The following is a 57,167-nucleotide window of genomic DNA, read 5'->3' as shown; positions in this document are numbered from 1 at the left end:
TCGCCCGCGCCCTCCAACCCTTCAAAGGCGGCGGTGCGCAGTGCGGCGCGATGCGCGGCACGGTCCGCCTCTTCATCGTCACGACCGCGCACACCCAGCCACGGCACGCCGAAAGCGATCAGCAGCGCCAGCACTGCCAGCAACACTGCTGCCGACGGCAGGATCAGCGCCGCCGAGGCCACCGCCACCAGCGTCAGCGCACCCAGCGCCACCAGCGGCCCGATCGCACGCACCAACAGGCCGTCCACTTCACCGATGTCACCGAGCAGGCGCGCCAGCAGATCGCCGGTGCGCGTCGCCCCCAGCCGTGCCGGTGCCAGCGGCAGCGCGCGGCGGAAGAACCACACGCGCAAGTCGCGGGCGATGCGCAGGGTGGCGTCGTGGCCCACCAGCTTTTCGAAGTAGCGCGACACGATGCGCGCCATGGTCAGCCCGCGGATACCCGCGGACGGCGAGAAGAAGTTGAAGCCCTGGCCGAGGCCGGCCGCACCGGCCAATGCAGCGGCGGTGAGGAAACCACCGGACAGGCCCAGCAGTGCGGTGCCGGCCAGCATGGTGGTCCACAACAGCAGGATCGTCAGCAGCAGGCGCGGCCGATGGCGCAGGAACACCGCACGCAACGAATCCGGCGAACGGCTCATGCGCGCACCGCCTGTGCCGGTTCCACCAACCGACCTTCCGGCAACAACAGGCAACGGTCGGCCCAGGCGATCACCGCCAGGCTGTGGGTGGCGACCACCACGCTGCGGCCGCGTGCATAGGCGGCCAGGCTGCGCAGCAGCGCCGCTTCGGTATCGGCATCGAGGAACGCGGTGGGTTCGTCCAGCAGCAGCACCTGCGGGTCGCGCAGCAGCAGGCGGGCCAGGCCGATGCGACGTGCCTCACCACCGGACAGGCCGAAGCCGCGCTCGCCGATCACCGTATCCAGTCCCTGTGGCAGGCGCTGCGCGAACTGCAGCACCTGCGAGGCCTCGGCCACTGCGCGCAACCGCGCGTCGCTGGCGCCGGGATCGGCCAGGCGCAGGTTGTCGGCGATGCTGCCGTGGAACAGGTACGGCCGCTGGCTGGCATAGGCTACCTGCACGCCGGGCCGCAGGTGCAGCTTGCCGGCACGCGGTGGCAGCCAGCCCGCCAGTGCTTCCAGCAGCGTGCTCTTGCCGGATCCACTGGGGCCGACCAGGGCCAGCCGCTGGCCCGGTTCCAGCAGCACATCCAGATCCTGCAGCACGTCGTGCGGCGCGCCCAACGGGCGCAGCACCAGCCCCTGCGCCTGCAGCGGCGGCAACGCGGCCTCGGCCGGTTCCACAGCCAGCGGCGCACTCTCGTTCTCGATCAGGCCCTGCTCGTCCGGCAATGACTGCAGCAGACGCTCAACCTCGGCCGCCGCGGCCAGTGCATTGGCGCGGTCGTGGTAGTGCGCAGCCAACCGCCGCAGCGGCGCGTAGAACTCCGGCGCCAGCAGCAGGCAGAACAGGCCCGCGCCCAGCGTCGGCACCGCCGAATGCAGCGACATCATGCCCAGATAGCTCAGGCCCAGGTACAGCGCGACCATCGCCACGCTCACCGAGGCAAAGAATTCCAGCACCGTGGACGACAGGAAGGCGATCCGCAGCACTTTCAGGGTACGCACGCGCACACCTTCGGCGGCCGCCTCGATACCCTCCAGCTCGGCCTCGCCGCGGCCATACAGGCGCAGCAGGCCCAGGCCCTTGATGCGGTCGGCGAAGTGGCCGCTCATCCGCGCCAGCTCCCCCAACTGGGCGCGACCGGCGGCTTCGGCGCCCCAGCCCACCAGCATCATGAAGAACGGCACCAGCGGCGCGGTGAACAGCAGGATCAACGCCACCACCCAGTCAACCCAGGCCACCGCGGCCAGGATCAGCAGCGGCACCACCAGCACCTCGGTGCGCACCGGCAGGAACCCGCTGTAATAACTCTCGATCGCATCACCGTGATGCAGCATCAGTTCGCCCAGTTCGCCGGTGCGGCGCTGGCGCAGCCACAACGGGCCATGGCTGAGCAGTCGGGCGAACACTCGCTCGCGCAGGGCCAGCCGCGCGGCATCGGCTACATCCCCGGCAGCCGCCTGGGTGGCGCTGCCCAGCAGCGTGCGCAGCACCAGGATCACCACCAGCCCGCCCAGCACTGGCAGCCCCGAGGCCAGCGGCGCGCGCTCCACCAGCACCTGCTGCACCAGCCAGGCGATCGCGGCGGCCTGGCCGATCAGCAACGCACCGGACAGGCTGATGCACAGGGCCGCCAGGCGTTGGCGCCCCCGGGCAGAATGGGCCAGATCAGCCAGCCACGCCGCGCGGACACGACGCTGGCGGGCAGTTTCGGCTTCCGGGGACAGGCTGTCAGGGGTCGTTTCGGCAGCGCTCAAGGGGTCTTCACGGGCAACGGGGGAGACACGGCATTGTAGGCGCAGGCAATGGCCGGCCTCTGCGGCCAGCGGTCGCAGTCTTCATCGGGTTGGCATACGATCAACCGGGGCACCTGTTCATACATTGATCTGGATCAAGGCTGTTTGAAGTAGTCGGTCACATCATTCACGTCGTAGACCACCCTTCCCGCCACCTGCAACGGCACTATCCAACGAGGTAGCCAGGCCATGATTGATCAGACAGTCGTAGAACTGTCGCGGCTGCAATTCGCGCTGACCGCGATGTACCACTTCCTATTCGTACCACTCACCCTTGGCCTGTCGTTCATGGTGGCCATCATGGAGAGCGTGTACGTGATGACCGGCAAGGAGATCTGGCGCAGGATGACCCTGTTCTGGGGCGTCCTGTTCGGCATCAACTTCGCCATGGGCGTCGCCACCGGCATCGTCATGGAATTCCAGTTCGGCATGAACTGGTCCTACTACAGTCACTACGTGGGTGACATCTTCGGCGCGCCGCTGGCGATCGAAGGCCTGATGGCCTTCTTCCTGGAAGCCACCTTCGTCGGCCTGTTCTTCTTCGGCTGGAACCGCCTGAGCAAGGTCAAGCACCTGATGGTGACCTGGCTGATGGCACTGGGCACCAACCTGTCGGCGATCTGGATCCTGGTTGCCAACGGCTGGATGCAGAACCCGACCGGTGCGGTGTTCAACCCGGAAACCATGCGTATGGAAGTGGTCGACTTCATGGCGGTGGTGTTCAACCCGGTGGCGCAGGCCAAGTTCGTGCACACCGTCAGCGCCGGCTACGTGACCGGTGCGGTGTTCGTGATGGCGATCAGCGCGCTGTTCCTGCTGCGCAACAAGCACAAGGACCTGGCCCGTCGTTCGTTCGCGGTGGCCGCGGCGTTCGGCCTGCTGTCATCACTGTCGGTGGTCGTGCTGGGTGACGAGAGCGGCTACGCCGCCAGCGAACACCAGAAGATGAAGCTGGCCGCGATCGAAGCGATGTGGGAGACCGAGCGTGCGCCGGCCGACTTCACCGCCTTCGGCATCCCGAACCAGGAAACCCACCAGAACGACTACGCGGTGAAGATCCCCTACCTGATGGGCCTGATCGCCACCCGCTCGTTGAACCAGCCGATTCCGGGCATCCTGGAACTGGTCGAGCGCGCCGAACACCGCGTGCGTGGCGGCCAGCTGGCCTACGGTGCATTGGAGCGCCTGCGCGCCAACAAGAACGACGTTGAAGCACGCGAGATGTTCGACCGCCACTGGCAGGACCTGGGCCACGGCCTGCTGCTCAAGCGCTACCGCGACGACATCCTCAACGCCACCCCGCAGGAGATCTCGCAGGCGGCGATGGACACCGTGCCGCGCGTAATGCCGCTGTTCTGGACCTTCCGCGTGATGGCCGGCCTCGGCTTCTACCTGATCGCCTTCTTCGCACTGGCCTTCTACTACTCCTGCCGCAACAACTTCCAGGACAAGCGCTGGTTCCTCAAGCTGGCCCTGTGGACGCTGCCGGCACCGTGGATCGCGATCGAGTGCGGCTGGTTCGTGGCCGAGTATGGTCGCCAGCCGTGGGCTGTCGATGGCGTGCTGCCGACCTTCTATGCGGCGTCGGGCTTGGCCCTGCATGAAATCGTGCTGACCCTGGCAGGCTTCACCGCAATCTACACCGCGCTGATCGTGGTCGAGATCAAGCTGATGCTCAAGGCGATCCGCAAGGGTCCGGACGAGGTGCTGCCGTCGCTGCAGTCGCCCCAGCCGCATGCTTCCCACAATGCCTCGGCGCCAGCCGCCGGCCAGGCCTGAGGCAGGAGAACCAAGATGGATTTCATTCTTCTGGACTACACCACGCTGCGCGTGATCTGGTGGCTGCTGCTCGGCATCCTGCTGATCGGTTTCGCCGTGATGGATGGTTTCGACCTGGGCGTGGGCACCCTGCTGCCCTTCGTCGCCCGCAACGACGCCGAGCGCCGGCGGGTGATCAACACCATCGGCCCGGTGTGGGAAGGCAACCAGGTGTGGCTGATCCTAGGCGGCGGCGCGATCTTCGCCGCCTGGCCGCCGCTCTATGCGGTCAGTTTCTCCGGGTTCTACCTGGCGATGTTCGTGATCCTGTTCGCGCTGATCCTGCGTCCGGTCGGTTTCAAGTTCCGCAGCAAGATGCCCAGCGAACGCTGGCGCAACACCTGGGACTGGGCGCTGTTCATCGGTGGCTTCATCCCGGCGCTGATCATGGGCGTGGCGGTGGGCAACGTGGTGCTGGGCGTGCCGTTCCACTTCGATGACAGCATGCGCATCTTCTACACCGGCTCGTTCTTCGGCCTGCTGATGCCCTTCGCACTGCTGGCCGGCCTGCTCAGCGTGTCGATGCTGGTCGCCCACGGTGCCGCCATGCTGGTACTGAAGACCGACGGCCCGGTGGCCGAACGTGCAGCCCGCTTCGGCAGCATCGCCGCGATCATCGCCTTCGTGCTGTTCGCAGTGGGCGGTGCCTGGGTGGCCTTCGGCCTGCCGGGCTACCAGATCACCTCGCAGGTGGTTACCGATGGCGCCACCAATCCGCTGCTGAAGACTGCCGAACTCGGCGCCGCCGGTGGCTGGATGCGCAACTACAGCGCGATGCCGGCCACGATCCTGGCGCCGCTGCTGGGCCTGGCCGGCCTGCTGGCCAGTGCGGTACTGCTGCGTGCCCGTCGCGGCGGCCTGGCCTTCATCGCCTCCGGTGCGGCCATTGCCGGCATCATCCTGACCGTCGGTTTCGCCATCTTCCCGTTCCTGCTGCCGTCCTCGAGCCAGCCCACCTCCAGCCTGACCGTGTGGGATGCCTCGTCCAGCCACCTGACCCTGTGGATCATGCTGCTGGCCACGGCGGTGTTCCTGCCGATCATCATCGGTTACACCACCTGGGTGTACCGCGTGCTGAAGGGCAAGACCACCACCGAAGAGATGGGCAACAACCCCAACGCTTACTGATTGCCGGTGTGCCGGCCCACGGCCGGCACACCCTTGAACAAAGGAGATTGACCATGTGGTATTTCGCCTGGATTCTCGGCGCCGGCCTCGCCTCGACGGTGGCCATCCTCAACGGCATGTGGTTCGAAGCCCGCGAGCAGAACCGTATCGAGAAAGAAAATCGTCGCTGAGCTGTAAAAAAACCTTGCCGCCTTGGCCTTCACACGGTATCTTAGGCGGCTCCTTCGGGGTGTAGCTCAGTCTGGTAGAGCGCTACGTTCGGGACGTAGAGGTCGCAGGTTCGAATCCTGTCTCCCCGACCACTCAAGTGGTCGCATTGAAGCCTGGTGAAGTCGTCCAGGCTTTTTTGTTCCCTGAAGTGGCACTGCTTCGGCAGTGTGAAGAAAACAGCATTCACCCCTTGCCGCCATCGGGGTGAATCGCTAGAATAGGCGGCTCCCTTCGGGGTGTAGCTCAGTCTGGTAGAGCGCTACGTTCGGGACGTAGAGGTCGCAGGTTCGAATCCTGTCTCCCCGACCACTTCGGTGGTCACCAAGAAGCCTGGAAGACATCACTGTCCTCCGGGTTTTTTTGTGCCAAGCGCCAGGCCACCCGCATGACGGGACCTTGCCAGAGCGCACACGTACAATGGCCGCGCTGCCGGCCCGCCTGCAGCCCCTACCCCCACCTGCCGCTTCGGCGTAGACCGATGCCGGCGCTGCATGCCGTTGCTGCGGCGTGCGACACCTGCAAGGACCACCGATGAGTTCCTCCACTTCCGATTCGCCGTCGCTGCTGCACGGTCGCGTCCTCGCGTTTGCCGCGATCCTGCTGGCAGCGGTCAACCTGCGCACTGCGGTCACCTCGATCACCCCGCTGCTGGACGTGCTCGGCCAGCAGTTCGGCTTCGGCACCACCATGACCGGCGTGCTGGGCATGCTGCCGACCGCCTCGTTCGCGCTGTTCGGCGTGGCCACGCCGGCACTGGCGCGGCGCCTCGGCCTGGAGCGCACCACCCTGCTGGCGATGGTGATGGCGATGGCCGGCCTGCTGCTGCGCTCCAGCGCCGGCAACGTCGGCACGCTGTTGCTGGGTTCGGTGCTGGCGCTGGCCGGCATGGGCATCGGCAACGTGGTGGTGCCGCCGCTGGTGAAGCGTTACTTCGCCAACAAGGTCGGCACCATGAGTACGCTCTACATCAGCGTGCTGCAGCTGGGCACGATGCTGCCGGCGCTGCTCGCGGTGCCGATGGCCAACGCTGCCGGCTGGCGCGTGTCGCTGGGCATGTGGGCGCTGCTGGCACTGGCCGCCGCACTGCCCTGGCTGGTGCTGGCCAAGCGCGCGCCGAAGCCGCAGGCCGACGCCACCGACCCCACCGCGCAGCCGCATGGCAAGGTCTGGCGCACGTCGCTGGGCTGGAGCATGACGCTCATGTTCGGCATGACCTCGCTGATGACCTACTCGATGTTCACCTGGCTGCCGCGCATCGTGGTCGAGGCCGGTGGCACGCCCGCGTTCGGCGGCGTGATGGTGGCCGTGTTCTCGGCACTGGGCCTGCTACCGTCGCTGGTCATCCCGTCGATGGCGGTGCGCCTGCAGAACCCGTTCCCGCTGGTGCTGATCGGCTTCTTCTCGTTCGTGATCGCCTTCACCGGCCTGCTGCTGGCACCGATGAAGGCCCCGCTGCTGTGGGCCTGCCTGCTCGGCGTCGGTCCGTCCACCTTCCCGCTGGCGCTGACCCTGATCAACCTGCGCACCCGCACCCCCACCGGCTCGGCGGCGCTGTCCGGGTTCATGCAGGGTGTGGGCTACAGCTTCAGCTGCCTGGGGCCGTTCCTGGTCGGCTGGCTGCACACCGTCAGCGACGGCTGGACGATCCCGTTCAGCTTCCTGTTCGGCTGCGCCACCCTGATGCTGTGCGCTTCCTGGGTGGCCTGCAAGCCGCGCAAGCTGGAAGACCTCTGGTAAGCCGCATGGGGCCAGCAACCGGCCCCACCTACCGCTCGTCAGCCCGTTTGCGCATTTTGACGCCGGGCTGACAATTCCGGGCGGATAGTGCCCACGAATGCCCATCCTTGCCGCGTGCCGGCATTCGGGCATGGGGGCGGCAGCGCCGCCCAGGCCACCACTCGGTGCGCGGGGGACTCTCGTTTCAGACAAGACATTGCAGGTCGCTGTCCTGGTTTCGCCCATCCCTGCTGGATGGGAGTTCGCGAGGGGAGTGACGCAGGCCACGGCCACCCCAAAATCTGGCATGTGATGTGCGTCACATTTTTCAGGTTGTCTGGTTCGGAAGCCAAGGGGGTCCCCAATGGTTGTCCACCGCCGGCTGGCGCTCTGCGTCGGCCTTGCCTGTACCGCCCTGGCCTGGGCCAGCAGTGCTGCCCCGCCCGACCGCGAGGCGGCCCTGGCCGAGATCGGCCGCTACCGCGACCAGGCCCGCTGGCTGGATGCCCTCGGCGCCATCGAGCGCGCCAGCCAGCAGCAGCCCAACGACGATCTGCTGTTCAAGCTGCGCGTACTGACCCTGGGCGACATCGGCAATGCGTGGCGCGCCTGGGCGCTGTACCAGCAGCGCCCGCAGCTGTTCGACGCTGCACAGAAGCAGCGCATCGAAGGCGACTACCTGGCCAAGCTGGTGGTCTGGAGCCTGGCCTACAGCAGCAGCGAAGACAGCCGGCTGGAAGAGGCCGAATCAACCCTGGCGCGCATGCAGCGCTACCTGGGCGCCGAAGGCACTCCACCCGCGCAGGCGCCACTGCGCATCCGCATGGACCGGCTGATCCTGCTCAACCGGCTGGGCCGCCATGCGCAGGTGCGCGAGGAAGCCCGCGCACTGCAGGCCGAAGGCCATGCCCTGCCCGACTATGTGCTGCCCGCAGTGGGCGATTCGCTGATGGGCACCCTGCACCCGGAGGAAGCCATTCCGGTGCTGCAGGCAGCGGTCGCTGGCGATCCAACGCGCGACGCCTCGCATTCGGAACTGGCTTACGCCTACCTGGAAAGCGAGCAGCAGGAAAAGGCCGTCGACCTGCTGCAGGCGTGGCGCGACAAGGAACCTGCCTGGCGCTGGAGCAACGGGAAGTCGCCGTATCCAAACTGGTCGCGCTACGAGGCCGACCTCAACCTGGCGATGGTGCGCGCCTACAGCGGTGACCTGCCCACCGCGCAGCGCGATCTGGAATCGATGGTCGACATCGCACCGGGCAACGGCGGCCTGCAGAGTGCGCTGGGCAGTGTCTACATGATGCGCGGCTGGCCACGCAGGGCGCTGCAGCGGCAACAGATGGCGCATGCGCTGGACCCGCGCGACATCGAGCCCCGGCTGGGCATGCAGGAAGCCTACGTCGCTCTGCAGCGTGATGACCTGGCGCGACCGCTGCACGACGATCTGGTCGCACGCTACCCCACCCAGCCCGCCGTCGAACGCATGGACCAGGCCTGGCGCGCGCATCGCGGTTGGCAGCTGAAGGCATGGACCGACATCGGACGCAGTTCCGGCGGGGGTGGCACCTCGCCGCTGGGCAACGATGATCGCCGCTATGGCATGGAGGTCCAGACACCCGTACTCGACGATCGCTGGCGGCTGTTCGCCTTCGCCGACCGGCGCTCGGTCGATTTCCAGGACCAGCGCATCGACCCGCTGTGGCTGGGCGCGGGCGTACGCTACCGCTTCGGCCGGCTGGATGCGGAAGCGGCCGTGCTGCGCGCCAACGACCACATTGGCGATACCGGCCTGCGCGTCGGCGTGGGCTGGCAGTTCAACGACTACTGGCATGCCGGACTGATTGCCGCACGCAATGATCCGGAGGCATCGATGCAGGCGCGCGTGGCCGGCATCACCGCTGACAGCGTCAGTGCGCAGGTCGACTATCGGCGCAGCGAACGCACGCACTGGGTGTTCGGCGCCAGTCGCTTCCGATACGACGATGGCAACCATCGCGAACTGTTCAGCACCGCACTTGAACAGCGCCTGCTGACCCGCCCACGGTGGCTGATCGATGGCCTGGCCAGTGCCTACACCAGTCGTGGCAGCCGCGACGATGCCCCCTACTTCAACCCGAAGCGCGACCGCATGGTCGAGATCGGCCTGCGCATCGACCAGCAGCTGTGGCGCCACTACGAACGCCACTTCCGGCACCGGCTGACCGTCTCGCTGGGCGACTACTGGCAGGACGGCTTCGGCAGTGCGCTGGTGCCGTCTGTGTCGTACATGCACGAGTGGCAGCTGGGCCAGGGCCGCGTGTTCGAGTATGGCGTGCGCTGGTCGCGGCCCGTCTACGACGGCCATCGCGAACGCCATATCGGCTTCGAAGCCGCACTGCGCTGGGGAGACTGACATGACCCGCATCCTGCGCCTGATCGTGCTCCTGCTGCTGTCGGCTGCGCCGCCGGCCTTCGCGCAGCAGGCCCTGCATCTCGATGCGATCGACAACGGCCTGCTGATCCTCAGCTACCACGACATCCGCGACCAGGTCGCAGCCAAGGGGGATGCCGATACCTATGCGGTAAGCACGCAGAACTTCGCCGCCCACCTGGACTGGCTGGGGGCACACGGTTACCACCCGGTGTCGCTGTCGCAGGTGATCGCGGCCTCGCAGGGGCGCGCCACGCTGCCTCCAAAACCGGTACTGCTGACCTTCGATGACGGCCTGCGCAGCGTCTACGACAAGGCCTTCCCGCTGCTGCAGGCCTACCGCTATCCGGCGCTGGTGGCGGTGATCACCGACTACGTGGACATGGCACCGGGCCGCACCATCGACTATGGCTACCGCCCGTTCGGCCGCGACGACTTCATCACCTGGGCACAGCTGAAGCAGATGCACGACAGCGGCCTGATCGAGGTGGCCAGCCATACCGACGATCTGCACCACGGGGTGCTTGCCAACCCGCAGGGAAATTCCACCCCTGCTGTCGTGACCCGCATCTACCGACCGGCCACGCACAGCTACGAGAGCGAGCCACAGTACGAGCAGCGCCTGCGCGCCGATCTCGGCCGCAGTGTGCAACGCATCCAGCAGCACCTGGGCGTGCGCCCGCGCGCCATCGTCTGGCCGTATGCCGCCTACAACCAGCTGAGCAACGACATTGCCGAGCAGCTGGGCATGCCAGTGTCCTTCGATCTGGAAGGCCGCAGCACGCCGGTGGCCAGCGACCTGCATGGCCTGGCGCGCTTCCTGGTCAGCGACAACCCGACCGTGGAGGCGCTGGCCTACGAACTGCGCCGCGACGTCGCGCTCGATGGCATCCGTGCCCTGCAGATCGACCTGGATGATATGTACGACCCCGACCCCGCACAGCAGGCGCGCAATCTGGATGCGCTGATCGAGCGGGTCAAGCGCATCGCGCCGACGCACGTCTACCTGCAGGCGTTCGCCGATCCGGACGGCAACAACACCGCCGATGCACTGTACTTCCCGAACCGCCACATGCCGATGCGCGCGGACCTGTTCAGCCGCGTTGCCTGGCAGCTGAAATCGCGTGCGGGGGTGAAGGTCTACGCATGGCTGCCGGTGCTCGGCTTCGAGCTGCCCGACCCGGCGCAGCGCAAGGCGCTGGCGATCCGCAACGGCGATGCCGATGGCATGTACCGGCTGGATTTCACCAACCCGCGAGCGCGCCAGATCATGCTCGACATCTACGAGGACCTGGCGGTCAACTCGTACCTCGAGGGCCTGCTGTTCCATGACGATGGCTATCTGCGCGACACCGAGCTGCCCACGCTGGCGGCCGGCGATGGAGGCAGCGCACGCACGCAGGCATTGATCGACTTCACCCTGGCACTGCGCAACAGCGCGCAGCACTGGCGGCCGAAGCTGGCCACGGTGCGCAACCTGTACGCCGAACCGGTGCTGCGCCCACAGAGCGAAGCCTGGTTCGCGCAGCGCCTGGACCTGTTCAACAAGGCCTACGACCAGACCGCACTGATGGCGATGCCGTGGATGGAAGGCAGCAAGCATCCGGAACGCTGGCTCGACCAGCTGTTGGGCGCGGTGCGTGCGCATGATCCACAGCTGCAGCACACCCTGTTCGAACTGCAGACCGTCGACTGGCGCAGCGGGCAACCGATTCCCGCCGAGCGCCTGCGCGCGCAGATCCGCCAGCTGCAGGCGCAGGGCGTGCACCACTTCGCCTGGTACCCTGACGACTTCATCGCCGACCAGCCCTCCACCCGCGATGCCCGCGCGGCGATGTCCGCCGGCAACTTCCCGTACCCGGAGAAGTGACATGGACATGCATCCGTTGCTGCAGGTCCTGTTCCAGTTCGCCTTCTACTACCCGATGGTGATGGCGTTCTTCTGGATGTCGGGCGGCCTGTATTACTACTTCCGGCGCGAACGCCATTCGCGTCCACGCAACGACCCGCCGCTGATGGTCGATCCACCGTTCGCGAGCCTGCTGATTCCCTGTCACAACGAGTCCGCGAACCTCGACGACACGCTCGGCGCGGCGCTGGCACAGCGCTACCCGGCCGACTACGAAGTGATCGCCATCGACGACGGCAGCAGCGACGACACCGGTGCGCGGCTGGACGCCCTGGCGGCAAAGCACCCACGGCTGCGCGTGCTGCACCTGGACCGCAACCTGGGCAAGGCCAATGCGCTGCGCATGGGTGCACTCGCCGCGCGTTCGGAGTACCTGGTGTGCATCGACGGCGACGCGATGCTGGAGGAGCACGCGCTGCACTGGATGATCTGGCACCTGGTCAGCGGCAACCGGGTCGGCGCGGTGACCGGCAATCCGCGCATCCGCAACCGCTCCACCCTGCTCGGACGCCTGCAGGTGGCCGAGTTCTCCTCGATCATCGGCATGATCAAGCGCGCGCAGCGCGTATACGGGCGCATCTTCACCATCTCCGGGGTGATCGCCGGCTTCCGCCGTACCGCCCTGCACCAGGTGGGCTGGTGGTCGGACGACATGGTGACCGAAGACATCGACATCAGCTGGCGCCTGCAGCGGGCGCACTGGGACATTCGCTACGAACCCAACGCACTGTGCTTCATCCTGATGCCGGAAACGCTGAAGGGGCTGTGGAGGCAGCGGCTGCGCTGGGCCCAGGGTGGCGTGGAGGTGATGCTGCGCCACGCCCGCTCGCTGCTGCACTGGAAGGAGCGGCGCATGTGGGGCGTACTGCTGGAGTACGTGCTGAGCGTGATCTGGGCTTACACCATGTTGTTCATCGTGGTGCTGTGGGCGCTGGGCAAGTTCATCGAACTGCAGCCGCAGCTGCATATCGCCAGCCTGCTGCCGGAATGGCACGGCGTGATCCTGGCCCTGGTCTGCCTGCTGCAGTTCGCCAGCAGCCTGATCATCGACCGTCGTTACGAAACACAGATTGGACGCAACTACTTCTGGGTCATCTGGTACCCGATGGCGTACTGGTTGATCAGCCTTTCCACCACCCTGGTGGCGTTGCCGAAAACCCTGCTGCGCCGTCGCAGCAAGCGCGCCACCTGGACCAGTCCCGATCGGGGGATCCGATGAACGCACAACGCCCGTCCAACCGCTTCGACTCGCGGATGATCCGCAAGCCGCATCGCCAACCACGCTTCCAGCGCACCGCCTGGGGCTTCGTCACACTCGCGTTCTGGGGGTTCTACTTCTACCTGTGGGCACCGTTGGTGACCCTGCTCTCGTGGCTGATCGGCGGGCAGATGGCCTGGCAGCAGCTGTACGAGCGCAAGAACCAGTTCGACCCCTATGTGCTGGTGGCGCTGCCGCTGATGCTGCTGTGTGCCAGCGTGCTGCTGATCGGCTGGGCCGAGTACAACCGCGCGCGCTTCCGCGGCCACGACCGGCGCCTGCCGCGGCCGCTGGCCAGCCTCAACGAAGTGGCCGCCGACCTGGGGGCCAGCACCGGGCTGGCCGAGCGCCTGCTCGGCTGCAAGGCCGCCACGCTGCACATGGACGATCACGCGCGGCCGATCGGCATCCGCCGCGAGGTGGTGTAACCCGACAACCCGGTGGGTGCCGACCCTGGTCGGCACTTGCTTTGGTAGATGCCGACCCTGGTCGGCACCGGGGTCTACCGCGAAGAGCATCCACGCACGGCGTGGATCTACGTGCGCGTCTGCCCTTCACCGCGCACGACGAACCGTTCGACGGTGAGTGCTTCCAGGCCCATCGGGCCGTAGGCGTGCAGGCGCGTGGTGGAAATACCGATCTCGCTGCCCAGGCCCAACTGCCCACCATCGGAAAAGCGCGATGAGGCATTCACCATCACCACCGCCGAACGCAGCGCGTTGACGAAGCGCTCGGCGTGGAGCGCGTCTTCGGTCGCAATCACTTCGGTATGGTCGGAGGTATAGCGGCGGATGTGCGCGATGGCCGCATCGAGGTCATCCACCACCCGCACGGCCAGCACCAGATCCAGGAACTCGGCGGCGTAATCCGCATCGGTGGCTGCGTTGCTACCCGGCAGCAACGGCTGCGCAGCCGCGTCGGCCCGCAGCTCCACGCCGCGCTCGCCGAGCGCCTGTGCCACGCGCGGCAGGAACGCTTCGGCCACATCGCGGTGCACCAGCAGGGTCTCCAGCGAATTGCAGGCCGACGGACGACTGCACTTTCCGTCCACCAGCAGATCGATGGCTTTGCCGAGGTCGGCGCTGGCATCCACGAACAGGTGGCAGACACCCTTGTAGTGCTTGATCACCGGCACCCGCGCATGTTCGGCAACGAAGCGGATCAGGCCTTCGCCGCCGCGCGGAATCGCCAGATCGATCAGTTCATGCAGCTGCAGCAGTTCCAGCATCGCTTCTCGGCGCAGGTCGGTCAGCACGGTCACCGCCGCCGGTGGCACGCCATTGGCCTTGAGCGCGCCTGCCAACGCCTGGGCGATGGCTGTGTTGGAATGGATCGCTTCGGAGCCACCGCGCAGGATCACACCATTGCCGGCCTTCAGGCACAGCGCAGCCGCTTCGGCGGTCACGTTCGGGCGCGCCTCATAGATCATTGCGATCACACCCAGCGGCACGCGTACCTTCTGCACGCGGATGCCGTTTGGACGCACATCGTCGCGGGTGATCTGGCCGACGGGATCGGGCAGCGCGGCGACCTCACGCACGGCTTCGGCCATCGCGAACAGGCGTGCCGGGTCCAGCGCCAGGCGGTCGAGCATGGCGCTGCCAACGCCCTTGTCGCGCGCGGCGGCGAGGTCACGTGCATTACCGGCAAGGATCAGCCCGGCATTCACTTCCAGCGCCTGTGCCATGGCCAGCAGCAGCGTGCGGCGGGCCGCACTGTCGAGGCCGGCAACGTTCTGGGCCGCGTCACGGCAGGCACGCGCCTGCGTTTCGATGTCGCTCATCGGGGAGTCCTTCAAACCGGTCATGGCAGCACCAGATCGTCGCGATGGACGACGCTGCCGCCGTAGTTGTAGCCCAGCACGGCCTCGATGTCGCGCGAATGGCGGCCGGCGATCCGGCGCACATCATCGGCCGCGTACTGGCTGACGCCGCGCGCGACGCAGACACGGCCCTGCGGCGCGTTCCAGCACACCTGCACCATGTCGCCACGGCGGAACGCGCCCTCCGCGCCGGTGATGCCACCGGGCAGCAGCGAGGCGCCCTTCTCGCGCATGGCCTGCGCCGCGCCGGCATCGATCACGATCGCGCCCTCGACCAGCGGCGCGTGCCGCAGCCAGTGCTTGCGTGCGGCCTCGCGGCTGCGTGCGGCGTGGATACGGGTACCGAACAGGCGATCCTGCGCCAGCGCGCGCACCACGTCGCCACTGCGGCCATTGAACAGATAGGTTTCTATGCCGAGGCGACCGGCCTTCGCCGCCGCCTCCAGCTTGGTGCGCATGCCGCCGGTACCAGCGCGCGAGCCGGCGCCACCGGCCATCGCCAGCACCTCGTCACTCAGTTCCGGCACGTCGTGCAACGGCCGCGCGTCGGCCACGGTGCGCGGGTCGGCGCTGTACAGGCCGTCGATGTCAGTGGCGATGAACAGTGCGTCGGCATCGACCAGCGCCGCCACGGTCGCGGCCAGGTTGTCGTTGTCGCCGAGCTTGAGCTCGTCCACCGACACGGTGTCGTTCTCGTTGACCACCGGCAACGCACCCAGCCGCAGCAGTTCGTTGAGGGTAGCGCGTGCGTTGAGGTAGCGGCGGCGGTTGCGCAGGTCGTCGTGGGTCAGCAGCACCTGCGCCACCGGGCGCTCGAAGAAGCGCTGCCAGAGCCCGATCAGCTGGGCCTGGCCGAGCGCGGCCAGCGCCTGCCGCGCCGCCATCGCCGCGCCGGGCTCATCGGCCCGCGGCAGGATCGCGCGCCCGGCAGCGACCGCGCCGGACGATACGATCACTACCTCACGCCCGGCCAGTACATTGGCCGAGACGAACTGTGCCAGGCCCAGCGCGTGGCGTGGCGACAGGCCGCCGCCATCGGCTGCCAGCAGGCTGCTGCCGACCTTCAGCACTGCACGCCGCCATGGTGGCAGCGCTTGTTCGGGGAACGGCGAGGCGACGTGGGCAGCGTGCTGGATCATCGGTCAGGCTCTCAGCGAGTGTTCCATTCGTGCACGGTCAGGTCGGAGGCCTGCATCGTCACCAGCGGATCGGTGGCGACGATGGCCTGTGCCTGCGCCAGGCTGTCCACGTTGCACAGCACATAGGCACCACCGCTGCCATCGGCGAAGCCGCCGGTCAGCTGCAGCTTGCCCTGCGCCTGCAACGCATCGAGGAAGTCACGATGCGGCTGCACGGCGGCGGCATTGAAACCGGGCCGGCGCATGGCCAACACCAGGTAGACCGTGCCCGCCATCAGGACAGCGCCTGCCAGCGCGCGCGCAGTTCATCCAGGCGCAGGTCGGCTGCCGAACCCGGCGACACGCGAGCGGCCAGGCTGCCTTCCGGCGTGCGCCCCTGCCCTGCACTATCGGCACCGGCCGCAGCGGCCTTGTAGGCCTCGCGGAACGGCACACCAGCCACGGCCGCTTCCACGGCAACGTCGGTGGCATACATGCCCGAGTCGATCGCTGCGCGCAGCCTGTCGTCACGCCACTCCAGATTGGCCAGCAGCGCCGGCAGCAGCTCCAGCGCGGCCAGGCCACGGCCGAAGCCATGGAAGATGGCGCCCTTGGACGACTGCAGGTCGCGATGGTAGCCGGACGGCAGCGACAGCAGCTGCTCGATCTCGGTGCGCGCGGCGGCGACGCTGGCATGGGTGGCGCGCATCAGCTCGATCACATCCGGGTTGCGCTTGTTGGGCATGATCGAGCTGCCGGTGGTGTACTGCGCCGGCAGTGCGACGAAGCCGAACTCGGCGCTGGTGAACAGCGACAGGTCCCAGGCAATGCGGCGCAGGTCCAGCGTGGCACCACCCAGTGCTTCCAGCGCGGCCAGCTCGAACTTGCCCCGCGACAGCTGCGCGTAGATCGGCGAGATCTGCATGCGCGCGAAACCGAGCGCAGCCGTGGTGTGTTCGCGGTCCAGCGGCAGATTGACGCCATAACCGGCGGCGGTGCCCAGCGGGTTGGCATCGATCAGTGCATGGGTGTCACGGGCGCGGATGGCATTGTCGATGAAGGCCTCGGACCAGCCCGCCCACCACATGCCGGCCGAGGACACCACGGCACGCTGGATGTGGGTATAGCCGGGTATCGGCAGGTCCTTCTCGGCCTGCGCACGGTCCAGCGCGACCTTGGCCACTTCGGCGCTGAGCTGCGCCACGCGCTGCAGCTTCTCCTTCAGCCACAGGCGGGTGGCCACCAGGATCTGGTCGTTGCGGCTGCGGCCGGTGTGGATCTTGCGGCCGGCGTCGCCGAGGCGTTCGGTCAACCGCGCTTCGATCGCCGAGTGGCCATCTTCGTACTGCGTATCCAGCACGAAGCGGCCTTCGCGGAAGTCCTGCGCCAGGATCTCCAGTTCGCGCAGCAGGCCTTCCAGCTCGTCGGCGCTGAGGATGCCGATGTGCTGCAGGCCCTGTGCATGCGCGGCGCTGGCGGCGATGTCGTGCAGGAAGAATTCGCGATCGAGGATCACGTCGTCGCCGGCGAGGAAGGTCTGGATCTGGGCGTCGACGGCGACGCCGGGCTTCTGCCAAAGAAGGTCTGCCATGGGGGCTCCGGAATACGTGTTCAGTGCGGGATCGACGTCAGTTCGTCGATGCCCAGCGCGAGGTTGAGGTTCTGCATGGCCTGGGTGGCCGCGCCCTTGAGCAGGTTGTCCAGGGTCGCCACCACCACGACCCGCTTGCCGCCCGGGGCCAAGGTGAAGCCACCGACCTGGGCACCGTGGCGACCGGCAATGCGGCTGACCCACGGCGCTTCATCCACCACTTCGATCAAGGGTTCGCCGGCATAGGCCTGCTGGAAGCGCTCGACGATCTGCTCGCGGGTCTGCACCCGGTTCAGCCACAGATTGGCGGTGAGCGTGATGCCACGGAAATGCGGCGCGACGTGCGGCATGAACTCGACCGCCACGCCCAGCTGCACGGACACTTCGCGCTCGTGCACGTGGTTGGTCAGCGCATACGGCATCAGGTTGTCGGCCAGCAGTTCAACGTTGTTCTTGTCCGACGGCGTGGTACCGGCACCGGAGTAGCCGGAGACACCGAAGCACTGCGGCGGACCGGCCAGCAGGTCCAGCAGCGGATGCACTGCCAGCTGCATTGCCGTGGCATAGCAGCCCGGGTTGCTGATGTGCTTCTGGCCGTTGTAGCGGCCGCGGGTCAGCTCCGGCAGGCCGTAGTACCAGCTGTTGTCGAAGCGGTAGTCGGCCGAGAGATCGACGATGACAGTGTCCGGCTTCGCGGTTTCAAGCGCGGCCACGAACGGCGCGGCCAGGCCATTGGGCAGGGCCAGGATCACCGCATCCACGCCCTTGGCGGCCACCGCGTCGGCGTCCAGGTTCTCGTACTGCAGGTCACCCTGGAATTCCGGATGGTGATCGGACAGGCGCTGCCCGGCGCGCTCGCGCGAGGAGACGAAAGCCAGTTTCAGCCGCGGATGGGCGGCCACCAGCTTGATCAGCTCGGCACCGGTATGGCCGCGGGCACCGACGATACCCAGGGTGAAAGTCGAATCGTTCATGCGTGACTGTCCAGGCGGTACTGCAGGTGGCGCTTCACGCCCTGCCATTCCGCATCGATGATGGAGAAGATGACGGTGTCGCGCGGCGTGCCGTCGGCATGCCGCTTGTGGTTGCGCAGCACGCCGTCCTGCTTGGCGCCGAGGCGGGCGATGGCGGTACGCGAAGTGACGTTGAACCAGCTGGTTTCCAGCACCACGCTGATGCAGCCCATGGCCTCGAAGGCGTGCTGCAGCAGCAACAGCTTGGCTTCGGTGTTGGCGCCGGTGCGCTGCACACGCGGCGCATACCAGGTGTAGCCGAGACTGAGCTTGGGCACGCCGGCATCCATGTCGTAGAAGCGCGTGCTGCCGATGATCTCACCCGCCGCATCGCGGATCACGAAGGGCAGCACCTTGCCTTCAGCCTGCGCCTGCAGCGCGGCCTGCACATAGTGCTCGACCCGCTGCGGTGACGGCACCTGGGTGTACCAGAGCTGGTCCAGGCCGCTGCCTTCAAGCGCATCGCGCAGGCCCGGCACGTGCTCCATCTGCAGCGGCTGCAGGGTTACGTGCTGGCCGCGCAGGGTGGGAACCGTGTTCCAGGCATCGAGGTTGCTCATCGCTCAGCCCTGCAGGCTCGGGGTGCGCTGCGCGCAATGATCGACATAGGTCTTGATCCGGTCGATGCCATCGGCACCGAACCAGAACACCTTCCACTGATCCTGCTTGTAGCAGCCATCGGACTCGGCGTAGTAGAAGTGATTGATCGGGTTGCCGTGGCGCGAGCGCCAGAACAGCTGCGGGGTTTCCTCCAGCATCACGTTCCATACTGCGCGGCCCAGGCCCTCGCCCTGCGCGTCGTCGAGCACGGCGAACTTGTCCAGGTACACGCCCTCTGCCTCGTCGGTGAGGATCACCGCGGTGCGGTAGTTCTCGCTGACATAGGCACGCAACAGTTTGGTCTTCTCGAAGTAGTCCGGCACCAGGGTGCGGCCGAAACTGGATTCGATCAGGCCCTTCAGGCGCGGCAGGTCCAGTTCGTCCCAGGCGGTGGCGCGCAGTACTTTCTCGCCCTTGCGTACCAGCGTGCCCGAGCCCTTGTGGGTGAACAGTTCCTTGGCCAGGTCGGCCGGACGGGTGATCGACACCGACGATTCCAGCGGCAGGCGATCAAGCAGATCCTTGATCTGTTCGATCTTCACCTTCATGCCGCCGTGGATCCACGGCTGCGCGATCAGATGGTCGTACTCGGTGGACAGGTTGATCGAATCGATCACGTTGCCCGCCTCGTCCAGCAGGCCGCCGGTGCCGGTCAGGAAGATGATCTTGTACGGCTGCAGTTCCTGCACCAGCTCGTTGGCGGCAAAGTCGGCGTTGACGTTGAGGATCTGGCCGCCGGCGGTCTCACCCAGGCTGGTGATGACCGGGATCGAACCGGCGCGCAGGCTGGCCTCGATTGGCGCCAGGTTGACCTTCTTCACCTCGCCGACCAGGCCGTAGGTGTCCACGTCCAGGTACTCGGCCTCGAACACACCACCGGTGATCGAGGTGGCGCGCGCGCCGTTCTGCTGCAGCGCCTCGACCAGGCGCAGGTTGGACTGCTGGAACACCCGGCGCACGATCGCCAGCGCTTCCGGCGAGGTCAGGCGCAGGCCGTTCACGGTCTGCTTCTCGATGCCGGCGGCCGACAGCTCGGCATCCAGCTGCGGGCCGGCGCCGTGCAGCACGATCGGGGTCAGACCGACCTCCTGCAGGAACGACAGCGAGGAGGTCAGCGCGTCGAGGTCGTCGCGCAGCACCGCCCCGCCGACCTTGACCACGGCGAAGCGCTTGGCATCCAGCTGCGAAAAGCGCTTGAGGTACTGGCTGATCTCCTTCGCGCTGGCCATGCTGGAAAGCAGGCGCACGATGGTCTGGCGGGTCTGGCGGTGGGGCTGGAGGGCAGGAGACATTTCGGTTTCGTCGGAAAGGGAAGAATCAGGCGCCGGCGGCGATGATGCGGTGCACTGCGTCGGTGTAGCGCTGCAGCTGCTCCAGCGTCACGAACTCGTCGGCGGTGTGGGCCTGGGCGATGTCGCCCGGGCCGAACACCAGCGTGGTGTAGCCACCGGCCGAGAACAGCGAGGCCTCGGTCCAGAAGTCCACCGCGTTGCCGATCGGCAGGTCCAGCGCATCGGCCACGTCGCGCGCCAGCAGGCGGCGGTTCTCGGCTTCGGCGATGTCACCGGCCGGCAGGCTGGGGCCACGGAAGGTTTCGGTGAACAGTGCCGCCTGCGGCTCGGCGAAGCCGGCAAAGGTCGCCAGCAACGCATCGATATCCATCGACGGCAGCGGACGGAAACCGAAGCGCACTTCGGCAGCGGGCGCGATCATGTTGGCCTTGATGCCACCTTCGACGCGACCGATGTTGAAGCGCAGGCCGGTCAGCCCGCCGAAGCGCGCCGACGCCAGCGATTCCACGTGGTCCAGCGCGCGGTTGCCCCAGCGCATGGCCTGATGCAGCGCGCTGGCGGCTGCATCCTGCTTGCCCGAGGCATGCCCCGCGCGGCCAGCGAACTGCATCAGCACCGAGCTGATGCCACGGTGCGCCAGCACCGCCTCGCTCATGGTCGGCTCGGCCACCAGCACCGCTTCATACGGCAGGCCACGGGCCAGGAACGCAGCGATGCAGCGCGGATCGTTGGCTTCTTCATCGCTGGAGAACAGGAAGGCCGCGTCACCGTCGCTGGCATTGGCTGCGGCCACCAGTGCGGCGGCCGCGCCTTTGATGTCACACACGCCCAGACCGACCACGCGGTCGTCCAGGCGGCGCATCACGTGCGGGTCGGCACTCCAGTGCGGCGAATCGGGCACGGTATCCAGGTGTACGTTGAACAGGTACTTCGGCGTCCCGCGCACGGCGTACAGGCTGACCGCACCGGCGCCATGGTCGATCACCTCGACGTTGAAGCCGGGCAGGTTCGCGCGCAGGTAATCGAAGATGCCACCGGTGGTGATCGCACGCGGCGGGTTGCGGGTGTCGAAGGACACCAGCGCCTGCAGGTGATCGAGCGTCTGTTCAAGCATGAATCAACAATCCTGTGGGATTCCGCCGGGCATGGCCCGGAGCTACCGAAATGCGTCTGGTGGAGAGCCCCCTTCTTGTTGAAGGGGGCGCGCCAACGGCGCAGGGTTGAGGTGGAATGCGTGGTCAACCGCTCAGCGGTTGACTTGCGCGTAAAGCGTCGAACTCATGCCGAACAGCTTGATGAAGCCCTCGGCCTCTTCCACGCCCCAGTCGGCCGACTGCGCGTAGGTGGCACCCTTGGTGTTGAGCAGGTGCGGCGACTTCACCGCCACTGCGTCGACGCGGCCACCACGCGTTTCCAGCACCACTTCACCGTTGACCTTGGCCTGCGAGGACTTCAGGAACGCTTCGATGTCGGTCTTCAGCGGGTCGTGGTAGAAGCCTTCGTACACCAGCTCCACCCACTTGCGTGCCACGTCCGGCTTGAAGCGGTTCTGCTGCTTGGTCAGTACGGCGTCTTCCAGCGCGCGGTGCGCGGCCAGCAGCGAGACCAGGCCCGGCGCCTCGAACACGATGCGACCCTTCAGGCCGATCACGGTGTCGCCGGTGTAGACGCCGCGGCCAACGCCGTACGGAGCGAACAGCTTGTTGAGCTGGGCCAGGATCTGGTCACCCGGCAGCGCCTTGCCGTTCAGTTCGACGGCTTCGCCTTCGACGAACTTCAGGGTCACGGTCAGGGCCTGTTCCGGCCACTCGCTCCGCGGTGCGCACCAGCCACGGGCGCCCTCGCCCGGGGCTTCCCAGCGGTCGATCTCGCCGCCGGACATGGTCAGGCCCAGCAGGTTCTCGTTGATGGTGTAGGCCTGCTGCTTGGCGCGCACGCCGAAGCCACGCTCTTCCAGGTACTTCTGCTCGTAGGCGCGGGTCTGGGTGTGTTCCTTCTGGATCTCGCGGATCGGCGCGATGATCTGGTAGTCGCCCAGGGCCTTCACGGCCAGGTCGAAGCGGACCTGGTCGTTGCCCATGCCGGTGCAGCCGTGGGCGATGATGTGGGTGCCCAGTTCGGCGGCACGCTTCAGCGCGGCATCGACGATCAGGTAACGGTCCGACACCAGCAGCGGGTACTGGCCCTGGTAGCCTTCACCGGCCCACACGAACGGCTTGACGAAGCCTTCCCAGATGGCCGGGCCACCATTGACGGTGACATGGCTGGCCACGCCCAGCTCGGCGGCGCGCTTTTCGATGAAATCGCGCTCTTCATCATCCACGCCGCCGGTGTCGGCGAACACGGTGTGCACGTTGTAGCCACGCTCCTGCAGGTACGGCACGCAGAAGCTGGTATCCAGGCCGCCGGAGAAGGCGAGAACGACGTCTTTGTTGCTCATGGGGAGGGTATGTCCTGGTAGCGCCGGGCCGTGCCCGGCGGAAATGATTGAATCGGAAAAAATCAGCGCCCGGCAACGGCGGCCATGATCGCCTTCTGCACGTGCAGGCGGTTCTCGGCTTCGTTGATGGCGATGCACTGCGGCGAATCCATCACGCCGTCGGTGGCCTTCACGTTGCGGCGCAGCGGCAGGCAGTGGCTGAACACACCGTTGTTGGTCAGCGCCATCTTCCGCTCGTCCACGATGAAGTGCTTGAACTGGTCGCGGATCGGCTTTTCCGGCTCCCAGTTGCCGAAGAACGGCAGCGCGCCCCAGCTCTTGGCATAGACCACGTCGGCGCCGGCGTAGGCGCTGTCGATGTCATGGCTGATCTTCAGCGAACCGCCGCTCTCGGCCACGTTCTGCTCGGCCCAGCCCATGTAGCGGTCGTCGAGGATGTAGTCGGCGGTCGGGCACAGCAGGGTCACGTCCATGCCCATGCGGGTGGCGATGGTCAGCGCCGAGTTGGCCACGGCGGTGTTCAGCGGCTTGGGGTGGTAGGTCCAGGTCAGCACGTACTTCTTGCCACGCAGGTCCTGGGTGCCGAAGTGCTCCTGCAGGGCCATGATGTGGGCCAGCTCCTGGCACGGATGGGTGATGGTCTCCATGTTGATGACCGGCACCGGCGAGTACCTGGCGAAGCTGTTGAGGACGATGTCCTGGCGGTCGTAGGCCCAGTCGATGAACTTGGGGAACGCGCGCACGGCGATGATGTCGCAGTAACGGCCCAGCACCTTGGCCACTTCAGCGATGTGCTCTTCGGTATCGCCATCCATCACCGTGCCGAGGTTGAACTCGATCGGCCACGCATCCTTGCCCGGCTGCAGCACCACCGCGTGGGCGCCGAGCTGGAACGCGCCCAGTTCGAAGCTGGTGCGGGTGCGCATGGACGGGTTGAAGAACACCAGCGCGATCGACTTGCCCTTGAGCTGGTCGCCGAGCTTGTTGCGCTTGAACAGCGCGGCCTGGGTCAGCAGCGCGTCGAGATCGCTGCGGCTCCAGTCCTGGGTGTTCAGGAAGTGCTTGGGGGACATCATCTTTCCTTGCGTGGCGGCGCCGGGTTCGACGCGGTGGAAGGGAAAACAGGAAGCAAAGGTGGAACGAAAAGGTTGCAGTTGCAGCTTTCAGAACGCAGAAACGAAAAAACCCAGCCGGGCGGCTGGGTTTTTTTCGGACGAACAGCAAAAAGCTCCGGTTACCCAGCGAGAATGTGGGGTTCCGGTCGACGCGCACGCGAGGTCATGCCCGACGCCTGTCGGGCTGCGCTGCTGTCGTGCTGGAAGTCGGTGAGCTTCATGGTCAACCATCTTTGCATGCGGCCGGGGCCGACGCAAGGGGCCGGGGTCGCAGAATCAGGGATTGCCCGTGGCGCCCTGCTCGGGGCCGACCCAGGGGGTGATCGACACCCGGATCTTGAGCCGGTTGCCGGGGTCTTCCGGCAGCCGTGAGCGGTACTTGGTGCCCTTGTAGACGTAATCCACGTCGTAGGCGATGGGCCTGCGGAATTCACGCCCCACCGGCACGATACGGCAGTCACGGGTCAGCATCGGGCCATTGTTGGCCGGTGCCGGCGCCGGGGCGGGTGACTCGGCGGCGGTGTCCTCGGAGACCTCTTCATCGCTGCGCTTGAACATCGAGCGCACCGAGTCCCAGAAGCGGCTGATCCGGCCCTTGTCCTCAACCGGCTCCTCGCCGGTGACATTGACCGGCGCCAGGGTCCGGGTCGAGACCGGCTCGCAGTGTTCTTCGGTGCGGGTCGCGCGCAGGGTCTGGAACACGGGCTCGACGTTCAGCACCTGCGCGTAGTCGAACTTCACGTTCTCCACGATCACCACCCGGTTGCGGGGCTCGGCCTCCTGCGCCTGGGCCACGGCGGCCAGCGCCGACAGGCAGGCCAGGGTCAGCAACGCGGTGGATTTCATTGGCGAAGGGAGCAAGGACACGGCAATAGTGTAGGCAGTGGCGAGCGCAAGGGGCTGAACATTACCCGTCCACGCTGCTCCTGCCCACCCCACCTTGGATGGCCCCGGCGTCCACCGGTGGCAGGCGGTGCCCCCAAAGGGGGCCGACACGTTCTAAAATCACAGGCTTGTCCCCCAGCCACAGCCCCATGACCCTGCGCCTGCACAACAACCTGACTCGCCAGCTCGAACCGTTCATCCCGCTCGACCCGGCCTGTCCGACCCTGTATGTGTGCGGCCCCACGGTCTACAACTACGTGCACATCGGCAACGCCCGTGGCCCGGTGGTGTTCGGCGTGCTGGCCGACCTGCTGCGGCGCCGTTTCGGTGGCCTGCGCTACGCGCGCAACATCACCGACGTGGACGACAAGATCAACACCGCCGCGCGCGAGCAGGGGGTGCCGATCAGCACCATCACCGACAGGTTCGCTGCCGCCTACCGTGAAGACATGGCCGCCCTGGGCGTGGTGCCGCCGGACATCGAACCGGAAGTGACGGCGCACATGCCGCAGATCGTCACCATGATCGAGCAGCTGATCGCCAACGGCCATGCCTATGCCGCCGAGGGCCATGTGCTGTTCGCGGTGGCCAGCTTCGACGGCTACGGCAAGCTCTCGCGCCGCGACCCGGAAGAGATGCTGGCCGGCGCCCGTGTCGATGTCGCCCCCTACAAGCGCGATCCCGGCGATTTCGTGCTGTGGAAGCCGTCCAGCGACGACTTGCCCGGCTGGGAATCGCCGTGGGGCCGTGGCCGCCCGGGCTGGCACATCGAATGCTCGGCGATGGCCGCCGCCCATCTGGGCGAGACCATCGACATCCATGCCGGCGGCGTCGACCTGCAGTTCCCGCACCACGAGAACGAGATCGCGCAGAGCGAATGCGCCCACGGCGGCAAGATCTTCGCCCGTTTCTGGCTGCACAACGGCATGCTCAACTTCGGCGGCGCCAAGATGAGCAAGTCGCTGGGCAACATCGAGCGCGTGCACGACCTGGTGCGCCAGCATCCGCCGGAAGCCCTGCGCCTGGCGCTGCTGTCGGCCCACTACCGGCAGCCGCTGGACTGGTCCGATGGCCTGATCGAGCAGTCGGTGCGCACCCTGGATCGCCTGTACGGCACCCTGCGCGAACTGGCGTCGGTCGACGCGGTCGTGGCGATCCCGGCCACGGTCGAGGCGACCCTGGATGACGACCTGAACACCCCGCAGGCGCTGGCCGAAGTGGCCCGCATCGCTGCCGATGCACGCCGAGCCACCGACCCGGCCGAACAGGCACGCCTGAAGGGCGAGCTGCTCGGTGCCGGCCTGGCGCTGGGCCTGCTGCAGGCCGATCCGGCGCAATGGTTCGGTACCGCTGCGGGCGATGACGGCGACGATGCCCGTATCCAGAGCCTGATCGACGAGCGTGCCGCTGCCAAGAAGGCCCGCGACTTCGCCCGTTCCGACGCCATCCGCGACCAGCTGGCCGCCGAAGGCATCGTGCTGGAAGACACCCCGCAGGGCGTGCGCTGGTCGCGCAAGCGCGGCTGACCTGCCCTGCCCCGTGGCCGGTACGCCGGCCACGCCCCACCGTAGAGACTGTTGTGACCGACTCCCCGTTCCCGCTTGAACCCACCGCCGCCGAGGCCCAGACCGCCATCGCCGAGGAATTCGGCTTCTTCGGCGACTGGTCCGAGCGCTACCAGTACCTGATCGACCTCGGCCGCAAGCTGCCGGCCTTCCCGGAAGAATGGAAGACCGAAGAGCATCGCCTGCTCGGCTGCCAGTCGATGGTCTGGATCGTGCCGGAAGGCAATGCGCAGTCGCTGCGCTTCCATGCCATCAGTGATTCGGCCATCGTCTCCGGCCTGATCTTCCTGGCCCTGCGCGTGTACTCCGGGCGCTCGGCGCAGGAGATCCTGGCCACCGAACCGAGCTATATCCAGGACATCGGCCTGGCCCGCCACCTGTCTCCGACCCGCAGCAATGGTGTGGCAGCGATGCTGGCCTTCATCCGCGAGACCGCGCAGGCCCAGCTGCAGCGCGATCCGTCGTGAGCGAGCCTGCCACAGCCGAGGACACCGCGCTGGGCCTGCTGTCCCGACCCGGCTTCGCCAAGCTGCTGGCCTACCGCATCTTCGCGATGCTGTCCTACCAGGTGGTGGCAGTCACCGTCGGCTGGCACATCTACGAAGTCACCCGCAATCCGTTCTCGCTGGGCCTGATCGGCCTGGCCGAGGTGCTGCCGTTCTTCTGCGTGGCGCCATTCGCCGGCTACCTGGTCGACCATCTGCCGCGGCGCCGGTTGGGCATGGCGGCCTGTTCCGGGCTGATCGCCACCGCGCTGGTACTGACCAGCGTGGCCAAGGGCTGGCTGCCGTTTGAAGGCGTGTGGCCCATCTATGCAGCCATTGCCCTGACCGGCATGGTCCGCGCCTTCCTGTCGCCGATCTACAACGCGCTGTTCGCCCGCGTGCTGGCCCGCGATCAGTTCGCGCGCGGCGCAGGCCTCGGCGCGGTGGTGTTCCAGGCCGGCATGGTGGCTGGTCCGGCACTGGGTGGCGTGCTGGTCGGCTTCGGCGGCAAGGGCCTCTCCTACGCGGTGGCTACGGCCTTTGCGCTGGTGGCGATGGCCTGCCTGGCTACATTGAAGGTGGAAGAACCGGTGCACACCGGTCCCGCCGCGCCGATCTTCAAGAGCATCGCCGAAGGCGCGCGCTTCGTGGTCGGCAACCGGATCATGGTCGGGGCGATGGCGCTGGACATGTTCTCGGTCCTGCTCGGCGGCGTGGTGGCGATGCTGCCGGCGTTCCTGCACGAAATCCTGCACCACGGCCCGGAAGGCCTGGGCATCCTGCGCGCGATGCCGGCGCTCGGTTCGGTGTGCGTGGGCCTGTGGCTGGCCCGCCACCCGCTGCACCGCAATGCCGGCCGCGTACTGCTGTTCGCGGTGGCCGGTTTCGGCCTGTGCGTGATCGGCTTCGGCCTGTCGCAGCACTTCTGGCTGTCGGCGCTGATCCTGCTGTTCTACGGGGCCTTCGATGGCGTCTCGGTGGTGATCCGATCGACCATCCTGCAGTTGGCCACGCCGGAAGAAATGCGCGGACGGGTGTCGTCAATCAACGGCATCTTCATCAGTTCGTCCAACGAGCTGGGCGCGTTCTATGCCGGCACGATGGCCAAGCTGCTCGGCCTGGTGCCGGCCGTGGTGCTGGGTGGGTTCGCGGTGCTGAGCGTGGCCGGGATCACCGCGTGGAAGAACCCGACATTGCGGAAACTGAATTTGCGTGATCTGCAGTGACGCTGCGAACAGCGGATTCGGCGGCGCCGGGTGTTTGGCTGGGGCCGTTGCTCTCCCTCGATGATTGGGCTTGTCACTTTCTTTTCGCGAAAAGAAAGTAACCAAAGAAACGCTCCGCCATCCGCGAGCCGGCGCTGCGCGCCGGTGCCCTGTGCTCCTCGGTGAATCAGGGGACGGCGCCGAACTCGCTGCGCTCAAACAGCGGCGCCTCTTCGCCCCTGATTCCCCTGCGGTGCTCGGCTCGCTACAAGGCGGACTCAACAGCCGCGAGCGCACGCATGACCGCTCCTGTCGGCCTGAGCCGAGCGTGGGCTCGGCTCTACATCGGCCGCGCACGCAGGAAACCGTCGAGAGCCTGCGGGTGGGTCCGGGCGGGACCGTCCGCGGCATGGATGCCGCGGCCGAGCTTACAGGGATGTACTTGCAGCGTGTCCTGCCCGGACCCACCCGCAGGCTCCACCCGATACCCGGAAGGCGCTGCTCTACACAGCCAACTCGAACCCAACAAAAAACCCGGCCGAGGCCGGGTTTTTCGCATGACCATACAACGAGCAGGAATCAGTCGCCCTGCTGCTTCTGCAGGTGCTCCCAACGCTCCTGGGCGTCGATGGTGCGTTCGGCGGTCAGGCGCGCTTCCAGGCGCTCCAGGCCGATTTCTTCACCGGTGTCGACGCAGTAACCGTAGTCGCCCGCTTCCAGGCGCTTCAGGGTGCTGTCGATCTTGCCGATCAGCTTGCGGTAGCGGTCGCGGGTACGCAGCTCCAGCGAGTTCTCGGTCTCGCGGGTCGCGCGCTCGGCTTCGTCGCCGATGTCACGCACTTCCTCACGAAGATTCTCGATGGTCTGCTTGGACTCTTCCACCAGGTCCGCGCGCCAGTTCTGCAGACGCTGACGGAAGTACTCCTGCTGCAGCGGGCTCATGTATTCCTCTTCCGAGGACGGCTTGTAGCCAGTCGGCAGGATCGGGCGGCCGGTGGCCTCGTCGGTCTTGTACTCGACCACCTTGTACTTGCTGCGCGGGGCCGGTGCAGCCGAGCGGGCGGCGACGGCCACGGCAACCTTGCCGACAGGGCGCGACACGGTCTTCGGGGCGGAATCGGATTTCACGGCGGTTTTGGCAGGCGATTTCGAAACGGGCACGGGATTCTTGGATTGCGGGGCCTTCGAAGCGGCAGGAGCGGCGGCCGGGGCCGGCTTGGAAGCCGGTTGGGCTGCTGCCACTGCCACGGTCTTGACCGGGACAGGCTTGGCCGGAGCCGGCTTGGCAGCAGGCTTCGGTGCGGACTTCACTACTGGGGCCGGGGCCGGCTTCACGGCCGGCACGGCAACATTCTTGGCAACCTTCTTTACAGCGGCAGGCGTGGCAACCGGTTTAGCCGCAGCGACCTTCTTGGCCGCGGGCTTGGCGACCGGCTTGGCTGCAGCCTTCTTCACCACCGCCTTCGGCGCCGGCTTGGCTGCGGCCTTATTCGCCACCGGCTTGGCGGCGGCCTTCTTCACCGGCGCGGCCTTGCTGGCGGCCTTCTTCATCACCGGCGCCTTCTTGCTGGCAGCGGCAGGCTTGGCCTTGGCGGGCGCAGCAGCCTTCTTCGCCACCGGCTTGGTTGCCTTGACCGGCGTTTTCTTTGCGGTGGCCTTCCTGGCCGCCGGTTGCGAGGACGCTGCCTTGGTCGCCGGCTTGCTGGCCGGTTTCTTGGCAACGGGCTTTGCCGCCAACTTCTTCACAACAGGCTTGGCGGTTTTCTTGGCGGCCGTTGCGGCCTTCTTTGCAGTTTTTTTAGCAGCCACGAAACGCTCTTCCTTGGATTCCCCGGGGCCCGGGAAAGCGGGCCTTTATAGCCTACCCGACCCGCAGCAGCAACCTCGACCCCCTGCTCCATTCAGTCCTGGAGTCAAGGCGCCCTTGGAGGCAGTCCGACGAACACGGACCGCCTTGCGCGGTACGGAACCTGGCCAGCACCCGAAGGTGCTGGTACCGGTCGCAGGCCATCGGCGACATGCGACCAACGGCCCATCCTGCACAAATGCGGCCTTCATGCCAACTGGCATAAGATGACTGGGTGATCTCGCGCCTGCTCATTGCCCTGCTGCGCTTCTACAAGCGCTTCATCAGCCCCCTGCTGGGGCCACGCTGCCGTTTCGTGCCGAGCTGTTCTGAATACGCGATGGAAGCCATCTCGCGGCACGGCCCGCTGCGCGGCAGCTGGCTGGCTGCGCGCCGGCTGGGCCGCTGCCACCCGTTCCACCCCGGCGGCTTCGACCCGGTGCCCGAATCCAACCACGCCCCCTCTTGCCGTTGCACAGGAAAACACTGACATGTCCTCCACCCTCATCACCAACGCCCGGATGGTCAACGAAGGCCGCACCTTCGACGGCGACCTGCGCATCGAGAACGGCCGCATCGCGCAGATCGGCAATGGGCTGGCGCCGCGCGACGGCGAGCAGGTGGTGGACGCGGCCGGACGCTGGTTGCTTCCCGGCATGATCGATGACCAGGTGCACTTCCGCGAACCGGGCCTGACCCACAAGGGCGACATCGCCAGCGAATCGGCGGCGGCCGTGGCCGGTGGCCTGACCAGCTTCATGGACATGCCCAACACCAACCCGCCGACGCTGGATTCGACCATCCTGGAAGCCAAGTACGAACTCGCGCGCGGCCGCGCCTGGGCCAACTACGGCTTCTACCATGGCGCCAGCAATGACAACCTCGAAGCGATCCGTGCGCTGGACCCGAAGAAGGCCCCGGGCGTGAAGGTGTTCATGGGCGCCTCCACCGGCAACATGCTGGTGGACAACCCGGAAACGCTGGATGCGATCTTCCGCGAATGCCCCACTCCGATCATCACGCACTGCGAAGACACGCCGATGATCGATGCCAACCTGAAGGCCTTCCAGGAAAAGTACGGCGACGCGCTGACCCCGGACATGCATCCGGATATCCGTTCGCGCGAGGCCTGCATCAAGTCGACCCGCCTGGCGATGTCGCTGGCGCGCAAGCACGGCACCCGCCTGCATGTACTGCACATCTCCACCGCCGACGAGCTGGCGCTGTTCGAGAAGGGTCCACTGATCCGCGCCGACGGCAGCCGCAAGCAGATCACTGCCGAAACCTGCGTGCACTTCCTGCACTTCGCGCGCCCGGACTATGCGACCAAGGGCAACCTGATCAAGTGCAACCCGGCGATCAAGGAAGTGTCCGACCGCGAAGCAATCACCGCTGCGCTGGCCGACGACGTGCTGGACGTACTGGCCACCGACCACGCCCCGCACACCTGGGAAGAGAAGCAGAAGCCCTACGCGCAGGCGCCGTCGGGCCTGCCGCTGGTGCAGTACGCGCTGGTGGCCGCGCTGGAGCGCGTGCACGAAGGGAAGCTGACCCGCGAGCAGGTGGTGCAGAAGTTCGCGCATGCGCCGGCGCAGCTGTTCGACGTGGAAGAACGCGGCTTCCTGCGCGAAGGCTACTTCGCCGACCTGGTGCTGGTGGAAGACGTGCCATTCACCGTCAAGCGCGAGGACGTGCTGTCCAAGTGCGGCTGGTCGCCATTCGAAGGCACCACCTTCCGTTCGCGCGTGGCCTCGACCTGGGTCAACGGCCAATTGGTGTGGGACGGCAGCAAACTGGTGGGTGAACCGGCCGGCCAGCGCATGACCTACGACCGCTGATGCGCAAGGTATTTCTGTTCGGGGCGCTGCTGCTGGCCGCGCCCCTGTTCACCGCACCGGCGGCGCAGGCGCAGGATGGCATCGGCAGCCTGATCGACAGTCGCGTGGTGTTTCCGGCCAGCGCGTCGCAGGGCGCGCTGGTGATCGGCAAGGTGCCCGCCGGCAGCCGCGTGCAGTACGCCGGCCGCCAACTGCGGGTGAGCGGCTATGGCAGTGTGGTGTTCGGCATCGGTCGCGACGAGAAGGGCCCGTTGCGCGTGCAGGTACAGCGCCCCGATGGTGGCAGCGAGACGGCGACCATTGCGGTGACGCCGCGCGACTGGCCCACCGAGCGGGTCAACGGCGTGCCGCCGAAAACGGTGAACCCGCCGCCGGCGATTGCCGAGCGGATCAAGCGCGAACAGGCGCAGGTGACCGCGGCACGTGCCCGCGATGACGACCGCACTGATTTCACCCAGACCTTCATCTGGCCGGTGCAGGGCCGCATCAGTGGCCGCTTCGGCAATGCGCGTGTCTACAACGGTCAACCTGGTGCCGGTCATTCCGGCATGGACATCGCGGTGCCGACCGGCACCCCGGTGAAGGCACCGGCCGCCGGCATCGTCACCTTCGCCGGCCCGGACCTGTACCTGACCGGTGGCACGCTGCTGCTCGACCACGGCTTCGGGGTCAGCTCCAACTTCCTGCACCTGTCGCGCATCGACGTGAAGGTCGGCGACCGGGTGGAACAGGGCCAGGTGATCGCCGCGGTCGGCGCCACCGGTCGCGCCACCGGCCCGCACCTGCACTGGGGCATGAACTGGTTCGATACCCGCATCGACCCGCTGCTGGTGCTGGAACGTAAGTAACGCGCGCAGCTTCCCCGCCGGGCATGGCCCGGCGCTACCGCGTGACGGATCGTTTATCGCGCATGGGCCGTGCGATGAATTGGTAGCGTCGGGCCATGCCCGGCGAGCGCAGCGGCCAGTCGTTCAGCCGCGCGCGGCCCACCACACGCGCAGCAACGTGCGTACCGGGGTGGCTTCGATCGGCTTGCCTGCGGCCTGCGCCGCCACGCGTGCGCGCGCCAGGCTGGACCACACACGGCGCGGGCGCGGGCCGGGCACGCGACTGCCCCACCCCTTCAGCAGGTACTGCGCCCAGCGCTGCGCAGCCGTGCTGGAATCCTCATCCAGCAGGCTGCGCGGTACACCGGCCACGCCGGCATCCTGCAGGCGCTGGGCCAGGGTCTGCAGCTGCACCGCACGACCGGCGCCGGTGCGCGGCTTGTCGTTGAACAGCGCCGCTTCCACCGCGGCAACCGCGTCGGCGTAGTTGGCCAGCGCGCGCTCGGCACTGGCCGCATCCAGCGCGACCGTGCGCGCTTCAACCAGATCCGGCAGCGCTTCGGCCAGCTGCGCCCACGGCGCATGCACCGGTTCCAGCAAACGACCCAACGGGTGGCGCGAACGATGCGCAGCCCAGCTGCGCAGCTCCTCGCCCCACCACGCCAGCTTGGCGTCGGCCGGCAACGGATCGCCGCCGGTGTTGAGCATGTCGTCGAACTCCTGCAGCAGCGCAAACCACGCCACGGCAAGCTCGCGTTGCGATTCGGCCACGAACGGGGCGGCCACCGACCATTCCGGCCAACGGCTGCGCCACTTGTCGAGGAAACTGTCCAGCGCGGTACTGCTCACTACGTCATTCCTTACGGCTGGGCCGGGGCTGCCGGCCGGGTCGGCCAGAGACTGGCCAGTTGCAGAAGTCCGGCGTTCTCGACCAGCACGTCGGCCTGCCAGGCCAGCGGGTCGTCGCTGTGCAGGCGATAGCCCCACAGTGCCGCCACCGACGGCATGGCCGCGGCACGCGCGGCGATGATGTCGCGCTCGTCGTCCCCCACGTATACGCATTCCCCGGCAGCAATGCCGATGGCCTGCGCAGCATGCAGAAGCGGCAACGGGTGCGGCTTGCGCTCGGCCAGGCTGTCACCGCCCACCAGCACCGCGCAGCGCTGCTGCCAGCCATGCTGCGGCAGGATCAGGCGCGCCAGGTACTCGGGCTTGTTGGTGACGATGCCCCACACCGTGCCGGCGGCATCCAGTGCAGCAAGCATGCCGGCCACGCCATCGAACAGCACCGCGTGCTGGCCGATCAATGCTTCATAGCGCTGCAGGAATTCCGGGATCAATGCATCGCGCGCAGCGGCATCCAGGTCCGGGAATGCCGCACCGACCATCGCGCGCGAGCCCTTGGACACCACCGGGCGCAACAACGCCGGATCGATCGGTGCACGGCCACGTTCGGCCAGCATCGCATCGCAGGTGGCAACGAAGTCCGGCGCGCTGTCCAGCAGGGTGCCGTCCAGATCGAACAGCACCGCGCGCGGGAAGCGGGCAGAGGTCATGCCGGCTTGACCGCGTAGGCGAGGTAGTTGATGTCGGTGCGGCTGCTCAGGCGGGCATGGTTGCGCCACGGCTCGTAGGCCATGCCGCTGACATCCACCAGCTGCATGTCAGCCTCGCGCAGCCAGCGTGCCAGCTCGGCCGGCTTGATGAATTCCTGGTAGTGATGGGTGCCCTTGGGCAGCAATCGCGCCACGTACTCGGCACCGACAATCGCCACCGCGAATGCGGCAGCGGTGCGGTTGATGGTCGACAGGAACAGGTGGCCGCCCGGCTTCAGCAGGCGCTTGCAGGCCTCGATGATCGCGCCCGGATCCGGCACGTGCTCGAGCATTTCCATGCAGGTGACCACATCGAAACTGCCCGACTGCTCGGCAGCCAGGTCCTCGGCGGCCTGGACGCGATAATCCACCTTGGCACCGCTTTCCAGCGCGTGCAGGCGCGCGACCTTGACCAGTTCCGGGGCCAGGTCGATGGCGGTGACGTCGGCACCGGACTGCGCCAGCGCCTCGCTCAGCAGGCCGCCACCACAGCCGATGTCGAGCACACGGGCACCGCGCAGTGGCACGCGGTCGGCCACGTACTTCAGCCGCACCGGGTTCAGCGCATGCAGCGGCTTCTGCGGGCCATCAGCGTCCCACCAGCGGTTGGCCAGCGCGGCGAACTTGTCCAGCTCGGCCTGATCGAAATTGGAGGATGCGTGGGGGGCAGTCATGAGGGTGTCCTTGCGGCGCCAGGGTTCAGGCGCGGATATGGCGGATGCGCTCGCGCCACTGGCGCGCGTTGGCGATGATGCCCGGCAGGTCCATGCCGACCAGCTCGCGCTGCACCAGCTTCGGCTTGCCGGCAATCCAGACATCGCTGACCTGCTGGCGGCCGGTGGCGTACACCAGCTGCGACAGCACGTTGTGCAGCGGCTGGGTTTCCAGCGCGGACAGGTCGACGCAGACCAGATCGGCCTGCTTGCCGACCTCGATCGAACCGATGCGGTCACTGAAGCCCAGCGCGCGGGCGCCGCCCAGCGTGGAGGCACGCAGCGTGGTGACTGCATCCAGCGCGGTGGCGTCGTCGGCCACGGCCTTGGCCAGGATCGCCGCCGTGCGGTTCTCGCTGAACATGTCCAGGTCGTTGTTGCTGGCGCAGCCGTCGGTGCCGATCGCCAGGTTCACGCCGGCGCGCTGCAGGGCGCAGGCCGGGCAGAAACCGGAGGCCAGCTTCAGGTTCGATTCCGGGCAGTGCACCACGCTGACGCCACGTTCGGCGCACAGGTGGATTTCCGCGTCGGTCAGCTGGGTCATGTGCACCGCGATCAGGCGGTCGTTGACCAGGCCGAGGCGATCCAGCCGCGCCAGCGGACGCTGGCCGTGCAGCTTGATCGAATCGGTGATTTCCTGCGCGGTCTCGTGGGTGTGCAGGTGCACCTGCATGTCGAGCTGGTCGGACAGCATCCGCACCCGCTCGAAGTTGGCATCGTTGACGGTGTACGGCGCATGCGGCGCGAACGCGGTGCCGATCAGCGGATCGGTGCGCCACTGGTCATGCAGTTCACCGGCCTTGGCGAAGTACTCGTCGTCGGTCTTGGCCCAGGCGGTGGGGAAATCGATGATGACCGCGCCAACCAGCGCGCGGAAACCGTGCTTCTTGTAGACCGCGGCCTGCACGTCGCCGAAGAAGTAGTTCTCGTTGGCGCAGGTGGTGCCGCCGCGCAGCATCTCGGCGATGGCCAGGGTGGTGCCGTCGGCCACGAATTCCGGCCCGATCACCGCCGCTTCCACCGGCCAGATGTGCTGCTGCAGCCAGGTCATCAGCGGCAGGTCGTCGGCGACACCGCGCAGCAGGGTCATCGGGTTGTGCGTGTGCGCGTTGACCAGGCCCGGCATCAGCGCGGCCTCGGGGCGGCTGACCACCTGTGCGGCGCGGAAACGCGCACGCGCCTCGGCACGCGGCAGGATCGCGATGATCTCGCTGCCACGCACGGCCACGGCATGGTCTTCCAGCACCACCGCATGCGGCTCGATCGGAACGACGTAACCGGCTTCGATGAGCAGGTCGCAGGCTTCGGGGAGGTGCGGGCTATCGCTCATGCGGGCTCACTGGCTATTGGAGAAGGGCCTGGCGGGAGGCGGTAGCGCCGGGCCATGCCCGGCGGCTGTCCGCTGCGGCGCCATGGGCGCCAGCAACGGGTCCGGGCGATGCCCGGAAAGCCGAGCACGGGCTCGGCTCTACAGTCTGGTCGACCTGCGGCCGGAACCTTACTTGACGCGTGCGGAGTATTCGCCCGAACGGGTGTCGACGCGGATCACTTCGTCCTGGTTGACGAACAGCGGCACGCGGACCACGGCGCCGGTTTCCAGGGTGGCAGGCTTGCCGCCGCCGCCCGAGGTGTCGCCACGGACGCCCGGATCGGTTTCAGTGATCTTCAGTTCAACGAAGTTCGGCGGCTGCACGAAGATCGGCTCACCATTCCAGAGGGTGACCACGCAGGACTCTTCGCCCTTCAGCCACTTCTCGGCGCCGCCCATGCCGGCCTTGGTGGCCTGGACCTGCTCGAAGGATTCCGGGTCCATGAAGTGCCAGTACTCGCCGTCGCTGTACATGAAGTTCATGTCGGTATCGACGACGTCGGCTGCATCCAGCGAGTCGGTCGACTTCATGGTCACTTCCTGGGTACGGCCGTCCTTGATCAGGCGGTACTTCACGCGGGTGAAGGCCTGGCCCTTGCCCGGCTTGACGTATTCGGTGTCGATGATGACGGCCGGTTGGTTGTTGACCAGGATCTTCATCCCGTTCTTGACGTCGTTCATGCCGTAGCTGGCCATGCGTAAACTCCTGAGTGGCAAAAACGCCGCGGGTGCGGCGAGCCGTTAGAATGGAAAGCCCACCGGATGCCGGTGGGCGACTGTTTTTCTGCCCCCATGATAACCGCAGGCCCCCTCTCCATGCAGCTTTCCGCCTTCCCACGGCCCCAGTCGCCAGGTGCGCCCGCGCGCTGGCAGCAGCTCTGGCGCCAGGCGCTGCGCGACCCGCACGCGCTGCTGGCCCGGCTGCAGCTGGACCCGGCCGCGCTGGGCGTCTCGGAGGCGGCCATGGCCCAGTTCGCGCTACGCGTGCCGGAAGGCTTCGTGGCCCGCATGCGCCCTGGCGATGCGGCCGACCCGCTACTGCGCCAGGTGCTGCCGATCGACGAGGAAATGCGCCCGGTGCCCGGGTTCAGCTTCGATGCGGTGGGCGACGGTGCCGCCAAGAAGGCCACCGGCGTCATCCAGAAGTACCGTGGCCGTGCCCTGCTGGTCGCCACCGGCAGCTGCGCGATCAACTGCCGCTACTGCTTCCGCCGCCACTTCGACTATGGGGCGGAGAACGCCGCCAAGGGTGGCTGGCAGGAGGCCGTAGCCGCCATCGCCGCCGACCCGGACATCGACGAGGTGATCCTGTCCGGCGGTGACCCGCTGTCGCTGGCCACGCACAAGCTGGCCGAGCTGACCGACGCCCTGCGCGCGATCCCGCATATCCGCCGCCTGCGCATCCATACCCGGCTGCCGATCGTGCTGCCGGAGCGCGTGGACGATGAACTGGTCTCCTGGCTGGGCAGCCTGCCCTGGCCGCTGGCGATCGTGGTCCACGCCAATCATGCCAATGAATTCGATGCCAGCGTGGACGCGGCGATGGTCCGCCTGCGCGGCATCGGCGCCCAGCTGCTGAACCAAGCGGTGTTGCTGCGCGGGGTCAATGACAACGTGCAGGCCCTGCAGGACCTGAGCGAGCGCAGCTTCGCCGCCGGCGTGCTGCCCTACTACCTGCACCAGCTGGACCGGGTCGAGGGCGTGGCCCATTTCGAAGTGGACGATGCCCAGGCCAAGGCACTGATTGCCGGCCTGACCGCACGCCTGTCCGGTTATCTGATCCCGAAACTGGTGCGCGAACTGCCCGGCGACCCGAGCAAGCGCCCGGTGTAGCCCCAAAAAAGGGGACGGAGGGGATGAAGTCGCAAATGCATAAGCGACTTCATCCCCTCCGTCCCTTTTTTGTGTCGGTCAGATGCCCGATTCGATCATCCGCACCACTTCGGTGGCGGTCACCGGGTGGCTCAGCCAATAGCCCTGCCCAAGGTCGCAGCCGCGCTGCGCCAGCAGCTCGAACTGCGCCTGCTGCTCGATGCCTTCGGCCACCACGGTGATGCCCAGCGCGTGGGCCATGGCAATGATCGCCGTGGTCAGCGCGAGGTCATCGGGGTCACGTTGCATGTCGGCCACGAAACTCTTGTCGATCTTCACGCCGTCCACGGGTACCTGGCGCAGATGACTGAGCCCGGAGAAGCCGGTCCCGAAATCATCCAGCCAGACCTTCACGCCGGTGCGGTGCAGCTTGTCCAGCAGCTGCGCGGCAACCATCTCGTCGCCGATCACGGCGGTTTCGGTCAGCTCCAAATGCAGGCGCGACGCCGGCAGCCCGGACTCATGCAGGCACTGCGCGACCAGTGCCGGCAGCTCACCGCCGCGCAACTGCCGTGGCGACACGTTGACCGACACGAACAGGTCGTCCCCGGCCGCCCCGCGCGGCCACTGCGAGGCCTCCATGCAGGCCGCACGCAGGACCTTCGGGCCGATGATCTCGATCAGCCCACTCTGCTCGGCTACCTCGATGAACACCGAGGGCGGAATCGTGCCCAGGGTCGGGTGCTGCCAGCGCAGCAGTACTTCAACGCCGACCATGCGGCGGTCGCGCATGCGGAAGATCGGCTGGTAGGCCAGGCGCAGTTCGCCGCGCTCCCAGGCACCGCGCAGCTCCTGTTCCATATGCACGCGACGCTCGACCGCATGGTCCATCGCCCGGCTGTAATAGCGATAGCAGTTCTTGCCGGCCATCTTCGCCTGGTACATGGCGATGTCGCCGTTCTTCAGCAGGGTGGTCGCATCGGCTGCATCGTCGGGGAACAGGGTCACGCCGATCGAGGTGCCCAGGAACAGTTCCCTGCCCTGCACCACCAGCGGCTTGCCCAGCTCGCGCACCAGCACTTCGGCCAGCAGCCGCGCGTTGGCGGCCACATCACCGTCGCCCACCAGGATCACGAACTCGTCTCCGCCGAAGCGCGCCAGCAGGGTTTCATCGCCCCCGGCCTCGGTGACCGCGCGGCCGATGCGCTGGGCGAACTGCAGCAATGCCTCATCGCCGGCCTCGTGGCCAAGGGTGTCATTGACCCGCTTGAAGTCGTCGATATCGGCGAACAGCAGGCCCAACCGGTGATTGGCGGCACGGGCGGCCATCAACCGATGATCAAGCGCCTCGCGGAATGCCAGCCGGTTGGTCAGCCCGGTCAGCGCGTCGGTATAGGCCATGCGCCGCACTTCGCGGTCATGGCGGGCGATCGCATCGCGCATCCGGGCGAAACCACGTACCAGTTCGCCGACCTCGTCGTCGCGGGTGTTCTCGGCCAGGGGCGTCTGGTAGTCACCGGCCTCGATGCGACGGGCGGCGACGGCAAGATCACGGATCGGCGCGACCAGGGTGCGCTGCACGTACAGGATCACCACCACGCCGATCACCACCAGCAGGCCCAGCATCAGCAGCAGCCAGCCCAGATGACGGCTGCCGACCTGCTGCAGGCGCTCGCCCAGGGTGGCGTTGGCCGCCTGCTCGCGCTGCTGCACCTCATCCAGCGCCATGCCGACCCGGACGCCGCCAATGCGCTGGTTGCCGATCATGATCGGCATGGTGTTGTCGAGCACCTTCGGCGATTCCTGCACGACCAGCATCTGCGCGGCTGCAGCCTTGGGTGCCAGGGGATCGGCCATCGGCTGGCCGAATCCGGACACCTCGACCGAGCCGTCGTGTACCAGCCGGCCGCGATCGTCGAACACCAGTACATAGCGCACCACCGGCTGTCGCGCCGTGCTGCGCACCAGTACGCCGACCTGGTCCAGGTCGCGGTAATACAGCGGGTTGGCCAGCGCATCGGACAACTCGCGCGCCATCGCCTCGCCGCGGCTGCGCACGCTGCGGTCGAACAGTTCATGGATGACGCCGCCGCTGAGGTTGCGCACCTCGCTCTGCATCGCCGTCTGCCGCCCCAACAACACTGCAAGGATCGCGATCACCACGACCATCGCCCCGCCCATCGCGAGCAGGAACCGGGCCTGCATCCCCGAGCCAAGCCACTTCATTCCACTTCCATCCGCACGCGCGTCAATCCTTGTTTCAATTCATCCAACCGCTGCTGCGCATGCGCATCGACGCGGTGGAACCCGGAAGTGCCAAAAAACCGATGCAGCGCCCCCTGCGCCTGCGGGTCGCTGGCTGCCTGCAGCAGCACTTCCTGCAGGCGATCGCGCACGCGTGGATCCAGGTCGGCGCGGACCATCTCCACCGCACGCGGGTAGGGTTCGGTGCGCAGCAGCTCGCGGAAGTCGCGCCGGAACGCTGCCGGCATCCGCCGCTCGTCATTCCAGTCCACGCTGCTCACCGCTCCCACGTCAACCACCCCCTTGTGCACGAACGTCGCGATGTTCAGCTCGCTGCGTGCAAATACGTAACCCACACTGTCCCGGCCCGGCATGTCCCATGCACCGGCCAGGATCTGGGGCGACAGGCCCTCCTGCAGCAACGTCATCACCGGCACCAGATAGGCACTGGTGGACGCCGTGTTCTGCAGGGCCAGGCGATGGCCCCGCAGATCCTGTACGCGCTGGATCGGGCTGTCGCGGCGCACGAAGAACACCGTCTGGTAATCACGCACGCCGTTGCGCTCGGTCAGCAGCAGTGGGCGGGCGCCACTGCGCTGGCCCAGCGCCACCGCCGTACCCGAGGTTTCGGTGACCCAGTCGACCCTGCCCCGCCGCAGATAGCTGGCCATCTGCTGCGGGTCGCGTGCCATCAGGATCCTCCCCTCCTTGATGCCAACGTCGTGCATGCGCGCCACCACGTAGTCCAGCAAGGGCTGCAGCTGTTCGTAATGCGCCTTGGGATCATCGCTGATCCGGCCCAGCACCAGTACCGGGTCCGGTGCTGCACGCACCGTCCCGGCCAGCAGGACCATGGCCAGGCTCAGCAGTCCCCCCTGCATTGCCTTTCGCAGACCCGACACAGGCTTCATCCCCCCTGGGTATCCAGACAGACTACCCGAAAAAATGAGAACGTCGTCAGCTGTCCTTGTTGCCCGCTTGTGCCAGTCGCGCCATGCGCTGGGTGTCGGCGAGGATGCCGCGCAACAGGCGCACTTCCTGCTCGCTGGGTTCGCTGCGCAGGAACAGGCGGCGCAGCTTGCGCATCGCCGATTCCGGGGCGCGGCCCTTGTGGAAATCGATCTCATCCAGCGTGTCGCCAAGCTGGGCGAAGAAGCTCTCCATCTGCTCGTGGCTGGCCGCCTGTTCGCGGAAGCCCGGCTCGGCGTCGGCTGCAGGCTGCGCACCCAGCAGCTGCATGCGCGTTTCATAGGCCAGCACCTGCACGGCAGCAGCCAGGTTGAGCGAGCTGAACTCCGGGTCGGACGGGATGTGCACCGCTGCATGGCACAGCTGCAGTTCCTCGTTGGTCAGGCCGGTGCGCTCACGGCCGAACACCAGCGCCACCTCGGCACCCTCGCCGGCCTTGGCCACCGCGCGGGCAGCGGCATCGGCCGGCAGGTACTCCTCCAGCTGGACACGGCGGGCACGGGCGGTGCAGCCCAGCACCAGGCGGCAGTCAGCCACGGCCTCGGCCAGAGTCGCCACCACCGGGGCGTCCCCCAGTACGTCTTCGGCACCGGCCGAGCGCCGGAAGGCCTCCTCGTCCAGCGGCTTTTCGGGAGCGACCAGTACCAGGCGGGCCAGGCCCATGGTCTTCAGGGCACGGGCGGCGGCCCCCATGTTGCCGGGGTGCTGGGTACCGACCAGGACGAATCGGAGGCGGGTGGCGGCGGGAAACTGGGACATGAACAGGGAAAAGGTCGAGCTGGACGATGACCAATGGTAAACTGTGCGGCCGGCCACTGCGCCGGACCCGCTCTTTTCCCCCGCCAGTCCATCTCTTCTGCCTTTCCGGGAGCCCACGCCATGCAGAAACCCGCCGTAACCGTCATGGTCAAGGCCGCCCGCCTCGCCGGCAACGTCCTGTTGCGCAACATCAACAAGCTCGAGGCACTGAACGTGGTGCAGAAGGGCCGGATGGACTACGCCAGCGAAGTGGATGCGGACGCGGAAAAGGTCATCGTCAAGGAACTCAAGCGCGCCTACCCGGACTACGGCATCTTCGGTGAAGAAGGTGGCGTGCAGGGCGAGCGCCGCCAGATGTGGGTCATCGACCCGCTGGACGGCACCAGCAACTACCTGCGCGGCGTGCCGCACTACTGCGTGTCGATCGCCCTGGTCGAAAACGGCGAGCCGACCGATGCGGTCATCTTCGACCCGCTGCGCAATGAACTGTTCACCGCCAGCCGTGGCGCGGGTGCCGTGCTGAACGACCGCCGCATCCGCGTGGCCGACCGCAAGGATCTGGAAGGCACGATGATCCACACCGGCTTCGCCCCGCGCGAGCGTTCCCGCGCCAGCGCCCAGCTCAAGGCAGTCGACGCCCTGCTGGTGCACGGCGAGGACATCCGCCGTACCGGTTCGGCGGCACTGGACCTGGCCTACGTGGCCTGCGGCCGCGCCGACGCCTACTTCGAAGCCGGCGTGAAGGCATGGGACATCGCTGCCGGCCTGCTGCTGGTCCGCGAGGCGGGCGGCAAGGTCTGCGACTTCAAGGGCGCGACCCTGGGCCGCATGGACAACCGCGGCCCGGAGACCCACCAGATCGTGGCCGGCAACCTGAAGGTGGCCGAGTCGCTGCAGAAGGTGCTGGTGAACACCGGCTACGCCGCCGAGTTCGACGCGAAGTTCTGAGATTCCGTGTAAAAGCGATTCATGGAGACGGCACCTGCGAAGGTGCCGTTTTCGTATCCGCGGTGATCGTGCTTGTCACTTTCTTTGCGCGCAAAGAAAGTAACCAAAGAAACGCTCCGCCGGCCGCGAGCCGACGCGCTGCGCACGCCGGTGCCCTGCGCTCCTCGGCCCGCCGAGGGACGGTGCGGGAACTCGCTGCGCTCAGACACCCACACCTCTTCGCCCTCGCCGGACCTGCGGTGCTCGGCTCGCTTGAAGGCGGACTGGAAGGTCAAGATCAACGGCAACAGCATCCACGCATGGCGTGAATCTACGGGGTGCAGCTGTCGCTCTTGATGTTGGGTCCGCCTTGAGCGAGCCGAGCATCGCAGGGGAATCAGGGGCGAAGAGGCGCCGGTGTTTGAGCGTAGCGAGTTCGGCGCCGTCCCCTGATTCACCGAGAAGCGCAGGGTACCGTCGCGTAGCGACGGCTCGCGCCCCGGCGGCGTGTTTCTTTGGTTACTTTCTTTGCACGAGCAAAGAAAGTGACACCTCCCCGCAGGCGCGGAAACGATACGCCGGGCATGGCCCGGCGCCACCAATGCGTCGGCGCGCAAACAAAAACGCCCGGCGCGAGGCCAGGCGTTCCTGCACTACCTTGAAAGCAGAAGCTCACGCCACCGTCGAAGCCCGCAGCGCGGCGATGCGCTCTTCCAGCGGCGGGTGGCTCATGAACAGCTTCTTCGCCGTCGAACCGGCAATACCAAACGCCGCGATCTGGGTCGGCAGCGTGCTCTGGCCGTGGTTGAGCTGCAGGCGCTCCAGCGCGGCGATCATCTTCTGGCGGCCGGCCAGCGAGGCACCGCCGGCGTCGGCGCGGAACTCGCGGTGGCGCGAGAACCACATCGAGATCATGGTGGCGAACAGGCCGAACACCATCTCCAGCACGAATACGATGATGTAGTAGGCGAAGCCGCGGCCGCCGCCTTCGCGGTTGCCCGACAGCGCGCTGTCGATGATGCCGCCGACCACGCGGGCCAGCACGATCACGAAGGTGTTCAGCACGCCCTGCAGCAGCGCCATGGTGATCATGTCACCGTTGGCGACGTGGGCGATCTCGTGGCCCAACACCGCTTCGGCTTCATCTTCGCTCATGTTGTGCAGCAGGCCGGTGGACACCGCCACCAGCGCGTTGTTGCGGTTGGCGCCGGTGGCGAAGGCGTTGATCTCCGGGCCTTCATACACCGCCACCTCCGGCATGCCGATGCCGGCCGCCTTGGCCTGGCGCTCGACCGTGGCCAGCAGCCAGCGTTCGGTCTGGTTGCGCGGCTCGGTGATCACCACCGCACCGGTGGAGCGCTTGGCCATCCACTTGGACAGCAGCAGCGAGATGAGGGAGCCACCAAAACCAAAGATCGCGGCCATGACCAGCAGGCCGCTCATCTTGCTCGGGTCGGTTCCCAACAGCGACATCACGATGCTGGCGAGGATCAGGACCGCGAAATTGGTCGCCAGGAACAGGGCAATGCGGGTAAACATGGGAAAATCCGGCTCGGAAGGGGTCGATACCGGTCAATTTGCGGTGTGGTCAGCTTGAATTCAAGCGCCAACCTGACCGACGATTCAGCCTGCATGACCGCCAATGTTCCCTGCGGCCGCTTCGCGCCCTCGCCGACCGGCCTGCTCCACCCCGGATCCCTGCTCGCCGCCTTCGGCAGCTGGCTGCTCGCGCGCCATCACGGCGGCCTGTGGCGGCTGCGCATCGAAGACGTCGACCCGCCGCGCACCGTGCCCGGTGCCGCCGAGTCACAACTGCAGGCACTGGCGGCGTTCGGGCTGGTCCACGATGGCCCGATCTTCTGGCAGAGCGCGCGCGGCGAGGCCTACCAGGCTGCGCTGGACGTACTGCTCGCCAGCGACCAGGCCTTTGTCTGCCACTGCAGCCGCGGCGACCTGGCCGCCAGCGGCGGCATCCACCATCACTGCGTCGCCCGGCAACCGCGACCGGACCCCGCCGTCCGTTTCCGCGTGCCACGGGGCAGCATCGTGCACTTCGATGATGGCCTGCGCGGCCCGCAGCAGCAGGACGTGCATGCCGAGGTCGGCGACTTCGTGCTGCGCCGCGCCGATGGCTGCTGGGCGTACCAGCTGGCGGTGGTGGTCGATGACGCCGCGCAGGGGGTGACCGAAGTGGTGCGCGGTGCCGACCTGCTCGACTCCACGGCACGGCAGATCCTGCTGCAGCAGGCCTTGGGGCTGGCGGTACCGCGCTACTGGCACCTGCCGCTGCTGCTCGATGCGCCGGGCCACAAGCTGTCCAAGTCGCTGGCGGCGCTGCCGGTGGACAGTTCGCGCCCGCTGCCCGTGCTGCGCCAGCTCTGGCAACTGCTCGGCCAGGCACCTGAAGCGCTGGAACCTGCGCACGATCTGGACACGCTGCTGGCGGCCGCTCGGAATGCCTTCGACCCAGCGCGGCTGCCACGTACCGACATCCTGCTGCCAGCCGGCGCACTTTCCGCGCCGATGTTGCAGAATCACCCTTCCCCCACCTGATACCCGGACAGCACTCCATGACATCTCGCGTCGCACTGGTCACCGGCGGAACCGGCGGCATCGGTACCGCCATCTGCCAACGCCTGGCCGACCAGGGCCACCGGGTCGCCACCAACTACCGCGACGAGGCCAAGGCCCGCGCCTGGCAGCAGGCGATGACCGAACGCGGCTACAGCGTGTCGATCTTCCCGGGCGATGTCTCCGATCCGGGCAGCGCCGAAGCGCTGGTGCGTGCGGTCGAAGCCGCGCTGGGCCCGGTCGAGATCCTGGTCAACAACGCCGGCATCACCCGCGATACCACGTTCCATCGCATGCGCGCGGACCAGTGGCACGATGTGATCAATACCAACCTCAATTCGGTGTTCAACGTCACCCGTCCGGTCATCGAGGGCATGCGCCGCCGCGGCTGGGGCCGGGTCATCCAGATCAGCTCGATCAACGGCCTGAAGGGCCAGTACGGCCAGGCCAACTACGCGGCGGCCAAGGCCGGCATGCACGGTTTCACCATCTCGCTGGCGCGCGAGAACGCCGGCTTCGGCATTACCGTCAACACCATTTCGCCCGGCTACGTGGCCACCGACATGGTGATGGCGGTTCCGGAGGAAGTGCGCGCCAAGATCATCGCCGATATCCCCACCGGACGCCTCGGCAAGCCGGAGGAAATCGCCTACGGCGTCTCGTTCCTGGTTGCCGACGAAGCCTCGTGGATCACCGGTAGCAACCTGGACATCAACGGCGGCCACCATATGGGTTGGTAAGCCGCGCAGGGGACCCTCGCGGCGATCGCCGCCGGCCCATGCCAAGAGTCATGCTGCGCAGCACGCAAACCCTTGTTGCGCAACATGATCGCCGCCGAAAGCCAAGCCTGGCGGGGGCTGAGGCGGTTGCAACGGCTGCTGCACTGCGCCATGCTGCGCGTCTACTGTGACGAGTACCGCTTCATGGCTGCGACCCGCATCATCAAGAAGTATCCGAACCGCCGTCTCTACGACACCGAGATCTCCAGCTACATCACCATCGAGGACGTGCGCCAGCTGATCCTGGACGGTGAAGACTTCGAAGTCCGCGACGCCAAGAGCGGCGACGACCTCACGCGATCAGTCCTGCTGCAGATCATCGCCGACCAGGAACAGGACGGCGAACCGATGCTGTCCACCCAGCTGCTGAGCCAGTTGATCCGCTTCTACGGCGACTCCCTGCAGGGCTTCATGGGCAATTACCTGGAGCGCAGCATGCAGGTCTTCCTCGACCAGCAGCAGCAGTTCCGCCAGCAGATGGGCAACCTGCTGGGGCAGACCCCATGGGCGATGATGAACCAGCTGACCGAGCGCAACCTGGAGCTGTGGCAGGAATTCCAGCGCAACATGGGCACGGGCTTCGGTGGCCCGCGCCCGGGCGGCACCGGAACGGGAACCGGGGCAGGTACCGGCAACAAGCCGAACGAACCGGGCGCCGGCACCGGCGGCAAGACCCGCCGCTGAGCTGCAGCAACGGTTGATGCGAAAACGGCGCGCCCCTGGCGCGCCGTTTTGTTTGAATCGCGTCGGCGATACATCAGCGTTTCGCCTTGCACCCCGTGCATACGCGCTCGACCTTGTAACCCTTCGCCTTCAGCTTCTCGACCACGCCGTCGTTGCCCAGCAGGTGCAGCGTGCCCACCACCACCAGCGTGCCGCCCTGCCCGGCCTGCAGGTACGGCAGCAGCTTCGGCACCCAGGCGTCATTGCGGCCGGTATTGATGCGCTGGTAAAGCTGTGGATACTGCTGGCGCATTTCCGCCGCCATCCTGGTCCACAACAGGCGCTCGTCACCCCGGCGCCAGGCATCATGCAGCTGGCGTGCCTGCTCGTCGGCCTTGCCAGCCTGGTCCAGCGCTTCGGCCAGCATCTGCCGCTGTTCCTGCAGCGTCATTCCGTCGAGCATGCCGATCTGGGTATCGATGTCTTCCAGTCCCGCGGTCTTGCGCCCGGTCTTCTGCGCACGCTCCATGAAGTGACGATCCAGGCCCAGTGCGGGGTCCAGGCCCAGCTTCTGCATCTGCCCGACCGAAATGCTCAGGCCGACAAACCACGGCTTCATGCCCTGCATCTGCGCCAGCGGCAGCTTGTTCTCGGTGGCGAACACCTGCAGCTTCTGCCAGGTCGCAGCATCCAGGTCACGCTTGAGCTCGCTGCCATCGGTGCGGACCGCTGCCTGCACCATGCGGCTGGCCAGCTGTGGCGACTGCATGTCTTCCGGCGACAGTTCGAACACGACCCGCTGCGAGGCCTCGAACGCCTGTTCGACATCGGGCGACAACGGGTAGTCCTGCGGCTTCAGCAGGTGGAAGGAACCGAGCAGGTAGAGGCGCGAGTCGCCCGGTCCAGTCACTTTCCACAGCAACGGCACCGGCGGCTTGGCCACCGCTGCGCCAGCGGTATCGGCTTGCGCGGTACGCGCTGCAACCAGCGGTGCCAGCGCACAGGCCGCCAGTACAACGGCGGTACGCAACAGGGATCTGATCGGCATATCAGCCTTCTCCTTCAGGCAGGTGGTAAGCCTTCTCGCCCGCTTCCACGCGCAGGTCCAGCCGGTTTTCCGGCGGCGCCAACGGGCAGGTCGCGTAGGCGGTGAACGCACACGGCGGGTTGTAGGCATGGTTGAAATCGATGCGTACCGTGCCATCGGCTGCCGGCGCATCGGTATCCAGGTAACGCCCGGCCGGATAGCTGCCGCGGCCACTGGTGCGGTCGGCAAAGATCAGGAACAGCGGTTGACCGGGCGCACCAATCGCCTCCAGCCGCCAACTGCGGCCATCACGCTGGAACTCGACCGCGCCTGCGTTGGGCATCTCGGTGGTCAGGCCAGTGATATCGACGATCGGCAGGGTTTTGCCCGGCGAGTGCGCGATGAAGCGCGCCTGCACCTGCCAGTCAGGACCACCCGGCCAGTACTCCAGTCCTGCAAAATCTCGGCGTGCCGGCGCATCGGCATGCTTGACCCGCAGCGCATCGCGCGGGCCGCGGCGGATGATGCTGAGCTGCCCCTTGCCACCATCGAAGGCCAGCAGCGTCGGCTGCGGATCCTTGTCGGTGTCGACACGGATGCGGCCGCGCACCGGCTGCCCGTCATGGCTGACGTCAACGCCGGCCTCAGGTGTGAACCACCATTGGCTGCCTTCGCGGCGCAGCAGGCCCAGCTTGTCCGGCCCAACCGCCAGGCGGATGCCATTGGTCGCGCCGCTGCCGACGAAGTGCGATTTGTTCTGCAGCCAGTGCAGGCCGACCAGCGCTGTCCAACCGTCCGGCCGGGTCAGATCCTGGTAGCGCGCTACCCGCCACTGCTGCTGCGTGGCCGCGTAGGCCGGATCTTCAGTGACCTTCGGCGCCGGCGGTGTCGCCGGGCTGCAGGCAACCAATACCAGAGCGGCCAGCAGGCCGCCCACTCCCCGATAACGCATCGATGCTCCCCTCAACGTCCGCGCAGGAACCAGCGGTCGATCTCCGCCAGCGAAAAACGGGCCCAGGTCGGTCGGCCGTGGTTGCACTGGCCAGACCGCTCGGTGATTTCCATGTCGCGCAGCAGCGCGTTCATCTCCGGCACGGTCAGGCGCCGGTTGGCGCGCACCGCACCATGGCAGGCCATGGTCGACAGCAGTTCATCGCGCGCACTGGCCACGCGCCGGCTCTGGCCGTGTTCGCGCAGGTCGGTCAGCACGTCGCGCAGCAGCCCTTCCGGTTCGGCATGCGCCAACAGCGCTGGAATGCTGCGCACATGCAGGGATCCGGGGCCGGCGCGGGTCACCTCGAAGCCGAGCGCCGCCAGTGTGTCGGCTTCGCTTTCGGCAGTGTCGGCCTCACGCTCGCCCACTGCCAGCGTGATCGGCACCAGCAGCGGCTGCGACTGCAGGCCGATACCGTCGTGCGCGTTCTTCAGGCGCTCGTAACCGATGCGCTCGTGCGCGGCATGCATATCGACCACGATCAAGCCTTCTGCATTCTCGGCCAGGATGTAGATGCCATGCAGCTGCGCGATCGCGTAGCCCAGCGGCGGCACGCCTGCGTCGGCACTGGTGACCGGCAGTCCGTTCTCGGTCGGCATTGGCGGCAGCGCAGCACCGCGCTCGGCGCCGGTTGGTGCGGCATACAGCGCGGCATAGGCAGCCGGAGCATCGGCCACCTGCAGCCCCAGCGGTTGCTGCGGGCGCCAGCCAGAGAATCCACCACCGCCGCCACTCGAACCGGCACCCGGTGCGGCACCGCGGACCAGACCGAAACCGGAGGCGCCCGCACTGGAGACCATCGATGCCGCACCTGCATCCGCCGGATGCGCGGAGCCGGCACCGATGTCCTGCGCCGACATGCCGGCACGGGTATCGGCCAGCGCATCCTTCAGCGTGCGGTAGACAAAATCATGCACCAGCCGCGAATCACGGAAACGCACCTCGTGCTTGGCCGGGTGCACGTTGACATCAACGCGGGTCGGGTCGAGCTCAAGGAACAGCACATAGGCCGGCTGGCGACCGTGGTACAGCACGTCGCCGTAAGCCATCTTCACCGCATGGGCGACGCTGCGGTCGCGCACCGAACGGCCGTTGACGTACAGGTACTGCTGGTCGGCGCTGGCGCGCGAATAATGCGGTTGCGCGATCCAGCCGTGCAGGCGCAGGCCGGCACCACTGTGGTCGACGCGCACGGCCTGGTTGGCGAAATCCTCGCCCAGCGTTTCAGCCAATCGCGCATCGGAATACAGATCGCCCGGCTTGTAGCGGCGCGAGGCCTTGCCGTTGTGCGACACGCGCAGCTCGACATCCGGCCGCGCCAGCGCCAGCGAACGCAGCCATTCTTCGATATGGCCCAGCTCGGTACGCTCGGCGCGCAGGAACTTGCGCCGCGCCGGTACGTTGTAGAACAGCTCGCGCACTTCTACCGTGGTGCCCGGCGCATGCGCGCGCGGGGTCACTTCGCCGATCTTGCCGCCTTCGATCTGCAGCGCCGAACCGTGTTCGTCATGTGCGCGACGCGAGGACAGGGTGAAACGGCTGACCGAGGCGATCGACGGCAGCGCTTCACCCCGGAAGCCGAGCGTGGCCACCGATTCGAGGTCGTCCAGATCGGCGATCTTGCTGGTGGCATGGCGCGATACCGCCAGCGGCAGCTGTTCCGGTGCGATGCCACTGCCGTTGTCGCGGATGCGGATCAGGCGTACACCGCCCTCTTCAAGATCGATATCAACGCGGCTGGCACCGGCGTCGATCGCGTTCTCGACCAGCTCCTTGACCACCGACGCGGGACGTTCGACCACTTCGCCGGCGGCGATCTGGTTGATCAGGATTTCCGGCAACGGCCGGATCGGACGCGGGCCGGGCGCGCTCATGGGAGAGGATGGGCAGCAGACTTCATGGGTCGATGATAGCGGAGCCGCCCGTTGTAGAGTCGACTGTCAGTCGACTGCTCCCCGCCGGGCGCAGAAAACCCCGCGCTCTACAGGAAGCGGGTTACTTGCTACCGCCCGCCATGGTCCCGGCGGCGTCGATTTCGGCCTGGGCGCGGGCCGCGTACAGCGTGCCCGGCGGTGGCTGCCGGCTGAAGAAGGTGTGCACGCCATCGAGCACGGCACCGGCGATCTTGCGCTGGTAGGCCGGATCGATCAGGCGGCGCTCTTCGTCCGGGTTGGAGATGAACGCGGTTTCCACCAGCATCGCCGGCATGTCCGAGGTGCGCAGCACGGCGAAGTTGGCGCGTTCGATGTTCGGCTTGTGGTTGTTGCCGATCCGCTTCAGGCCGCCCAGCACGTGGCCGGCGGCATCTTCGGACGCCTTCATGTAACCGCTCTGGGCCAGGTCCAGCAGCACGTTGGCGAGCGTGCCCTCGGTCTGCTGCAGGCGTACGCCCCCCACCAGATCCGCCGCGTTTTCCTTGTCCGCCAGCCAACGGGCACGCTGCGAAGAGGCGCCCTTGGTCGACAGCACGTACACCGACGAACCGGTGGCCGAACGGTTTTCGGCCGCGTCGGCATGGATCGAAATGAAGATGTCGGCCTTGTTCGCACGCGCCTTCTGCGCGCGCATCGGCAGCGGGATGAACACGTCGCTGTCGCGGGTCAGGTACGCCTTCAGGCCCGGCGTCGCATTGACCTGGCGGGCAAGCTCACGCGCCACCGCCAGGGTGACATCCTTTTCGCGCTTGCCGGTCGGGCCGATCGCGCCCGGATCCTGGCCGCCGTGACCCGGATCGATGGCCACCACCAGATGACGCATGCCAGCCTGCATGCGGATGCGCGACGCATCGCTGGGCATGGCCGGACGCGGCGGTTCCACTGGCGTCGGTGCCGGTGCAGGCACCGTAGCCGGCGGCGTGGTCACCACCGCTGCGGTGCGCTGTCCAGCCAGGATCGCGGCCGGCGACGAAGAAGGCGAGCTGCTGGCCACGGTACCGGCCGCCGCGACCTGGGCCGGTGCAGTGGACGGCGCCGGGGTGGGCGTGGCCGGCGCGGCGGCAGTGGCACTGGCCTGCTGGCGAACCTGGGCAGTCAGCAGCGCGGTGGCACGCGCAGCATCGGAACGCGACTGCGCGCTCTCCGTCGGCGTCGGCGTCGGCGTCGGTGCAGGCGTGTTGACCGGTGCCTGTGGCTGCACCGCCGGCGTCACTGCAGGACGGCTGGCGGCCACGGCCGGGCCATCGCCCGGCCATTCGATCACCAGCTTGGATTCATTGCCCTCGCGCTGCATCTGTGGGCGGAACGGCGCCACCGATTCAGCAAGGTCGAAAACGACACGGAAGGTGCCCGGCACCGGCTGTCCGGTACGCACCGCCGTAACCACGCCCTGCGCAGCCGGCATTTTCAGGTTGCGTATGGCGCTGGAGTCGGGGAAATCGACCACCAGGCGGTTCGGACCGGCCAGAGAAAGCGTCTTGTAGCCGCCACTGCCGACCAGCGAGATTTCGGCACGGGTGCCGGTAGCGCCGGTATTCAGCAGGACCTGGCGGACTTCACCGGCCCACGCACTGACGCTCGCCAGACCCAGTCCGACGGCGGCACAGATGGCGATGAGACGGTTCCCCGGGCGCATGGCTCAGGATTCAATCACCGCGCTGAACGGAATGCAACACCTTTTTCCTTAATAATCCGTAACCTGCCGGTCTTTGTTCTCGTCAGCCGACAGAAATGGCCTGCAAGTCACCCCCTTGGGGAAGCCGCTTCAGCCATTCATGTCCGACGTCGCTTACTCCAGTGAGACGCGCGCGACGCCCCTGCCCCTCGATCTCCAGCGCCACCACCAGGTCGGTCGGCGGTAGCGCGCCGGCGCCCCGTTCCGGCCATTCCACCAGCCACAGCACCGCGCTGCCCTCGTCCAGGCCGAGGAAATCCAGCTCACCGGCCTGGCCGATGCGGTACAGGTCCAAGTGCCACGCCTCACCGCCACTGGCCAGCGGATAGCGCTCGACCAGGGTGTAGGTGGGGCTGCGGATAGCGCCCTGCACGCCCAGCGCGCGCAGCAGTGCGCGGGCGGTGGTGGATTTGCCGGCGCCCAGGTCGCCGCGCAGTTCGACCAGCGCCTGCGGCGGCCGGGTGGCCGCCAGCCATTGCCCGAGCAGTTCAGTGGCATCGCTGTCGGCAAGGAAGAAATCGATCATCGAGAGAGTTCCGGGTTGGCCAGTCGCCGCAACGGCGACAGCAGATCAGTAGGAAGCAGGCCGCGCACGCCATCGGCGGCCGCGGCGTCGCCCGCGAGCGCATGCAGCAGTGCACCAGCGGCGGCAGCGTCGAAGGCGGCCAGCCCCTGCGCGCGCAGGCTGGCAATGATGCCGGTGAGCAGGTCGCCCATGCCTCCCACGGCCATGCCGGGATTGCCTGCACCGATCAGCCGTGGCGCCTGCCCGGGGGCCGTCACGATGCTGCCTGCGCCCTTCAGCACCACCACGGCGTGGAAGCGTTCGGCCAACGCCTGCGCACAGCGGTAGCGATCAGCCTGGATGTCAGCGGTACTGCAGCCGAGCAGGCGCGCGGCCTCGCCCGGATGTGGCGTAAGGATGGCGTCCGGTAGCGCGCGCGGATCCTGCGCCAGCAGGTTCAGCGCATCGGCGTCGACCACCAGCGGCTTGGCGCTGGCCAGCACCCGCGCAAACAGTGCACGCGCCCATTCGTCCTGGCCCAGACCGGGGCCAATCGCCACCACCCTGGCCTTGTCCAGCAGCGCCGGCAGCACATCGCCGTCTTCCAGCGCGTGGGTCATCGCCTCCGGCAGGCGCGCCAGCAACGGACCGACGTGATCGCGGCGGGTACCCAGGCTCAGCAATCCCGCGCCCGCACGCAAAGCGGCCTCGGCCGCCATGGCGATGGCGCCGCCGCTGCCATGGTTGCCGCCGACGCACAGCACGTGCCCGGATTCGCCCTTGTGGGTGTTGGCGCGGCGCGGCGGCAGCAGTGCCGGCAAGCAGGCCTGGGTCCAGTGCTCCGCGGCGGGTGACACGCCCTGCCGTGCGGCCGCGGGCAGCTGCAGCGGCGCCAGCGCCTTCTGGCCGCAATGATCCAGCGCGTCGCCGGTATACAGCCCGCGATGCGGCACGATGAACTGCAGGGTTAAAGCGGCCTTCACGGCCACGCCCGGTACGGCACCGCGATCGGCATCGACGCCACTGGGGACGTCCAGCGCCAATACCGGTACCGCCTGCGCGTTGAGCGCGACAATCAGCGCCTGCGCCACGCCTTCCGGCGCGCGATCGAAGCCCAGACCGAACAGGGCATCAACCCAGATATCGGCCTCGGGCAGCACGCCGTCGAAATCGGTGATGGTGCCGCCGCCGGACTTGAATTCCGATGCTGCACGCTGTGCCAGCACGGTTGACGGTGACTTCCCCGGCAAGGCGATCACCATCACCTCACGCCCGGCCTGCAGCGCGTGGCGGGCCAGCACATGGCCATCGCCACCGTTGTTGCCCGCTCCGACCACCACGCCGATCCGCCGCGCCTGCGGCCAGTGCTGCAGCAGGCACTGCCAGGCAGCCTGGCCGGCCTGCGCCATCAGGCCCCAGCCGCCCTCGGCAGCCAGTGCCGAGGCCTGCGCATCAAGCGCACGCGCGGCAGCAGAATCGAACAGATCGGCGAGGTTGGCCATGCAGGGATTTTATACTGGTGCACATGTCCCCTGCCCCCACCCCTGTCGATCCGGCCCAGGCCGTGCAGCGCATCCGCGAACTGGCCCGTGCGCATGGCTTCCAGCGCTGCGGCATCGCCGGCATCGAGCTGGGCGAGGATGAAGCGCACCTGGCCGACTGGCTGGGCCAGGGCCTGTACGGCACGATGGACTGGATGGCGCGCCACGGCACCCTGCGCGCGCGCCCGGCGGAGCTGCTGCCCGGCACCGTACGGGTGATCTCGGTAGGCATGGACTACAGCCACAAGGACGACACCGAAGCCTGGGCGACCCTGGCCGACCCGGGACGTGCCTACGTGGCCCGCTACGCGCTGGGCCGCGACTACCACAAGCTGATGCGCAACCGCCTGCAGAAGCTGGCCACGCAGATCAACGATGAAGTGGCACCGCTGGGGTACCGCGTGTTCGTCGATTCGGCCCCCGTGCTGGAACGCGCACTGGCGCGCAATGCCGGTCTCGGCTGGATCGGCAAGCACACCTGCCTGATCGACCGTCATGGCGGCTCATGGTTCTTCATCGGCGAGATCTACATCGATATCCCGCTGCCGATCGATGCTCCGGCCACTGCACATTGCGGTACCTGCACGCGCTGCATCGATGTCTGCCCGACCCAGGCCATCACCGGCCCGCAGCGCCTGGATGCGCGGCGCTGTATCTCCTACCTGACCATCGAGCACGACGGTGCCATCCCCGAAGACATGCGCCCGTTGATCGGTAACCGCATCTACGGCTGTGACGACTGCCAGCTGGTGTGCCCCTGGAACAAGTTCGCCAAGCGCACCGACGAAGCCGACTTCCGCGCACGCAACAACCTCGATACCGCGCGGCTGGACCAGCTGTTCGCCTGGGACGAAGCCGAGTTCCTGCGCCGCACCGAAGGCAGCCCGATCCGGCGCAGCGGCCATGAGCGCTGGCTGCGCAACATCGCCGTGGCGCTGGGCAATGCCCCCTCTTCGGTCGAAGCGCTCGCTGCACTGCAGACCCGCATCGACGATCCCTCGCCGCTGGTGCGTGAACACGTGCAGTGGGGACTGGGCCAGCACACGGCGCGCTGACGTGCGATCCTGAGCACCCGCTCCACCCGCAGCACGCCGTTCCCATGCAGCCACGCAACAACGACATCCTCACCCCCAGCCAGCTCAACACCCTGGCCCGCGACCTGCTGGAAGGCAGCTTCCCGGCGATCTGGGTCGAGGCCGAGCTGGGCAGCGTGGCCCGTCCTTCCTCCGGGCACCTGTATTTCACCCTGAAGGACGCACGCGCGCAGCTGCGCGCGGCGATGTTCCGGATGAAGGCGCAGTACCTGAAGTTCGTGCCGCGCGAAGGCATGCGCGTGCTGGTGCGTGGCAAGGTGACCCTGTATGACGCTCGTGGCGAGTACCAGATGGTGCTGGACCACATGGAGGAAGCCGGCGAAGGCGCATTGCGCCGCGCCTTCGAAGAGCTGAAGGCACGCCTGGAGGCCGAGGGCCTGTTCGACCCGGCGCGCAAGCGGCCGCTGCCCGCGCACGTGCAGCGCCTGGCAGTGATCACCTCGCCCACCGGCGCCGCCGTGCGCGACGTGCTGAGCGTGCTGGCCCGCCGCTTCCCGCTGCTGGAAGTGGACTTGCTGCCGACCCTGGTGCAGGGCAGCAGCGCCGCTGCACAGATCACCCGCCTGCTGCAGGCCGCCGATGCCAGTGGTCGCTACGACGTGATCCTGCTGACCCGCGGCGGCGGTTCACTGGAAGACCTGTGGGCCTTCAACGATGAAGCACTGGCCCGTGCGATCGCCGCCAGCCGCACCCCGGTGGTGTCGGCGGTGGGCCACGAAACCGACTTCAGCTTGAGCGACTTCGCCGCCGACCTGCGCGCGCCGACACCGTCGGTGGCCGCCGAACTGCTGGTGCCGGACCAGCGCGAACTGGCGCTGCGCCTGCGCCGCACGGCGGCACGCATGGTACAGCTGCAGCGGCACACGATGCAGCAGGCGATGCAGCGTGCCGACCGTGCGCTGCTGCGCCTCAACGCGCAGAGCCCGCAGGCCAGGCTGGATCTGCTGCGTCGCCGCCAGCTGGACCTGGGCCGGCGCCTGCATGCCGCGTTCAATCAGCAGCAGGAACGCCGTGCCGCACGCCTGCGCCATGCAGCGGCGGTGTTGCGCGGGCACCATCCGCAGCGCCAGCTCGACGCGATGCAGCGCCGCCTCGCCGCCCTGCGTGGGCGTCCGCAGGCTGCAATGCAGCGCCTGCTGGAACGCGATGCACTGCACCTGCGCGGGCTGGCGCGTTCGCTGGAAGCGGTCAGCCCGCTGGCGACCGTGGCTCGCGGCTACAGCATCCTCACCCGCAGCGACGACGGCACTCTGGTGCGGAAGGTCGATCAGGTGCAGCCTGGCGATGCGCTGCAGGCGCGCGTCGGCGACGGCGTGATCGACGTGCAGGTCAAGTAGAGGGTTGTTCGGCAGGGCTGCGCCCTGCACCTGCAGAGGCAAATGCAACAGCCGAAGCAACAGCGAAAGCGGCTCGGGATTGCTGATAGCTTGGCGGGATGGTGTGGCTGTGCAGGACACGCCGTAAACCCATCCCTGGGGGCTCG

At 67.3% G+C, this 57,167-nt stretch carries 50 protein-coding genes and 2 tRNA genes (1 of these 52 running past the window's edge); 23 read left to right on the top strand and 29 right to left on the bottom strand.

From position 1 onward, the window contains the following. Positions 1-641 carry the start of a thiol reductant ABC exporter subunit CydC gene (gene cydC, locus G5A07_RS12625; RefSeq protein WP_191863390.1) on the bottom strand. Its footprint begins 1,033 nt before the window's first position, so 641 of the gene's 1,674 nt are visible here — the first part of the coding sequence; the start codon lies at positions 639-641; its stop codon lies off the left edge, out of view. Next, the gene (gene cydD, locus G5A07_RS12620; protein ID WP_191863389.1) at positions 638-2,383 is read right to left on the bottom strand and encodes a thiol reductant ABC exporter subunit CydD; all 1,746 of its coding nucleotides are present in this window, start codon (positions 2,381-2,383) and stop codon (positions 638-640) included. Before cydD ends, cydC begins: the two co-directional genes overlap by 4 nt. 228 nt (positions 2,384-2,611) lie before the next feature. Between cydD and G5A07_RS12615 the strand changes: the two genes are divergently transcribed. The 10 genes from G5A07_RS12615 to pgaD all read left to right on the top strand — a co-directional run bounded on the left by G5A07_RS12615 (position 2,612) and on the right by pgaD (position 13,299). After that, on the top strand, positions 2,612-4,201 hold the full coding sequence (locus G5A07_RS12615; RefSeq protein WP_005410352.1) for a cytochrome ubiquinol oxidase subunit I: 1,590 nt from the start codon (positions 2,612-2,614) through the stop codon (positions 4,199-4,201). A gap of 15 nt (positions 4,202-4,216) precedes the next feature. Continuing rightward, positions 4,217-5,368: a cytochrome d ubiquinol oxidase subunit II gene (gene cydB, locus G5A07_RS12610; protein ID WP_159360392.1), complete on the top strand. Its 1,152-nt coding sequence runs from the start codon at positions 4,217-4,219 to the stop codon at positions 5,366-5,368. 53 nt (positions 5,369-5,421) lie between these two features. Further along, on the top strand, positions 5,422-5,538 hold the full coding sequence (gene cydX, locus G5A07_RS12605) for a cytochrome bd-I oxidase subunit CydX (protein WP_005410354.1): 117 nt from the start codon (positions 5,422-5,424) through the stop codon (positions 5,536-5,538). A gap of 55 nt (positions 5,539-5,593) precedes the next feature. Beyond that, positions 5,594-5,670, top strand: a tRNA-Pro gene (locus tag G5A07_RS12600). Positions 5,671-5,810: 140 nt separating this feature from the next. Next, positions 5,811-5,887, top strand: a tRNA-Pro gene (locus G5A07_RS12595). Between the two features lie 222 nt (positions 5,888-6,109). Continuing rightward, entirely contained in the window at positions 6,110-7,315 is a 1,206-nt protein-coding gene (locus tag G5A07_RS12590) for an MFS transporter (protein ID WP_043400972.1), read from the top strand. 343 nt (positions 7,316-7,658) lie between these two features. Continuing rightward, on the top strand, positions 7,659-9,686 hold the full coding sequence (gene pgaA / locus G5A07_RS12585; RefSeq protein ID WP_010486663.1) for a poly-beta-1,6 N-acetyl-D-glucosamine export porin PgaA: 2,028 nt from the start codon (positions 7,659-7,661) through the stop codon (positions 9,684-9,686). 1 nt (position 9,687) lies between these two features. Beyond that, a complete protein-coding gene (gene pgaB, locus G5A07_RS12580; protein ID WP_159360393.1) occupies positions 9,688-11,574 on the top strand; it encodes a poly-beta-1,6-N-acetyl-D-glucosamine N-deacetylase PgaB in 1,887 nt (628 codons plus the stop codon). A gap of 1 nt (position 11,575) precedes the next feature. Continuing rightward, the gene (gene pgaC, locus G5A07_RS12575) at positions 11,576-12,832 is read left to right on the top strand and encodes a poly-beta-1,6-N-acetyl-D-glucosamine synthase (protein WP_191863388.1); all 1,257 of its coding nucleotides are present in this window, start codon (positions 11,576-11,578) and stop codon (positions 12,830-12,832) included. Further along, positions 12,829-13,299 (top strand): poly-beta-1,6-N-acetyl-D-glucosamine biosynthesis protein PgaD, encoded by a 471-nt coding sequence (pgaD, locus tag G5A07_RS12570; RefSeq protein WP_010486657.1) that lies wholly within the window; start codon positions 12,829-12,831, stop codon positions 13,297-13,299. Before pgaC ends, pgaD begins: the two co-directional genes overlap by 4 nt. A 107-nt stretch (positions 13,300-13,406) precedes the next feature. On the opposite strand, the gene G5A07_RS12565 is transcribed toward pgaD, so the two are convergent. The 11 genes from G5A07_RS12565 to G5A07_RS12515 form a co-directional block, all read right to left on the bottom strand. Continuing rightward, complete coding sequence (locus G5A07_RS12565; RefSeq protein ID WP_159360394.1) at positions 13,407-14,678, bottom strand: glutamate-5-semialdehyde dehydrogenase; 1,272 nt, start codon at positions 14,676-14,678, stop codon at positions 13,407-13,409. Then, on the bottom strand, positions 14,675-15,832 hold the full coding sequence (gene proB, locus G5A07_RS12560) for a glutamate 5-kinase (protein WP_010486653.1): 1,158 nt from the start codon (positions 15,830-15,832) through the stop codon (positions 14,675-14,677). Before proB ends, G5A07_RS12565 begins: the two co-directional genes overlap by 4 nt. Before the next feature lie 11 nt (positions 15,833-15,843). Continuing rightward, complete coding sequence (locus tag G5A07_RS12555) at positions 15,844-16,107, bottom strand: YciI family protein (protein WP_010486652.1); 264 nt, start codon at positions 16,105-16,107, stop codon at positions 15,844-15,846. After that, positions 16,107-17,402, bottom strand: coding sequence for an argininosuccinate lyase (gene argH / locus G5A07_RS12550; protein ID WP_019336646.1), 1,296 nt, complete (start codon positions 17,400-17,402; stop codon positions 16,107-16,109). The genes G5A07_RS12555 and argH overlap by 1 nt, the downstream gene beginning before the upstream one ends. Positions 17,403-17,422: 20 nt before the next feature. Then, positions 17,423-18,376, bottom strand: coding sequence for an N-acetyl-gamma-glutamyl-phosphate reductase (gene argC / locus G5A07_RS12545; RefSeq protein ID WP_043400943.1), 954 nt, complete (start codon positions 18,374-18,376; stop codon positions 17,423-17,425). After that, on the bottom strand, positions 18,373-18,975 hold the full coding sequence (locus G5A07_RS12540) for a GNAT family protein (protein WP_049454861.1): 603 nt from the start codon (positions 18,973-18,975) through the stop codon (positions 18,373-18,375). Before G5A07_RS12540 ends, argC begins: the two co-directional genes overlap by 4 nt. A 3-nt stretch (positions 18,976-18,978) precedes the next feature. Then, the gene (locus G5A07_RS12535) at positions 18,979-20,307 is read right to left on the bottom strand and encodes an acetylglutamate kinase (protein WP_071306034.1); all 1,329 of its coding nucleotides are present in this window, start codon (positions 20,305-20,307) and stop codon (positions 18,979-18,981) included. A gap of 25 nt (positions 20,308-20,332) precedes the next feature. After that, on the bottom strand, positions 20,333-21,421 hold the full coding sequence (locus G5A07_RS12530) for an acetylornithine deacetylase (RefSeq protein WP_010486641.1): 1,089 nt from the start codon (positions 21,419-21,421) through the stop codon (positions 20,333-20,335). 132 nt (positions 21,422-21,553) lie between these two features. After that, positions 21,554-22,747: an argininosuccinate synthase gene (locus tag G5A07_RS12525; RefSeq protein WP_049454857.1), complete on the bottom strand. Its 1,194-nt coding sequence runs from the start codon at positions 22,745-22,747 to the stop codon at positions 21,554-21,556. 62 nt (positions 22,748-22,809) lie between these two features. Next, the gene (locus G5A07_RS12520) at positions 22,810-23,820 is read right to left on the bottom strand and encodes an N-acetylornithine carbamoyltransferase (RefSeq protein WP_100473398.1); all 1,011 of its coding nucleotides are present in this window, start codon (positions 23,818-23,820) and stop codon (positions 22,810-22,812) included. Between the two features lie 318 nt (positions 23,821-24,138). Further along, positions 24,139-24,708, bottom strand: a complete 570-nt coding sequence (locus tag G5A07_RS12515) for a hypothetical protein (RefSeq protein ID WP_043400934.1) — start codon at positions 24,706-24,708, stop codon at positions 24,139-24,141. Positions 24,709-24,896: 188 nt separating this feature from the next. On the opposite strand from G5A07_RS12515, the gene cysS reads away from it, so the two are divergent. Genes cysS through G5A07_RS12500 form a run of 3 tightly spaced genes read left to right on the top strand, consistent with a single transcriptional unit; the run spans position 24,897 to position 28,023 of the window. Next, positions 24,897-26,273: a cysteine--tRNA ligase gene (gene cysS / locus G5A07_RS12510; protein ID WP_057503883.1), complete on the top strand. Its 1,377-nt coding sequence runs from the start codon at positions 24,897-24,899 to the stop codon at positions 26,271-26,273. 53 nt (positions 26,274-26,326) lie between these two features. Next, positions 26,327-26,779 carry a SufE family protein gene (locus G5A07_RS12505; RefSeq protein ID WP_010486631.1) on the top strand — a complete coding sequence of 151 codons (453 nt, stop codon included), beginning with the start codon at positions 26,327-26,329 and terminating at the stop codon, positions 26,777-26,779. Further along, on the top strand, positions 26,776-28,023 hold the full coding sequence (locus G5A07_RS12500) for an MFS transporter (RefSeq protein WP_049482302.1): 1,248 nt from the start codon (positions 26,776-26,778) through the stop codon (positions 28,021-28,023). Before G5A07_RS12505 ends, G5A07_RS12500 begins: the two co-directional genes overlap by 4 nt. Positions 28,024-28,581: 558 nt before the next feature. Here G5A07_RS12500 and dksA read toward each other — a convergent pair. After that, positions 28,582-29,811 carry an RNA polymerase-binding protein DksA gene (gene dksA / locus G5A07_RS12495; protein ID WP_191863387.1) on the bottom strand — a complete coding sequence of 410 codons (1,230 nt, stop codon included), beginning with the start codon at positions 29,809-29,811 and terminating at the stop codon, positions 28,582-28,584. Positions 29,812-30,083: 272 nt separating this feature from the next. On the opposite strand from dksA, the gene yidD reads away from it, so the two are divergent. The 3 genes from yidD to G5A07_RS12480 are packed head-to-tail and all read left to right on the top strand — an operon-like array spanning position 30,084 to position 32,534. Beyond that, positions 30,084-30,338, top strand: a complete 255-nt coding sequence (gene yidD / locus G5A07_RS12490; protein WP_010486626.1) for a membrane protein insertion efficiency factor YidD — start codon at positions 30,084-30,086, stop codon at positions 30,336-30,338. 1 nt (position 30,339) lies between these two features. After that, positions 30,340-31,686: a dihydroorotase gene (locus G5A07_RS12485; RefSeq protein WP_005417725.1), complete on the top strand. Its 1,347-nt coding sequence runs from the start codon at positions 30,340-30,342 to the stop codon at positions 31,684-31,686. Then, the gene (locus tag G5A07_RS12480) at positions 31,686-32,534 is read left to right on the top strand and encodes a M23 family metallopeptidase (RefSeq protein ID WP_010486622.1); all 849 of its coding nucleotides are present in this window, start codon (positions 31,686-31,688) and stop codon (positions 32,532-32,534) included. The genes G5A07_RS12485 and G5A07_RS12480 overlap by 1 nt, the downstream gene beginning before the upstream one ends. Before the next feature lie 123 nt (positions 32,535-32,657). On the opposite strand, the gene G5A07_RS12475 is transcribed toward G5A07_RS12480, so the two are convergent. From G5A07_RS12475 to efp, 5 genes are all read right to left on the bottom strand, one after another. Further along, positions 32,658-33,362, bottom strand: a complete 705-nt coding sequence (locus G5A07_RS12475; RefSeq protein ID WP_191863386.1) for a squalene/phytoene synthase family protein — start codon at positions 33,360-33,362, stop codon at positions 32,658-32,660. 11 nt (positions 33,363-33,373) lie between these two features. Further along, on the bottom strand, positions 33,374-34,069 hold the full coding sequence (locus G5A07_RS12470) for a phosphoglycolate phosphatase (RefSeq protein WP_191863385.1): 696 nt from the start codon (positions 34,067-34,069) through the stop codon (positions 33,374-33,376). Continuing rightward, positions 34,066-34,782 carry a bifunctional 2-polyprenyl-6-hydroxyphenol methylase/3-demethylubiquinol 3-O-methyltransferase UbiG gene (ubiG, locus tag G5A07_RS12465; RefSeq protein WP_126559470.1) on the bottom strand — a complete coding sequence of 239 codons (717 nt, stop codon included), beginning with the start codon at positions 34,780-34,782 and terminating at the stop codon, positions 34,066-34,068. The genes G5A07_RS12470 and ubiG overlap by 4 nt, the downstream gene beginning before the upstream one ends. Before the next feature lie 25 nt (positions 34,783-34,807). Beyond that, positions 34,808-36,151 (bottom strand): TRZ/ATZ family hydrolase, encoded by a 1,344-nt coding sequence (locus G5A07_RS12460; protein ID WP_191863384.1) that lies wholly within the window; start codon positions 36,149-36,151, stop codon positions 34,808-34,810. A 168-nt stretch (positions 36,152-36,319) separates the two neighbouring features. Beyond that, positions 36,320-36,886 carry an elongation factor P gene (efp, locus tag G5A07_RS12455; RefSeq protein ID WP_005410381.1) on the bottom strand — a complete coding sequence of 189 codons (567 nt, stop codon included), beginning with the start codon at positions 36,884-36,886 and terminating at the stop codon, positions 36,320-36,322. A 120-nt stretch (positions 36,887-37,006) separates the two neighbouring features. On the opposite strand from efp, the gene epmB reads away from it, so the two are divergent. Beyond that, positions 37,007-38,023: an EF-P beta-lysylation protein EpmB gene (gene epmB / locus G5A07_RS12450; RefSeq protein WP_191863383.1), complete on the top strand. Its 1,017-nt coding sequence runs from the start codon at positions 37,007-37,009 to the stop codon at positions 38,021-38,023. 78 nt (positions 38,024-38,101) lie between these two features. Here epmB and G5A07_RS12445 read toward each other — a convergent pair whose 3' ends face one another. The 3 genes from G5A07_RS12445 to G5A07_RS12435 form a co-directional block, all read right to left on the bottom strand. Continuing rightward, positions 38,102-40,228: an EAL domain-containing protein gene (locus G5A07_RS12445; RefSeq protein WP_171955214.1), complete on the bottom strand. Its 2,127-nt coding sequence runs from the start codon at positions 40,226-40,228 to the stop codon at positions 38,102-38,104. Next, positions 40,225-41,127, bottom strand: coding sequence for a phosphate/phosphite/phosphonate ABC transporter substrate-binding protein (locus G5A07_RS12440; protein ID WP_032952775.1), 903 nt, complete (start codon positions 41,125-41,127; stop codon positions 40,225-40,227). Before G5A07_RS12440 ends, G5A07_RS12445 begins: the two co-directional genes overlap by 4 nt. A 76-nt stretch (positions 41,128-41,203) precedes the next feature. Beyond that, positions 41,204-41,974 carry an RNA methyltransferase gene (locus G5A07_RS12435; RefSeq protein WP_010486603.1) on the bottom strand — a complete coding sequence of 257 codons (771 nt, stop codon included), beginning with the start codon at positions 41,972-41,974 and terminating at the stop codon, positions 41,204-41,206. A gap of 120 nt (positions 41,975-42,094) precedes the next feature. Between G5A07_RS12435 and G5A07_RS12430 the strand changes: the two genes are divergently transcribed. Continuing rightward, complete coding sequence (locus G5A07_RS12430; protein ID WP_005417749.1) at positions 42,095-42,922, top strand: inositol monophosphatase family protein; 828 nt, start codon at positions 42,095-42,097, stop codon at positions 42,920-42,922. Between the two features lie 651 nt (positions 42,923-43,573). Here G5A07_RS12430 and htpX read toward each other — a convergent pair. After that, entirely contained in the window at positions 43,574-44,440 is an 867-nt protein-coding gene (gene htpX, locus G5A07_RS12425) for a protease HtpX (protein WP_057503864.1), read from the bottom strand. 93 nt (positions 44,441-44,533) lie between these two features. Here htpX and gluQRS point away from each other — a divergent pair, with 93 nt between their 5' ends. The 3 genes from gluQRS to phaR all read left to right on the top strand — a co-directional run bounded on the left by gluQRS (position 44,534) and on the right by phaR (position 46,935). Beyond that, positions 44,534-45,454 carry a tRNA glutamyl-Q(34) synthetase GluQRS gene (gene gluQRS / locus G5A07_RS12420; RefSeq protein WP_191863382.1) on the top strand — a complete coding sequence of 307 codons (921 nt, stop codon included), beginning with the start codon at positions 44,534-44,536 and terminating at the stop codon, positions 45,452-45,454. Between the two features lie 17 nt (positions 45,455-45,471). Beyond that, positions 45,472-46,212 (top strand): acetoacetyl-CoA reductase, encoded by a 741-nt coding sequence (gene phbB / locus G5A07_RS12415; protein WP_010486596.1) that lies wholly within the window; start codon positions 45,472-45,474, stop codon positions 46,210-46,212. 183 nt (positions 46,213-46,395) lie between these two features. Continuing rightward, the gene (gene phaR / locus G5A07_RS12410) at positions 46,396-46,935 is read left to right on the top strand and encodes a polyhydroxyalkanoate synthesis repressor PhaR (RefSeq protein ID WP_010486594.1); all 540 of its coding nucleotides are present in this window, start codon (positions 46,396-46,398) and stop codon (positions 46,933-46,935) included. Between the two features lie 73 nt (positions 46,936-47,008). Here the strand turns inward: phaR and G5A07_RS12405 are convergent, their stop codons facing one another. The 6 genes from G5A07_RS12405 to G5A07_RS12380 form a co-directional block, all read right to left on the bottom strand. Continuing rightward, a complete protein-coding gene (locus G5A07_RS12405; RefSeq protein ID WP_057503866.1) occupies positions 47,009-47,962 on the bottom strand; it encodes a TraB/GumN family protein in 954 nt (317 codons plus the stop codon). Between the two features lies 1 nt (position 47,963). Next, a complete protein-coding gene (locus G5A07_RS12400) occupies positions 47,964-48,893 on the bottom strand; it encodes a DUF1684 domain-containing protein (RefSeq protein ID WP_043400900.1) in 930 nt (309 codons plus the stop codon). Between the two features lie 11 nt (positions 48,894-48,904). Then, complete coding sequence (mutL, locus tag G5A07_RS12395; RefSeq protein ID WP_191863381.1) at positions 48,905-50,809, bottom strand: DNA mismatch repair endonuclease MutL; 1,905 nt, start codon at positions 50,807-50,809, stop codon at positions 48,905-48,907. A gap of 121 nt (positions 50,810-50,930) precedes the next feature. Continuing rightward, positions 50,931-52,505, bottom strand: coding sequence for an N-acetylmuramoyl-L-alanine amidase (locus tag G5A07_RS12390; protein WP_171955218.1), 1,575 nt, complete (start codon positions 52,503-52,505; stop codon positions 50,931-50,933). An 82-nt stretch (positions 52,506-52,587) separates the two neighbouring features. After that, the gene (gene tsaE / locus G5A07_RS12385; RefSeq protein ID WP_043400894.1) at positions 52,588-53,070 is read right to left on the bottom strand and encodes a tRNA (adenosine(37)-N6)-threonylcarbamoyltransferase complex ATPase subunit type 1 TsaE; all 483 of its coding nucleotides are present in this window, start codon (positions 53,068-53,070) and stop codon (positions 52,588-52,590) included. Next, positions 53,067-54,551, bottom strand: coding sequence for an NAD(P)H-hydrate dehydratase (locus G5A07_RS12380; RefSeq protein ID WP_191863380.1), 1,485 nt, complete (start codon positions 54,549-54,551; stop codon positions 53,067-53,069). Before G5A07_RS12380 ends, tsaE begins: the two co-directional genes overlap by 4 nt. 23 nt (positions 54,552-54,574) lie before the next feature. Here G5A07_RS12380 and queG point away from each other — a divergent pair, with 23 nt between their 5' ends. Then, positions 54,575-55,645: a tRNA epoxyqueuosine(34) reductase QueG gene (queG, locus tag G5A07_RS12375; RefSeq protein WP_049454822.1), complete on the top strand. Its 1,071-nt coding sequence runs from the start codon at positions 54,575-54,577 to the stop codon at positions 55,643-55,645. Positions 55,646-55,689: 44 nt separating this feature from the next. Beyond that, positions 55,690-57,021, top strand: a complete 1,332-nt coding sequence (xseA, locus tag G5A07_RS12370; protein WP_057503873.1) for an exodeoxyribonuclease VII large subunit — start codon at positions 55,690-55,692, stop codon at positions 57,019-57,021. The last annotated feature ends 146 nt before the right edge of the window (positions 57,022-57,167 follow it).

Origin of the sequence: Stenotrophomonas sp. AS012628, assembly GCF_010608305.1 — a bacterium.
Lineage (GTDB): Bacteria > Pseudomonadota > Gammaproteobacteria > Xanthomonadales > Xanthomonadaceae > Stenotrophomonas > Stenotrophomonas geniculata.
Note: the sequence above shows the minus strand (reverse complement) of the source record. Positions and strands in the feature narration are given on the sequence as shown.

Bases quoted from the DNA above. Each gene is read 5' to 3' on its own strand.
- G5A07_RS12400 (WP_043400900.1), bottom strand. From the start codon at position 48,893: ATGCGTTATCGGGGAGTGGGCGGCCTGCTGGCCGCTCTGGTATTGGTT.
- pgaD (WP_010486657.1), top strand. From the start codon at position 12,829: ATGAACGCACAACGCCCGTCCAACCGCTTCGACTCGCGGATGATCCGC.
- pgaC (WP_191863388.1), top strand. From the start codon at position 11,576: ATGGACATGCATCCGTTGCTGCAGGTCCTGTTCCAGTTCGCCTTCTAC.
- xseA (WP_057503873.1), top strand. From the start codon at position 55,690: ATGCAGCCACGCAACAACGACATCCTCACCCCCAGCCAGCTCAACACC.
- epmB (WP_191863383.1), top strand. From the start codon at position 37,007: ATGCAGCTTTCCGCCTTCCCACGGCCCCAGTCGCCAGGTGCGCCCGCG.
- proB (WP_010486653.1), bottom strand. From the start codon at position 15,832: ATGATCCAGCACGCTGCCCACGTCGCCTCGCCGTTCCCCGAACAAGCG.
- G5A07_RS12565 (WP_159360394.1), bottom strand. From the start codon at position 14,678: ATGACCGGTTTGAAGGACTCCCCGATGAGCGACATCGAAACGCAGGCG.
- G5A07_RS12445 (WP_171955214.1), bottom strand. From the start codon at position 40,228: ATGAAGTGGCTTGGCTCGGGGATGCAGGCCCGGTTCCTGCTCGCGATG.
- phbB (WP_010486596.1), top strand. From the start codon at position 45,472: ATGACATCTCGCGTCGCACTGGTCACCGGCGGAACCGGCGGCATCGGT.
- G5A07_RS12390 (WP_171955218.1), bottom strand. From the start codon at position 52,505: ATGCGCCCGGGGAACCGTCTCATCGCCATCTGTGCCGCCGTCGGACTG.
- argH (WP_019336646.1), bottom strand. From the start codon at position 17,402: ATGGCAGACCTTCTTTGGCAGAAGCCCGGCGTCGCCGTCGACGCCCAG.
- G5A07_RS12555 (WP_010486652.1), bottom strand. From the start codon at position 16,107: ATGGCGGGCACGGTCTACCTGGTGTTGGCCATGCGCCGGCCCGGTTTC.
- G5A07_RS12380 (WP_191863380.1), bottom strand. From the start codon at position 54,551: ATGGCCAACCTCGCCGATCTGTTCGATTCTGCTGCCGCGCGTGCGCTT.
- G5A07_RS12540 (WP_049454861.1), bottom strand. From the start codon at position 18,975: ATGAGCAACCTCGATGCCTGGAACACGGTTCCCACCCTGCGCGGCCAG.
- G5A07_RS12405 (WP_057503866.1), bottom strand. From the start codon at position 47,962: ATGCCGATCAGATCCCTGTTGCGTACCGCCGTTGTACTGGCGGCCTGT.
- mutL (WP_191863381.1), bottom strand. From the start codon at position 50,809: ATGAGCGCGCCCGGCCCGCGTCCGATCCGGCCGTTGCCGGAAATCCTG.
- cysS (WP_057503883.1), top strand. From the start codon at position 24,897: ATGACCCTGCGCCTGCACAACAACCTGACTCGCCAGCTCGAACCGTTC.
- efp (WP_005410381.1), bottom strand. From the start codon at position 36,886: ATGGCCAGCTACGGCATGAACGACGTCAAGAACGGGATGAAGATCCTG.
- ubiG (WP_126559470.1), bottom strand. From the start codon at position 34,782: ATGACTGCCCCCCACGCATCCTCCAATTTCGATCAGGCCGAGCTGGAC.
- G5A07_RS12530 (WP_010486641.1), bottom strand. From the start codon at position 21,421: ATGCTTGAACAGACGCTCGATCACCTGCAGGCGCTGGTGTCCTTCGAC.
- G5A07_RS12515 (WP_043400934.1), bottom strand. From the start codon at position 24,708: ATGAAATCCACCGCGTTGCTGACCCTGGCCTGCCTGTCGGCGCTGGCC.
- pgaB (WP_159360393.1), top strand. From the start codon at position 9,688: ATGACCCGCATCCTGCGCCTGATCGTGCTCCTGCTGCTGTCGGCTGCG.
- G5A07_RS12590 (WP_043400972.1), top strand. From the start codon at position 6,110: ATGAGTTCCTCCACTTCCGATTCGCCGTCGCTGCTGCACGGTCGCGTC.
- G5A07_RS12460 (WP_191863384.1), bottom strand. From the start codon at position 36,151: ATGAGCGATAGCCCGCACCTCCCCGAAGCCTGCGACCTGCTCATCGAA.
- G5A07_RS12435 (WP_010486603.1), bottom strand. From the start codon at position 41,974: ATGTCCCAGTTTCCCGCCGCCACCCGCCTCCGATTCGTCCTGGTCGGT.
- tsaE (WP_043400894.1), bottom strand. From the start codon at position 53,070: ATGATCGATTTCTTCCTTGCCGACAGCGATGCCACTGAACTGCTCGGG.
- G5A07_RS12430 (WP_005417749.1), top strand. From the start codon at position 42,095: ATGCAGAAACCCGCCGTAACCGTCATGGTCAAGGCCGCCCGCCTCGCC.
- argC (WP_043400943.1), bottom strand. From the start codon at position 18,376: ATGAACGATTCGACTTTCACCCTGGGTATCGTCGGTGCCCGCGGCCAT.
- G5A07_RS12485 (WP_005417725.1), top strand. From the start codon at position 30,340: ATGTCCTCCACCCTCATCACCAACGCCCGGATGGTCAACGAAGGCCGC.
- cydB (WP_159360392.1), top strand. From the start codon at position 4,217: ATGGATTTCATTCTTCTGGACTACACCACGCTGCGCGTGATCTGGTGG.
- G5A07_RS12470 (WP_191863385.1), bottom strand. From the start codon at position 34,069: ATGACCTCTGCCCGCTTCCCGCGCGCGGTGCTGTTCGATCTGGACGGC.
- pgaA (WP_010486663.1), top strand. From the start codon at position 7,659: ATGGTTGTCCACCGCCGGCTGGCGCTCTGCGTCGGCCTTGCCTGTACC.
- G5A07_RS12535 (WP_071306034.1), bottom strand. From the start codon at position 20,307: ATGTCTCCTGCCCTCCAGCCCCACCGCCAGACCCGCCAGACCATCGTG.
- cydX (WP_005410354.1), top strand. From the start codon at position 5,422: ATGTGGTATTTCGCCTGGATTCTCGGCGCCGGCCTCGCCTCGACGGTG.
- gluQRS (WP_191863382.1), top strand. From the start codon at position 44,534: ATGACCGCCAATGTTCCCTGCGGCCGCTTCGCGCCCTCGCCGACCGGC.
- queG (WP_049454822.1), top strand. From the start codon at position 54,575: ATGTCCCCTGCCCCCACCCCTGTCGATCCGGCCCAGGCCGTGCAGCGC.
- G5A07_RS12480 (WP_010486622.1), top strand. From the start codon at position 31,686: ATGCGCAAGGTATTTCTGTTCGGGGCGCTGCTGCTGGCCGCGCCCCTG.
- G5A07_RS12525 (WP_049454857.1), bottom strand. From the start codon at position 22,747: ATGAGCAACAAAGACGTCGTTCTCGCCTTCTCCGGCGGCCTGGATACC.
- htpX (WP_057503864.1), bottom strand. From the start codon at position 44,440: ATGTTTACCCGCATTGCCCTGTTCCTGGCGACCAATTTCGCGGTCCTG.
- G5A07_RS12440 (WP_032952775.1), bottom strand. From the start codon at position 41,127: ATGCAGGGGGGACTGCTGAGCCTGGCCATGGTCCTGCTGGCCGGGACG.
- phaR (WP_010486594.1), top strand. From the start codon at position 46,396: ATGGCTGCGACCCGCATCATCAAGAAGTATCCGAACCGCCGTCTCTAC.
- G5A07_RS12615 (WP_005410352.1), top strand. From the start codon at position 2,612: ATGATTGATCAGACAGTCGTAGAACTGTCGCGGCTGCAATTCGCGCTG.
- G5A07_RS12520 (WP_100473398.1), bottom strand. From the start codon at position 23,820: ATGTCCCCCAAGCACTTCCTGAACACCCAGGACTGGAGCCGCAGCGAT.